At 53.1% G+C, this 56,783-nt stretch carries 56 protein-coding genes, 3 tRNA genes and 1 pseudogene (2 of these 60 running past the window's edge); 32 read left to right on the top strand and 28 right to left on the bottom strand.

Annotation, left to right across the window (positions count from 1 at the left end; all coding sequences use genetic code 11):
* Positions 1-292: the 5' portion of a CCA tRNA nucleotidyltransferase gene (locus HMPREF1631_RS05105; protein WP_052047142.1), read on the bottom strand. 1,205 nt of this gene lie to the left of the window's left edge; only the first 292 of its 1,497 coding nucleotides appear in the window; its start codon is at positions 290-292; its stop codon lies off the left edge, out of view.
* Positions 293-357: 65 nt separating this feature from the next.
* Between HMPREF1631_RS05105 and HMPREF1631_RS05110 the strand changes: the two genes are divergently transcribed.
* The 4 genes from HMPREF1631_RS05110 to trxB all read left to right on the top strand — a co-directional run bounded on the left by HMPREF1631_RS05110 (position 358) and on the right by trxB (position 5,981).
* The gene (locus HMPREF1631_RS05110; RefSeq protein ID WP_084707469.1) at positions 358-903 is read left to right on the top strand and encodes an NUDIX hydrolase; all 546 of its coding nucleotides are present in this window, start codon (positions 358-360) and stop codon (positions 901-903) included.
* A complete protein-coding gene (locus tag HMPREF1631_RS05115; protein WP_034233098.1) occupies positions 900-3,149 on the top strand; it encodes a DUF6049 family protein in 2,250 nt (749 codons plus the stop codon). The genes HMPREF1631_RS05110 and HMPREF1631_RS05115 overlap by 4 nt, the downstream gene beginning before the upstream one ends.
* A gap of 67 nt (positions 3,150-3,216) precedes the next feature.
* Positions 3,217-5,013 carry a hypothetical protein gene (locus tag HMPREF1631_RS05120; RefSeq protein ID WP_034233100.1) on the top strand — a complete coding sequence of 599 codons (1,797 nt, stop codon included), beginning with the start codon at positions 3,217-3,219 and terminating at the stop codon, positions 5,011-5,013.
* Positions 5,014-5,051: 38 nt separating this feature from the next.
* On the top strand, positions 5,052-5,981 hold the full coding sequence (gene trxB / locus HMPREF1631_RS05125) for a thioredoxin-disulfide reductase (protein ID WP_034233101.1): 930 nt from the start codon (positions 5,052-5,054) through the stop codon (positions 5,979-5,981).
* Positions 5,982-6,084: 103 nt separating this feature from the next.
* On the opposite strand, the gene HMPREF1631_RS05130 is transcribed toward trxB, so the two are convergent.
* The 8 genes from HMPREF1631_RS05130 to rpmH all read right to left on the bottom strand — a co-directional run bounded on the left by HMPREF1631_RS05130 (position 6,085) and on the right by rpmH (position 12,080).
* Positions 6,085-7,317: a ParB/RepB/Spo0J family partition protein gene (locus HMPREF1631_RS05130; protein WP_034233103.1), complete on the bottom strand. Its 1,233-nt coding sequence runs from the start codon at positions 7,315-7,317 to the stop codon at positions 6,085-6,087.
* Positions 7,318-7,470: 153 nt separating this feature from the next.
* A complete protein-coding gene (locus HMPREF1631_RS05135) occupies positions 7,471-8,403 on the bottom strand; it encodes a ParA family protein (protein WP_304412811.1) in 933 nt (310 codons plus the stop codon).
* A 66-nt stretch (positions 8,404-8,469) separates the two neighbouring features.
* Positions 8,470-9,102, bottom strand: a complete 633-nt coding sequence (rsmG, locus tag HMPREF1631_RS05140) for a 16S rRNA (guanine(527)-N(7))-methyltransferase RsmG (RefSeq protein WP_034233389.1) — start codon at positions 9,100-9,102, stop codon at positions 8,470-8,472.
* A gap of 189 nt (positions 9,103-9,291) precedes the next feature.
* The gene (locus HMPREF1631_RS05145; RefSeq protein ID WP_034233110.1) at positions 9,292-9,876 is read right to left on the bottom strand and encodes a R3H domain-containing nucleic acid-binding protein; all 585 of its coding nucleotides are present in this window, start codon (positions 9,874-9,876) and stop codon (positions 9,292-9,294) included.
* A 27-nt stretch (positions 9,877-9,903) separates the two neighbouring features.
* Positions 9,904-11,079: a membrane protein insertase YidC gene (yidC, locus tag HMPREF1631_RS05150; RefSeq protein ID WP_034233112.1), complete on the bottom strand. Its 1,176-nt coding sequence runs from the start codon at positions 11,077-11,079 to the stop codon at positions 9,904-9,906.
* An 18-nt stretch (positions 11,080-11,097) separates the two neighbouring features.
* A complete protein-coding gene (yidD, locus tag HMPREF1631_RS07000) occupies positions 11,098-11,475 on the bottom strand; it encodes a membrane protein insertion efficiency factor YidD (protein ID WP_084707471.1) in 378 nt (125 codons plus the stop codon).
* A gap of 3 nt (positions 11,476-11,478) precedes the next feature.
* The gene (gene rnpA / locus HMPREF1631_RS05155) at positions 11,479-11,931 is read right to left on the bottom strand and encodes a ribonuclease P protein component (RefSeq protein WP_084707473.1); all 453 of its coding nucleotides are present in this window, start codon (positions 11,929-11,931) and stop codon (positions 11,479-11,481) included.
* 8 nt (positions 11,932-11,939) lie between these two features.
* A complete protein-coding gene (rpmH, locus tag HMPREF1631_RS07005) occupies positions 11,940-12,080 on the bottom strand; it encodes a 50S ribosomal protein L34 (RefSeq protein ID WP_084707475.1) in 141 nt (46 codons plus the stop codon).
* A 380-nt stretch (positions 12,081-12,460) separates the two neighbouring features.
* Between rpmH and dnaA the strand changes: the two genes are divergently transcribed.
* The 14 genes from dnaA to HMPREF1631_RS05225 all read left to right on the top strand — a co-directional run bounded on the left by dnaA (position 12,461) and on the right by HMPREF1631_RS05225 (position 26,561).
* Positions 12,461-14,059, top strand: a complete 1,599-nt coding sequence (dnaA, locus tag HMPREF1631_RS05160; RefSeq protein WP_034233114.1) for a chromosomal replication initiator protein DnaA — start codon at positions 12,461-12,463, stop codon at positions 14,057-14,059.
* Positions 14,060-14,403: 344 nt separating this feature from the next.
* Positions 14,404-15,534, top strand: a complete 1,131-nt coding sequence (gene dnaN, locus HMPREF1631_RS05165; RefSeq protein WP_034233116.1) for a DNA polymerase III subunit beta — start codon at positions 14,404-14,406, stop codon at positions 15,532-15,534.
* A 20-nt stretch (positions 15,535-15,554) separates the two neighbouring features.
* On the top strand, positions 15,555-16,754 hold the full coding sequence (gene recF / locus HMPREF1631_RS05170) for a DNA replication/repair protein RecF (protein WP_034233118.1): 1,200 nt from the start codon (positions 15,555-15,557) through the stop codon (positions 16,752-16,754).
* Entirely contained in the window at positions 16,744-17,304 is a 561-nt protein-coding gene (locus HMPREF1631_RS05175) for a DUF721 domain-containing protein (protein WP_034233120.1), read from the top strand. The genes recF and HMPREF1631_RS05175 overlap by 11 nt, the downstream gene beginning before the upstream one ends.
* A 197-nt stretch (positions 17,305-17,501) precedes the next feature.
* Entirely contained in the window at positions 17,502-19,514 is a 2,013-nt protein-coding gene (gene gyrB / locus HMPREF1631_RS05180) for a DNA topoisomerase (ATP-hydrolyzing) subunit B (protein WP_034233121.1), read from the top strand.
* A gap of 9 nt (positions 19,515-19,523) precedes the next feature.
* Positions 19,524-22,073, top strand: coding sequence for a DNA gyrase subunit A (gyrA, locus tag HMPREF1631_RS05185; RefSeq protein WP_034233123.1), 2,550 nt, complete (start codon positions 19,524-19,526; stop codon positions 22,071-22,073).
* 160 nt (positions 22,074-22,233) lie between these two features.
* Positions 22,234-22,668 carry a DUF3566 domain-containing protein gene (locus HMPREF1631_RS05190; protein WP_084707477.1) on the top strand — a complete coding sequence of 145 codons (435 nt, stop codon included), beginning with the start codon at positions 22,234-22,236 and terminating at the stop codon, positions 22,666-22,668.
* Between the two features lie 96 nt (positions 22,669-22,764).
* Positions 22,765-22,838 (top strand) — tRNA-Ile (locus tag HMPREF1631_RS05195).
* Positions 22,839-22,992: 154 nt separating this feature from the next.
* Positions 22,993-23,067 (top strand) — tRNA-Ala (locus HMPREF1631_RS05200).
* A 74-nt stretch (positions 23,068-23,141) separates the two neighbouring features.
* Positions 23,142-23,366, top strand: a complete 225-nt coding sequence (locus tag HMPREF1631_RS05205) for a hypothetical protein (RefSeq protein WP_034233125.1) — start codon at positions 23,142-23,144, stop codon at positions 23,364-23,366.
* A gap of 153 nt (positions 23,367-23,519) precedes the next feature.
* Positions 23,520-23,714 carry a hypothetical protein gene (locus HMPREF1631_RS07110; protein ID WP_034233127.1) on the top strand — a complete coding sequence of 65 codons (195 nt, stop codon included), beginning with the start codon at positions 23,520-23,522 and terminating at the stop codon, positions 23,712-23,714.
* A gap of 785 nt (positions 23,715-24,499) precedes the next feature.
* Positions 24,500-25,228, top strand: coding sequence for an ABC transporter ATP-binding protein (locus HMPREF1631_RS05215; protein ID WP_034233129.1), 729 nt, complete (start codon positions 24,500-24,502; stop codon positions 25,226-25,228).
* Positions 25,225-25,998, top strand: a complete 774-nt coding sequence (locus HMPREF1631_RS05220; protein WP_052047143.1) for an ABC transporter permease — start codon at positions 25,225-25,227, stop codon at positions 25,996-25,998. Before HMPREF1631_RS05215 ends, HMPREF1631_RS05220 begins: the two co-directional genes overlap by 4 nt.
* Positions 25,995-26,561 (top strand): TetR/AcrR family transcriptional regulator, encoded by a 567-nt coding sequence (locus tag HMPREF1631_RS05225; RefSeq protein WP_034233131.1) that lies wholly within the window; start codon positions 25,995-25,997, stop codon positions 26,559-26,561. The genes HMPREF1631_RS05220 and HMPREF1631_RS05225 overlap by 4 nt, the downstream gene beginning before the upstream one ends.
* Before the next feature lie 144 nt (positions 26,562-26,705).
* Here the strand turns inward: HMPREF1631_RS05225 and HMPREF1631_RS05230 are convergent, their stop codons facing one another.
* From HMPREF1631_RS05230 to HMPREF1631_RS05260, 8 genes and pseudogenes are all read right to left on the bottom strand, one after another.
* Positions 26,706-28,262 (bottom strand): ATP-binding protein, encoded by a 1,557-nt coding sequence (locus tag HMPREF1631_RS05230; protein ID WP_034233133.1) that lies wholly within the window; start codon positions 28,260-28,262, stop codon positions 26,706-26,708.
* 43 nt (positions 28,263-28,305) lie between these two features.
* Positions 28,306-28,989, bottom strand: a complete 684-nt coding sequence (locus HMPREF1631_RS05235) for a winged helix-turn-helix domain-containing protein (protein ID WP_034233135.1) — start codon at positions 28,987-28,989, stop codon at positions 28,306-28,308.
* A gap of 28 nt (positions 28,990-29,017) precedes the next feature.
* Complete coding sequence (locus HMPREF1631_RS07245; RefSeq protein WP_232215438.1) at positions 29,018-29,176, bottom strand: PhoU domain-containing protein; 159 nt, start codon at positions 29,174-29,176, stop codon at positions 29,018-29,020.
* On the bottom strand, positions 29,166-29,591 hold the full coding sequence (locus HMPREF1631_RS07250) for a PhoU domain-containing protein (protein ID WP_232215439.1): 426 nt from the start codon (positions 29,589-29,591) through the stop codon (positions 29,166-29,168). The genes HMPREF1631_RS07245 and HMPREF1631_RS07250 overlap by 11 nt, the downstream gene beginning before the upstream one ends.
* Before the next feature lie 163 nt (positions 29,592-29,754).
* Entirely contained in the window at positions 29,755-30,513 is a 759-nt protein-coding gene (gene pstB, locus HMPREF1631_RS05245; RefSeq protein WP_034233403.1) for a phosphate ABC transporter ATP-binding protein PstB, read from the bottom strand.
* Positions 30,514-30,564: 51 nt separating this feature from the next.
* On the bottom strand, positions 30,565-31,635 hold the full coding sequence (pstA, locus tag HMPREF1631_RS05250) for a phosphate ABC transporter permease PstA (RefSeq protein WP_034233137.1): 1,071 nt from the start codon (positions 31,633-31,635) through the stop codon (positions 30,565-30,567).
* Positions 31,632-32,702: pseudogene (gene pstC / locus HMPREF1631_RS07305) on the bottom strand (phosphate ABC transporter permease subunit PstC). Before pstC ends, pstA begins: the two are co-directional and overlap by 4 nt.
* 20 nt (positions 32,703-32,722) lie before the next feature.
* The gene (locus HMPREF1631_RS05260; protein WP_034233138.1) at positions 32,723-33,631 is read right to left on the bottom strand and encodes a phosphate ABC transporter substrate-binding protein; all 909 of its coding nucleotides are present in this window, start codon (positions 33,629-33,631) and stop codon (positions 32,723-32,725) included.
* Positions 33,632-33,865: 234 nt separating this feature from the next.
* Between HMPREF1631_RS05260 and HMPREF1631_RS05265 the strand changes: the two genes are divergently transcribed.
* Positions 33,866-35,224: an Nramp family divalent metal transporter gene (locus tag HMPREF1631_RS05265; protein WP_232215440.1), complete on the top strand. Its 1,359-nt coding sequence runs from the start codon at positions 33,866-33,868 to the stop codon at positions 35,222-35,224.
* Positions 35,225-35,286: 62 nt separating this feature from the next.
* On the opposite strand, the gene HMPREF1631_RS07115 is transcribed toward HMPREF1631_RS05265, so the two are convergent.
* Entirely contained in the window at positions 35,287-35,430 is a 144-nt protein-coding gene (locus HMPREF1631_RS07115; RefSeq protein ID WP_198017378.1) for a hypothetical protein, read from the bottom strand.
* A gap of 182 nt (positions 35,431-35,612) precedes the next feature.
* Here HMPREF1631_RS07115 and HMPREF1631_RS05270 point away from each other — a divergent pair, with 182 nt between their 5' ends.
* Positions 35,613-36,359 carry a DUF5336 domain-containing protein gene (locus HMPREF1631_RS05270; RefSeq protein WP_034233140.1) on the top strand — a complete coding sequence of 249 codons (747 nt, stop codon included), beginning with the start codon at positions 35,613-35,615 and terminating at the stop codon, positions 36,357-36,359.
* Between the two features lie 100 nt (positions 36,360-36,459).
* Here HMPREF1631_RS05270 and HMPREF1631_RS05275 read toward each other — a convergent pair whose 3' ends face one another.
* Positions 36,460-36,735 (bottom strand): hypothetical protein, encoded by a 276-nt coding sequence (locus HMPREF1631_RS05275; RefSeq protein ID WP_034233142.1) that lies wholly within the window; start codon positions 36,733-36,735, stop codon positions 36,460-36,462.
* Positions 36,736-36,934: 199 nt separating this feature from the next.
* Between HMPREF1631_RS05275 and HMPREF1631_RS05280 the strand changes: the two genes are divergently transcribed.
* Positions 36,935-37,456, top strand: coding sequence for a peptidylprolyl isomerase (locus tag HMPREF1631_RS05280; protein ID WP_034233144.1), 522 nt, complete (start codon positions 36,935-36,937; stop codon positions 37,454-37,456).
* A gap of 2 nt (positions 37,457-37,458) precedes the next feature.
* Positions 37,459-38,061, top strand: a complete 603-nt coding sequence (locus HMPREF1631_RS05285) for a rhomboid family intramembrane serine protease (protein ID WP_052047144.1) — start codon at positions 37,459-37,461, stop codon at positions 38,059-38,061.
* Positions 38,062-38,201: 140 nt separating this feature from the next.
* Here the strand turns inward: HMPREF1631_RS05285 and HMPREF1631_RS05290 are convergent, their stop codons facing one another.
* Complete coding sequence (locus HMPREF1631_RS05290) at positions 38,202-38,477, bottom strand: cell division protein CrgA (RefSeq protein ID WP_034233146.1); 276 nt, start codon at positions 38,475-38,477, stop codon at positions 38,202-38,204.
* A 196-nt stretch (positions 38,478-38,673) separates the two neighbouring features.
* Here HMPREF1631_RS05290 and HMPREF1631_RS05295 point away from each other — a divergent pair, with 196 nt between their 5' ends.
* Positions 38,674-39,615: a class E sortase gene (locus tag HMPREF1631_RS05295; RefSeq protein WP_052047145.1), complete on the top strand. Its 942-nt coding sequence runs from the start codon at positions 38,674-38,676 to the stop codon at positions 39,613-39,615.
* 2 nt (positions 39,616-39,617) lie between these two features.
* Complete coding sequence (locus tag HMPREF1631_RS07175; RefSeq protein WP_034233148.1) at positions 39,618-39,773, top strand: hypothetical protein; 156 nt, start codon at positions 39,618-39,620, stop codon at positions 39,771-39,773.
* A 96-nt stretch (positions 39,774-39,869) separates the two neighbouring features.
* On the opposite strand, the gene pknB is transcribed toward HMPREF1631_RS07175, so the two are convergent.
* From pknB to HMPREF1631_RS05330, 6 genes are all read right to left on the bottom strand, one after another.
* Complete coding sequence (gene pknB / locus HMPREF1631_RS05305; protein WP_084707483.1) at positions 39,870-41,726, bottom strand: Stk1 family PASTA domain-containing Ser/Thr kinase; 1,857 nt, start codon at positions 41,724-41,726, stop codon at positions 39,870-39,872.
* Between the two features lie 106 nt (positions 41,727-41,832).
* A complete protein-coding gene (locus tag HMPREF1631_RS05310; RefSeq protein WP_034233150.1) occupies positions 41,833-43,269 on the bottom strand; it encodes a penicillin-binding protein 2 in 1,437 nt (478 codons plus the stop codon).
* Complete coding sequence (locus tag HMPREF1631_RS05315) at positions 43,266-44,744, bottom strand: FtsW/RodA/SpoVE family cell cycle protein (RefSeq protein WP_084707485.1); 1,479 nt, start codon at positions 44,742-44,744, stop codon at positions 43,266-43,268. Before HMPREF1631_RS05315 ends, HMPREF1631_RS05310 begins: the two co-directional genes overlap by 4 nt.
* Positions 44,741-46,054, bottom strand: a complete 1,314-nt coding sequence (locus HMPREF1631_RS05320; RefSeq protein ID WP_034233152.1) for a PP2C family serine/threonine-protein phosphatase — start codon at positions 46,052-46,054, stop codon at positions 44,741-44,743. The genes HMPREF1631_RS05315 and HMPREF1631_RS05320 overlap by 4 nt, the downstream gene beginning before the upstream one ends.
* Positions 46,051-46,509 (bottom strand): FHA domain-containing protein, encoded by a 459-nt coding sequence (locus tag HMPREF1631_RS05325; RefSeq protein WP_034233154.1) that lies wholly within the window; start codon positions 46,507-46,509, stop codon positions 46,051-46,053. The genes HMPREF1631_RS05320 and HMPREF1631_RS05325 overlap by 4 nt, the downstream gene beginning before the upstream one ends.
* Positions 46,506-47,222, bottom strand: a complete 717-nt coding sequence (locus HMPREF1631_RS05330) for a DUF3662 and FHA domain-containing protein (protein ID WP_232215441.1) — start codon at positions 47,220-47,222, stop codon at positions 46,506-46,508. Before HMPREF1631_RS05330 ends, HMPREF1631_RS05325 begins: the two co-directional genes overlap by 4 nt.
* A 177-nt stretch (positions 47,223-47,399) precedes the next feature.
* Here HMPREF1631_RS05330 and HMPREF1631_RS05335 point away from each other — a divergent pair.
* From HMPREF1631_RS05335 to nadE, 6 genes are all read left to right on the top strand, one after another.
* Positions 47,400-47,482 (top strand) — tRNA-Leu (locus HMPREF1631_RS05335).
* A gap of 186 nt (positions 47,483-47,668) precedes the next feature.
* A complete protein-coding gene (locus HMPREF1631_RS05340) occupies positions 47,669-49,309 on the top strand; it encodes an FAD-binding oxidoreductase (protein WP_232215442.1) in 1,641 nt (546 codons plus the stop codon).
* Positions 49,293-49,868, top strand: coding sequence for a TetR/AcrR family transcriptional regulator (locus HMPREF1631_RS05345; RefSeq protein WP_034233156.1), 576 nt, complete (start codon positions 49,293-49,295; stop codon positions 49,866-49,868). Before HMPREF1631_RS05340 ends, HMPREF1631_RS05345 begins: the two co-directional genes overlap by 17 nt.
* Positions 49,865-51,478 carry a glycerol-3-phosphate dehydrogenase/oxidase gene (locus tag HMPREF1631_RS05350; RefSeq protein WP_232215443.1) on the top strand — a complete coding sequence of 538 codons (1,614 nt, stop codon included), beginning with the start codon at positions 49,865-49,867 and terminating at the stop codon, positions 51,476-51,478. The genes HMPREF1631_RS05345 and HMPREF1631_RS05350 overlap by 4 nt, the downstream gene beginning before the upstream one ends.
* A 31-nt stretch (positions 51,479-51,509) precedes the next feature.
* On the top strand, positions 51,510-51,746 hold the full coding sequence (locus tag HMPREF1631_RS05355; RefSeq protein WP_034233158.1) for a hypothetical protein: 237 nt from the start codon (positions 51,510-51,512) through the stop codon (positions 51,744-51,746).
* A gap of 18 nt (positions 51,747-51,764) precedes the next feature.
* Positions 51,765-52,589, top strand: a complete 825-nt coding sequence (gene nadE, locus HMPREF1631_RS05360) for an ammonia-dependent NAD(+) synthetase (protein ID WP_034233160.1) — start codon at positions 51,765-51,767, stop codon at positions 52,587-52,589.
* Between the two features lie 9 nt (positions 52,590-52,598).
* On the opposite strand, the gene HMPREF1631_RS05365 is transcribed toward nadE, so the two are convergent.
* Entirely contained in the window at positions 52,599-53,357 is a 759-nt protein-coding gene (locus tag HMPREF1631_RS05365) for a trimeric intracellular cation channel family protein (protein WP_084707491.1), read from the bottom strand.
* Positions 53,358-53,396: 39 nt separating this feature from the next.
* On the bottom strand, positions 53,397-54,302 hold the full coding sequence (locus HMPREF1631_RS05370) for a macro domain-containing protein (RefSeq protein ID WP_034233162.1): 906 nt from the start codon (positions 54,300-54,302) through the stop codon (positions 53,397-53,399).
* Positions 54,303-54,389: 87 nt separating this feature from the next.
* On the opposite strand from HMPREF1631_RS05370, the gene HMPREF1631_RS05375 reads away from it, so the two are divergent.
* Both HMPREF1631_RS05375 and HMPREF1631_RS05380 read left to right on the top strand, forming a co-directional pair.
* Positions 54,390-54,959, top strand: coding sequence for a ribonuclease H (locus HMPREF1631_RS05375; RefSeq protein ID WP_232215444.1), 570 nt, complete (start codon positions 54,390-54,392; stop codon positions 54,957-54,959).
* A gap of 13 nt (positions 54,960-54,972) precedes the next feature.
* Positions 54,973-56,783 carry the 5' portion of a S9 family peptidase gene (locus HMPREF1631_RS05380; RefSeq protein ID WP_052047148.1) on the top strand. The gene runs 340 nt beyond the window's last position, so the window shows 1,811 of its 2,151 coding nt (coding positions 1-1,811); it begins with the start codon at positions 54,973-54,975; the stop codon falls past the right edge of the window.

Raw genomic sequence — 56,783 nt, forward strand, 5'->3', positions numbered from 1 at the left:
CCCAGGACGCATCACCCCACGCAGAAAGGAGTTCCGCCGTCTTATCCGGGCGGGCAGACGTAGTAAAATCGTAGTCATGTACCGCAAGCCCAAGGAACGCGTCGCGAACAGGCCCCCCGACCAATGCCAATTCTTCCCCGGAACGTGAGAAGATAGTTCCCAGTTCAAGAATTGCCGCAGGAAGCGAGCTGAGGGTTTGGTGCCCCGAAGCGAGCAGCCGGGCACGCTGATTGACATCAGCGATATCCGCCGCCTTTGCCGTAACTGAATCCTGATTATTTTTCGTCACCATATAAGGTTGCCACGAATAATCCGGAAATTCATATAACGCAGAGAAAAATCACTACAATTGAGAATATGTCGAAGAAGCCGAACGAATCGCGCAGATACGCAAAACGGACGTATTATCTGAAACGTACCGTCCGTGCCCGGTGCGCCCTAAACCGGACTCCGCTGCCAATAGTGAACGAAACATCTGCCGGCGGAGCCACAATAATGGTGAGGGACAAAGTGGCGTATGTGGCGGTTATTGCGCGGCGGAACCGGGGCGGACGCCTGGAATGGTGTCTTCCCAAAGGGCATCTGGAGGGAACGGAAACCGCCGAACAGGCCGCAGTGCGGGAAGTTGCCGAAGAAACGGGAATAAATTCGCGCGTGCTGAAGCATCTGGCATCCATTGATTACTGGTTCTCGGGCACCGACCGGCGCGTGCATAAAGTGGTACATCATTTTCTGCTGGAAGCGCTTTCGGGAACTTTGACGAATGAAAACGATCCCGACCACGAAGCCGAGGAAGTGGAATGGGTCCGGCTTGACGAGGTTGCCGCCCGGCTTGCCTATCCCAACGAGCGCAGAATTATTTCCACAGTCCGCGTTCTTTTGGAAAGTGATCCGAAATCGTGACGAAAGTCTTTTTTGTGCAGCATACCGGATTAAAAAACGGTTTCTTTCCGCACAGGGCGAAATATTGTCCGCGCCCGGCGCCGTTCCTGAGAATAATTGTTTTCTGCCTCTGTCTGCTCTGCGGATTTTCCGTCTTTGCCCCCGCGCCCGCACACGCCGGGAATTCCGCGCCGGAAACGGAAAAAGGCAAATCCCTTCCCTCTCTCCCGTTTTTGCGGATCAAAACGGTCCATACCCCGTTTGTTTCCCCGACGCAGGATGCCGGGATCACCGCCACGTTTGTGAACGGAGGGAAAACGGATCTGAAAATCATCTCCGCCGAGATAAGGGAATCAAAAAACACTCTCACAAACCACACGTTGCTTTACCGCTGGATGGAGGGATCCGCTGCGGGAAAACCGGTCCAAATGCGCGAACTTTCCCCGGCCCGCACGGTTTCCCCGGGCGAGGGGGAAGATATTGTCTTTACGCTCAGGCCGGAGGAACGAAAATGGCCCACGGGCGCGTTCACCTGGGGAGCCCAGGGGGTCGAACTGTGCGTATCGGCTTCCGCCCCCGATTCCGCTTCGCAGAGCGGATCTTTTCCGGGCAGCGCCGCAGCCGGCAAAAACGCAGACGGGCAGCGCTACTGTGCCCGCACGGCAGTGGTCGGCACATCCCATGCGCAGACCACAAAAACACCTGTCACCGCACTGGTTCCTCTTTCCCCGGGGAAAAACATGCCCCGCGCCGCACGCCCTTCCTTCAAAGACGAACTGTTTAACCGCCGGGAAAACGGCAATTCGCACAATGCGGACAAAAAACGTGTGCCCGGCGCATCAGCGCCGGAAAAAGCGCGGGAAAAACAGATTTCTGATTTTACTCCCCGCGACCGCCGCGGAATAACGTTTCTTCCCGAAGCGGGAGTTTATTCCGATCGGGAGACAAACACGGCTCTGCGTTCGCTTTCCGCCGCGCAAACCCTTCCTCTTCCTTTTGCCAATCCTGATTTCGCTGCTCTTGCGCATGGAAAAAAGGAGGAGACGGCTGCGCAGATTCTTCGTCTCTCGGAACAGATTTACGCTTCCGCACAGGGTTCGCAGCCTTCTTCCGGCGGCGCGGGCACGGCAGGGCAGCCGCCGCGGAATGTGTTTTCCGCGGCACGGATGAATAATCTCCCCGATCGGGAAACTTTCCGGCTGCTGCAAAATCTGGGAATAAAAGAACTCCTTGTTCCGCAGTCCGAATTTCTTTCCCGCAGACCGGCTTTCTACACCCCGGGAGCGGTAAAAGACATCCGCAGCGGGAAGGAAACCATGCGGGTCATCGGAATAAACACACCCGTTTCCATGTCTCTTGCCGGGTTTCTCCGGCTTGGCACGGAAGCGCCGATAAAACTGGATACACCCGGCTGTCTGCAAACCGCCGTTGCGCTGACCGCCATTCACCATACCCAGGCTCCAAATTTTCCCCGTCCCCTGGTAATTGACGCGGGCAGCGCATCTTCGGAAATTCTCAGCCGGCTCCTGGACTGCCCCTGGCTGGAAACATCGGATCTAAAGCAGATTTCACAATCCGCTGCGCCGCAAAACGACGCACTGCCGGTGCCCGAAGAAGATACCTCCCCGGGAGAAATTACCGCTTCGGAGATTAATTCCCTGTTCGGCTCGCAGATGAGTCTCCTGCCTCTTGTGCATACTTTTGCGGACGGCGCAAAATTGGAACAGCGCCTCAACTCGTCCGTATATTCCTTTTTCTCTCTGGATCTGCGTAAAAACCCCTCCCGGCGGAAGAAGCAGATTGCGGCTTTCGCGGCGGAAAACAGGCATCTGCCGTCTTTCTCCTTTGAACACACCTCTACGATTAATCTGATTTCGCAGCAGGCAAACATTCCGATTCGCGTGAAAAATCCTTATCCCTACCCGGCGCGCGTTACCGTGCGGGCATATGCCCCGGAAAAAAGAATTCTGAAAGTAAAACCGACTGCGGTAACGCTGAAAGCAGACGGGGTTACGAATGTTTATCTTCCCCTGACCGCCAGAGGATCGGGAAATACGGGGCTTCAGGTTGAGATTACCGATGCGCAGAATATACCCCTGGGGGAAAATCTGAAGGTATTTGTGCGGGTGCGGGCAAACTGGGAAAATATCGGTACTCTGATTCTTTCTCTGCTGTTTCTTGCCGTTCTGGTCTTTGGCACCGTGAAATCAATCCGCCGGGGCAGGCGTTCCCGGCCTCTTGGGAAGAATAATTTTCCGAAACCATAAGTTAGGGTAACTTATTTTTCCCCTTCCGGCGTAAAATTGAAGAAACATTTTAGTTTCAGGAGTTTTTGTGGGTAACAGCTACGCTAAAATCGGTCAGATTATTGACGGACGCTACGTATTGACCGTAAGGGCAATCCGTGATTTTTCGCCTGCGGGCACCTCCGTATGGCTTGCCACGGATACTTTTCTTTCCCTGCAGGTGCGCGTAATTGTCCTTGATCCCGCTCTTGCCCAAAAGAAGGCGGTATTGGACGCGGCACGAAAATCCGCTCTGGTAAAAGACCCGCGCACAGTGGCAATTATCCGGGTGATAGACAGCGAAGAAATATCGGCTGTGGTGACCGAGCTTCCTTTGGGCACGCCGCTTTCCGTATTTCTTGATTCCGCTCCCCTGACCGTGCCCGTTGCCCACGCCATCGTCGGTCAGGTTGCAAAAACGATAAGCGATTTCCGCCATTACGGAATTCCCTGCCTGCTTCTGGATCCGGGAAATATCTATATTACGGATTCCTATCGGGTGATCCTAGACGGAATCGGCATTTCCGCGGCTCTTTGCGAAACAGCGTCCCCCTGCGAACCGGGCGGCGGAGAAACGGGAGTGGAAACCGGGCAGGAAACCGGCAACGATTTGGATTTGCGCGAAGCACGGGTGCTTACCGATTTTCTCCGTTCCCTTCTTCCTCCGGGGGCAAAAAATCTGCCGCAGCAGATACTTGACGTAATAGACGCCGAAGATTCGCTGATCAAAATTTCTTCCGCGGGAGACGTTACCCGCACGCTGGTTCCGTGGGACAACTCGGCCCTGTCCTCTCTGCCGCAAAATCTTTTGACGCTGGGAAACGGTTACGGTTTTCCCGTTGTCCATCAGGAGGCTTTGGCAGAAAACAATTTCGAGGCAACCGGGGCGGCAAACGGCGCCGAAGCGGAGGGGCATCCGTTTTCTTCGTTTTTCGGCACCGAAGACGAAACGTTCCCGGACACATTTCCTTCTTCCAACGCGGATAAAAACTCCGTTCCGCCGGAAACCGATGCCGCATCCGGCTACGGTTCCGGCGTCCGGGAAAAACATCTTTGGGACTCCGTCTCTTTGGATAAAAATATGCCCGGACCGGGTATTTACGCTGCCGCAGACGGTCCCACCGGCGCCGAAAACGCGCCTGCCGGGGAGGAAATTGTGCAAAACACCGCGCGAAACCGCGATTTTGCAGACAGAAGCGTAAATACGTCTAAATTTGTGCTTGCCGGATTCGGAGTGCTTTTATGCATCGCTTTTCTCGGAGGAGTGCTGTCTTTGCTTAAACCGCTTGACCCCGTGTCTACGGTGACTCCGGCGCGGCACACGGCGGTAAAAACGGGGCATCCCAAAGCGGCGCGGCACCCGGCGGAACAGCCCAAGGCGCCCACTGTTTCCGTCCCTCCGGTGATTGCAAAAGCGGAGACGGTGGCACAGGACGGCAGTATTTTCACTTTCCGGGGAAATTCTTCCAAACGTCTGCGCGAGGATGCGGCAAAAGCGATTGACTCCAATCCGAACACTGCCTGGAAAAGCTGGTATTACAAAAGAAAAACCGTTTATGCGCGGAATAAAATCGGGCTGCGGATTGATCTGAAAGAGGAAGCGGACGTCAGTGAGATAAATATAGCCACACAGGCAGCCGGCGGCAGAGTGCAGATCAAAGAAACGGTTGCCTCCGGCGACCCGGGATCCGGAAAGACGCTGGGAGAGGCGCCTTTTGCGGAGAATGTGCATTTTACGCTGCCCAAGGGAACAAAACTTACTTCATTTACGGTATGGATTGACGATCTGCCGGTTAATGCCCGGAGAGAAAATTGTGCTGTTATTTCGGAAATAACTGTAAAATAAACACATTGGATTAATTGAGGCCGATCAGTGGGGGATTAATGTCTGAAATTTACAACGTTATAATTGTCGGCTCGGGTCCGGCCGGATGGACGGCGGCTGTTTACACGGCACGTGCAGGATTGCGTCCCCTGGTTCTGGCAGGAAGTCTGGAAGCGGGCGGAGCGTTGATGACGACCACCGAAGTGGAAAATTTTCCGGGGTGGCCGGAGGGAATTCTCGGCCCGGAACTGATGGAAAAAATGCAGGAACAGGCGGAAAAATTTGGTGCACGGACCGAATATGAAGACGCCGTGGAACTCTCTTTGACGGATCCCGTTAAAATCGTCAAAACGGCGGATAACGAATACCGTGCAAAAACCGTGATTCTGGCTCTCGGTTCCGCCTACCGCAAACTGAACGTGCCCGGAGAAACCGAACTTTCCGGAAAAGGTGTGTCGTACTGTGCAACCTGCGACGGTTTTTTCTTTAAAAACCGGGAAATAGGAATCGTCGGCGGCGGTGATTCGGCTGTGACCGAAGCTCTGTTCCTTGCCCGATTCGGAAAAACGGTACACGTAATTCACCGCCGCGATGCCCTGCGCGCCTCAAAAGTGCTTGCCGACAGGCTTTTGGGCACAAAAAATGTGGTTATGCACTGGAACAGCAAAGTTCAGAGCATCAACGGCACGGACGAACTCACCTCTGTTACGCTGGAAAACACGCTGACACAGGAACGAAGCGATCTCCCGTTGGACGGTCTTTTCATTGCCATCGGCCACTCTCCCCGTTCCGGGATAGTATCTTCCCAGGTGGAGACGGACGAAGCCGGGTACATTAAAACCGCCGCGCCAACTACGGCCACAAATCTTCCCGGAGTTTTTGCGTGCGGAGACGTAGTAGACCATAACTACAGACAGGCCGTTACCGCTGCCGGCGCAGGCTGCGCAGCCGCACTTGATGCCCAGGCATTTTTGGCGTCTCTGCCCTGACATCCAATCTCACTTTTGGCAGATATTCGGTTTGCCGCTCTTTACCGTTTTTGTACGGGCGCGGCTTTTATCCCCGAAGATCTATTCGGGCGAAATTTATAATTTACAGCTCCATCAGGTCCATAATTCGTTTCAGATCCGACGGGGAAGCAAATTCGATCGTTATTTTTCCTTTTTTTACACCCATGGAAATTTTAACTTTGGTATCAAAACGGTCACCGATCTGCTGTGCCAAAATTTCCATCTCCGGATCCGCTGTTTTCATGCGTGGTTTAACGGACTTTTTACGGGATTCGTCCCCAAGGGCAACGAGTTCTTCCGTAGCACGGACAGACAGTGTCTCTGCCACTATCCGCTGTGCGATTTTTTCCATTTCCGCAGGATCACTCAAACCAAGCAGTGCCCGCGCGTGTCCGGCGCTGAGCACACCGGCAGCCACGCGCCGCTGCACCAAAGGCGGAAGTTTCAAAAGACGCAGCATATTGGAAATCTGGGGCCGGGAGCGGGCAATCCGTTTGGAAAGTTCTTCCTGGGTGCACTGAAAATCATCCAAAAGCTGCCTGTATGCCGCTGCTTCTTCCAGGGCGTTCAACTGTGCGCGATGTAAATTTTCCAGCAGGGCATCGCGCAGTAAATCTTCGTCTTCCGTTCTCCGCACAATCGCAGGAACGGTTTTCCTGCCTGCCAATTTGGACGCCCGCCAACGCCGTTCTCCCATAATCAATTCATAACGTGCGGTTTTCTGTTCCGGCAGCGGAGCCGACAGCGGGCGGACAACAACCGGCTGCAACACTCCCACTTCCCGAATGGAGTCGGCAAGTTCTTCAAGGTCCTGTTCATCAAAAATCTGCCGTGGCTGCTTTGTATTTGGCACAATTTCATCGAGCGGAATATTTCCAAAAGTCGCACCGGGAACGGGGACCAGCTCCGTTTCACTGTCTTTTCTTTTTGTTTCACGTGAAACATTTGCCGCAGAGTGTGCGGAATATGAATCTTTGCCGGATCTTTCTGCATCGGATTCTTTTTTCTTTCTTCCGTGCACGTTTTCCGCTCCGGACTTTTCTTTTGCTGTGCGTTTGTCGGACTTGCCCACGTGCGCGGCGGAACTGTCCGCTCCCGTGGACTCTTCCTTTACAGATACGGAAGCCTTCGCGAAACCTGCTTCTTTCGCCGAACCTTCCCCGACCGTTATGTTTTCCGCTGCCCGGGAAGATTTGTTCAAACGCGCAGTGTCTTTGGAGAAAAACACGTCGATCGGACTGTTTCGGTTTTCACTCTGATTTTCGGGAATCAAAGCACCTATTCCCCTGCCCAATGCTCTTCTTTTTTCCGCCATCTGGCTACCTCTTCCGCCTGCTCTGTTTATTATTAAATTATCTTACCGTTGCGTGCCGAACTGAATTTTATTTTACAGATAAAATATCTGTCACTTTTAAAACCGGCATTAAATGTGGATTTTTCACGTATCGTTTATTCATTTCATCATTATTCATTTTGCCCGTTCCGCAATTTCTTTTGCCGCAGCCAAATAGGCAATCGCGCCGGTCGAGCGCGGGTCATAAGTAATAACAGTTTGCCGAAAACTCGGCGCTTCCGAAATTTTTACGTTCCGCGGAATTTCCACAGTAACCGTTTCCTTGGGGAAATAGGAACGCACTTCCGCCGCCACATCCTGTGAAAGATTTGTTCGCCTGTCAAACATAGTTAAAAGAATTGTGGAAATTTCGAGGTCTTCGTTTAATCCTGTTTTTACCGACTGAATCGTCTTCATCAGCTGCGTTAATCCCTCCAAAGCATAATACTCGGTTTGGATCGGGATCATTATTTCTTTTGCCGCAACCAAAGAATTCAGCGTCAGCATTCCCAGTGAAGGCGGGCAGTCAATGATAATATAATCAAATTTTTTATCCGTTTCACGTGAAACATCCAAAATTGACTTAACCGTGTTTTTTAATTTGTATTCTCTGTTGTCGCTGGTTACCAGCTCAACCTCCGCGCCCGACAAATCAATGGTTGAAGGCAGCACGTACAGGTTGTCCAAATCCGGACACTTTTGAATAGCTTCGGCGGCAGATATCGTTTCGTTCATTACTTCATACAAAGACGGAGTGCCGCCTGTGTGTTCGGCTCCGAGGGCCGTTGATGCGTTCCCCTGGGGATCGGCGTCGATCACCAGCACACTTAACCCACCTTTTGCCAAAGCGGCAGCAATGTTAACCGCAGAAGTAGTTTTTCCCACTCCGCCTTTTTGGTTGGCAACTGTTATTATCCGAGGTTCGGAAGGAACTTTAAACGGAGTTTTCATTACTTCTTTGAGCCGCTCTTTGTCCCGCATCAATTCAGCGGCTAAAGGCGAATCGGAAAACAGCTTTTCCGAATCGGAAAGAATATCTTTTTCTTCTCTGTTTTTTTCTGCCGTCACCGTCGCTCCTTCTTCTTTATCAGAATACCGCCAAACACAAAACAATATAATGTTTCACGTGAAACATTATATTTTTACCCGAAGAACCCTTGTTCCTTCCGCAGCACCCCAAACAGGCACATCATAAACATCCACCCATTTTGCCCGAAATTTTTGTAAAAGCGCGGAGGCTTCCTTTACTTCCTCTTCGGCACGGGCTCCTTTAATCGCCAGCAAAGAACCTTCTTCCTTTAAAAGGGGAATGGTCAGAGGAATGAGTTTCTTCAATGAAGCGACAGCCCTGGCAGTCACAAAATCTACGCGGACTTTCTTTTTTAACTCTTCGGCACGCGCATTAAGCACACGCACATTGTCCAATTTCAGCCTGTCTTTAACAAGATTAAGCCACTCGCACCGTCGTTCCATTGTCTCAATCAGCGACACTTCCGTATCGGGTCGGACAATTGCGATCACCAGTCCGGGAAATCCCGCTCCCGCACCGACATCGGCGAGTGTGCATCCTCCGAAGAGGAAACCATCAATAGCAAGAGAGTTTAAAAGATGACGGTCCCACAGCTTTCCCATCTCCCGCGGGCCGAGAAGGCCCCTGCGTTCTCCTTCTTCCGCAAGTAAATCCGCAAACAGCAATAATTTTTCCCATTTTTCCGCGCCGAAATGTTTTTCTCCGTCTGCGGGCGGAAGCTGCGGCCGCACTGCCATTTTCACCCCGTTCTTTTCCGGCTTTATCCTATTCGTCCAAAGAGATTCGGATATGTTTTCCCTTCGGAATATTCAAAATAAAATTTTTCTCGGAATATTCGAAATAAACCTGCCAAAAACACAGTAAATTAACCGCCTAAACACAGCCGGTGGCGGTTCTTTAAAAACCGCCACCGAAAACAAACACGATTATTCCTGCGCCTCGGTATCGTTTTCGTCCGACTGTGAAATTTCTTCCGCGTCTTCATACTCGTATTCGTCTTCATCGTCTTCCGGCGCATGAAAACTAATCACCACGTGGCGTCCTGCTCCCACGCCGGAGGAGTCGGAATACAGCCCCGCTTCCGCCACAACGTCGTGCACAACTTTGCGTTCGAAAGGATTCATCGGACGCAGAGAAACGCTTTCCTCCGTCTCCAAAACATCCTGCACCGCAGCACGGGCGATATTCTGAATTTTTTCCCGCTGACCGTCTCTGTATCCAAGTAAATCAAGCATTAACCGCGACCGCTCCCCGGTAGCCGTCTGCACCGACAGGCGGGTCAGCTCCTGAAGAGCATCTAAGGTGTCGCCATGTTTTCCGATAAGTCTCTTCAGTCTGCGGTCCGTGTTTTCTTCGGAAACGATTGCCACATTTGCCCGGTCGGCTTTCACCGAAATTTCAATATCGCCGTCCAAATCGGCAATATCAAGCAGTTCCTCCAGGTAATCTGCAGCCAGGTCGCCTTCTTCTTCGAGCAGACTCTGCAAATCCCGTACTTCTTCTTCGTCCATGTTATTCCTATCTCCGGCGGTACTTTGTTAAAAATTGCGTTCTTTTTTGTTTTCCTGCTGCCGCTTTTTACGCGCTTTAACTTTCGACTGACTGCGCTTGCGCTGCGCAAGACGCCGTTCGTATCTCTTCTGTGCGCGTTCGGCATCGGTCAGTCCGTCTTTTCCGCGAACCTCCTGTGCCTCTTCTTCCGCTCCGGTTTCTTCTGCCGGGCTCTCTTCGGGCAATCCTGCGCCCGTCTTCGCGGCTTTCTTTGAACGCGCCTTTCCCAGAGGCTGCCTACGCTGACCGCCCTGCACCTCATCGCTTTCCCCGGAATTTTCCTCCGGTGAAAGTCCTTTGGCAATCCGCTTCCGGCGAATCTTTTCCTGCCTTAACTTATAGGCTGCGGATCCCGGCATGGGGTTGTTGTTTATCATCCAGGTCTGCTGTCCGATATTCCAGATATTGGAAGTCAGCCAATAAATGAGTACGCCGATCTGGAAAGTCGTGCCGGTAAAGATATACATCAAAGGCATCAGATAAAGCATGTACTTTTGCGTTTTGTACATCGGATTGCTTGGATCGAGTGCGCTTTCCGGCATATTCTTTGTCATAATCTGCTTCTGCGTGAAAAACAGCGTTGCAATCATCAGCACAATCAAAATTACGGCGATCGTGATAATCGTCGTCTTTGCCCCGCCAAACTGCCCGGAGGTACCGATGGAACTCGAAAGCGGCGCCCCAAACAGCGTGGAATCGCCGATCTGCTTTGCAATCTCTTTGTCGATCGGCCCGATGGACATTCTCTGATATTCGCCTTTTGACAGAGGAAGTACCGCATACAGCAGACGGAACAGGGCAAAGAAAATCGGAATCTGCACCAGTGCCGGCAGGCAGGAGGCAAACGGAGACGTGCCGTGTTCGCGGTACAGCGCCATCATTTCTTCCTGCTGACGCTGCTGGGAAATACGGTCCCTGCGTCCTTTATATTTTTTCTGAATCTTCTTTATTTCCGGATTAAGCTGCTGCCCCATGCGGGAGGCTTTCATCTGTTTGTTAAAAATCGGAATCATCAGGCTTCGCACGATAAGCGTAAGGCCCATAATGGAAAGGACCCAGGCGGCACCCGCACCCGAGGACATTCCGAAAAAAGTAAGGAGTTTGTGCACTCCGTTCATAATCCAACCGATAACCCACATGATTGGGAAGAGGATAGTATCCACAGCACTTCTTTCGTTCGTTTATTTCCGTTTTTCCGGAGTTTCCGCCGCGCCGCTTTTGACGTCGCCATCCTTTTTTGTTGACGCCATACCCGTCTGTTTTTCCCCGGCTTCCCGGTAAGCCATAAGTTCCGTATAGGAAAGTGGCTTTCGGGGCCATTTTCCTCTTTCGGGAACCCAGTCTACACCGCCTCTGCTCCAGGGATTACACCGCAGAAGTCTCCAACCGGTTAATATTGTACCCTTGATTGCCCCGTGGACTTTAATCGCGTCCGCGGCATATTGGGAACAGGTAGGCTGATATTTACAGCGGCGCGGAAGACTTGGGGAAATATACTTCCGGTAAAAAACAATGGCCTTAATTAAGATACAGCCCGGGAACGTGTTTTGGCGCCGCATTCCTTACTCCGGTTTCGTTTCAAAGGCCGACGGCGCGGCGGAAAGTTTATTTTGCCGCCGGGGCTGCGCGGCGGGGAGATGGGATTTTTTACCTGCCGTTTCGTTTTCGGGCAGATTCAATCCGGGCAGATTCAGTCTGCCCAGCGCATGAAACAAAGCCGCCTCGATTTCCCGGCTGTTTTTGTTTTTTATTGCGGGCAGTGCCCGAATTACGAGACGTGCGGAGATTTCGGGCAGCAGCGGGCGCACCAAATGTCTCAGCCGGCGCGTGACCCGGTGGCGGATCACGGAATTTCCCACCTTTTTGCCGACAACAAAGCCGACCTTGGAAAGGTCGGCATTTGTTGCAGTCGCTACTGCGTGAACCACGAGAAGACGATTCCCGCTTCGGCGTCCTTCACGGAAAATCTCTGAAAATTCCCCGGATTTTCGCACTCTGTTCTGTGCAGGAAGCATTGTTTCCCTTATGCGGAAAGCTTTGCCCGACCCTTACGGCGGCGGGCTGCCAGAACCGCACGGCCTGCACGAGTGCTCATGCGCTTGCGAAAACCGTGAACCTTGGCCCGTCGGCGATTGTTCGGTTGGAACGTACGCTTTGTAGACATGGGTTTCTCCCATAAATTAGTTTCTTAACACAATATAAATATATTGTGGTGTGAGTTCTTTACACACTAGACCTAAGAACTTTACTTCATTTTTCTTTCTTTGGTCAATTGGATAAAAAGCGTTCGTGACTGAACTCTCAGTCAATAAAACACCCGGCAAAATTGAGTTCTTCCAATATATATTTCTCTCCACAATTGGGGATAATTTGTGTTTTTTCGTTTTTACCCGAAATACAAAGAAATGTAAATTAAATTACATCTTTGTAATATCCACATATGTGTAAAACCCTGTGGAAAACAGATGTGCATTTCCACAGTCTGTGTTTTAATATCGTATTCAGACTGATTTTTTACCCCCGCATGGTCTGTAAGGAGTCCTGATGACGGAAAATTTTGCTGCCCGCGACGCATGGCTTGCGGCAACCGAACTCCTGCGGGCCGAAGGAAAACTCTCCGACTCACAGCTCGCCTTTATGCGTCTGGCAAAACCCCTGGCAACCGTGGATGAAGTATTTATGCTGGGTGTCGGTTCCGATTTTGTAAAAGACTGGATCAACGAACATATCAATCCGATTATGACCGCACAGCTGAGCGCAATTCTCGGCAGACAGATAAAACTGATGATTTCCGTGGATCCCGCCCTCAGCGAACAGGCGGTACAGTCTCCGCAGACTTCCCTTCCCCCGGCTTTTCCCGCCGCCGCACCTTCCCCCCTGCCCCCTACCGCAAACGAATTCGGAATCGAATCCGCTCTTGCGGAACGTTCCTTTCCCAATTTTTCCAATCCTCCCGCACCGGCTTCGGCGCCGCAGCCTTTTCGGCAGGATGAAGAAGATGAACCGGAATTCTTTTTCACTTCCGCCGAAGAGCGTCTCCCCGACAGGGAAAGCGCTCCGCATCCTTCCGATATCTCCGCCCTTCAGGCACAGGCACACCTAAACCCGCGCTATACTTTCGACACTTTCGTTATCGGGGAATCCAACCGTTTTGCCCACGCCACGGCATTTGCCGTATCCGAGGCACCCGGTTCAAGCTACAACCCCCTTTTCTTCTATTCCGAACCGGGAATGGGAAAAACACATCTTCTGCACGCCATCGGAAATTACACGCTGGGCCTTTATCCAAAGATGAAAGTTCTCTATATTTCCGCCGAAGAATTTGCCAACATCTTTATTAACGCCGTGATGTCCAAAGACATGCGCCCGTTCAAGGAAAAATTCAGAAACGTGGATGTGCTGCTGATCGACGATATTCAGTTTATTTCGAAAAAGGAAAAATCCAGCGAAGAATTTTTCCACACATTCAATGCCCTTTCCAGCGCAAACAAGCAGATAGTCGTAACTTCGGACGTGCCGCCGAAACATCTAAACGGTTTCGACGAACGCATGATTTCCCGTTTTGCCTCGGGGATTACCGCCAGCATTGATTTACCCAATTTTGAAACCAGAATCGCAATCCTGGAGCGCAAAGCAATCACGGAACATCTGCAGATTCCCCGGCCTGTCCTTGAATTTATTGCCTCAAAGATGACCACAAACGTACGCGAAATGGAAGGCTGCCTGCGCAGGATTGCCGCATATGCCGATCTTTCCCAGAAAGAGCTGACTTTGGATATGGCGGAGCTGGTGCTGAAAGATATTCTTTCCGATCCGAATTCAATCAAAATTACGGCGGGAATTATTATTGCCCAGACGGCGTCGTATTTTGATATTTCCGTCGAAGAACTGAAATCTCCCGCGCGAACCAGAAACCTGACCGTTCCCCGGCATATTTCAATGTATCTGTGCCGTGAAATGACCGATTATTCCCTGCCGAAAATCGCCGAACTGTTTAACCGCCGCGACCACACTACCGTAATCAATGCGCTGCGGAAAGTGGAAAAACAGATGGCCGAAAAACAGAGTCTCTTTAATCAGGTATCGGAGCTGACCGGCAGAATCCGGCAGGCGGCAAAAGAAGCAAACAATCTTTCCGCATAGAATACACCGAAACAGACGTCCGCACGGCAATATCTTCCCTGCTGTGCAAAAAACGTCTTTAATCTGTGTACAACACGGATTTTCCTGTTTTAAAAACAAAAACAAAATGGTTCAGGGAGAAAAATCTTATTTTTATAAACAGAAAAAACACAGGAACAGCGATCGGAAAAATTTGTTATAAAGCCAAAAAATCCGTTTTCCACAGTTTCCACAGCCCCTACAAAAAATAATAAATTAACTAAAGAAAGAAAAAAGATATCCACCGACTGCGGGAAAACCGGCAAAAGGGTGCTTTACAAAAAGAAATTGCGTAAAATCTAATTCAGTGAAGAAATGAGGATACCGTGAAATTTGAAGTTGAACGTGAAGTATTTGCAGAGGCCGTGACGTGGGTTGCCCGCACAATCCCAAACCGTCCGGCAATCCCTGCGCTTGCGGGATTGAAAATTACCGCCGGTGAAGACGGACAGGTAACCCTGGCTTCCAGAGATTCTGATATTACCTCGCATTTGGTGATGGACGCGGCGGTTGTTGAAAGCGGAGAGATTCTCGTAAACGGGAAACTGCTCGCGGAAATTTCCCGGTCCCTGCCAAATAAGAAAATTCTTTTTTCGGTAAATGAAAAAAAGGTGGAAATAGAATGCGGATCCGCCCACTTTTCCCTGAAAACAATGCCTTTGGATGAATATTCCGAAACACATGAAATGCCGGCCGCGGCCGGCACAGTGGACGGAAGTGTATGGCAGGAAGCGGTTTCGCAGGTTACCGTGGCAGCTTCAAATGACGACACACTGCCCATGCTCGTTTCGGTATGTATTGAAATTGAGGGCAAAAACATTGCTTTGATGGCAACCGACAGATACCGTCTTGCCGTACGCGAAATTGAATGGAACCCGGTTGGACAGAACACAAAAAAGAGGATTCTTGTTCGCGCATCCCGGCTGTTGGATCTGGCAAAATCACTGGGTACAACGGGTGAAGTGGAAATTCATCTCGATGCGGAAAATCCGACGCTGATCGGTTTTGCAGCCGGCGGCAAAACCAGCATCATTCAGCTGACGGACGGAGAATATCCGCAGGTACGCACGCTGTTTCCCGCAGAAGTAAAGGGATATGCCACGATTGAGCGCACTCCGCTGCTGGAAGCAATTAAACGTTCCCGGCTGGTAGTGGAAAAAAATACTTCCGTAATGCTGTCTTTGGAAGAAGAGCGGATTACAATCGAAGCGGGTCACGGAGACAGGGCGCAGGCTTCGGAGGCAATTCCCGCCACACTGAACGGAGAGGGAATTTCTCTGGCATTTAATCCCACCTTTTTGCAGGAAGGGATAAATTCCATTAATTCCCGCTATGTGCGTCTTTCCTATACGACGGCAAACAAACCCGCAGTGCTCATGCCGGAAGGGGAAAACGGAGAAACCGACGAAACGTTTAAAATTCTGCTGATGCCGATTCGTCTCGGCACCGTAAACTAAGCGGGTGCGTTCGCACGTATATTTCAGATTTTTCGCTTCATGACTTTCGTTCATACGAAAATGCGGTTGTGAAATTGGATCCCGGAATCAGCGTTTTTGTGGGAGAAAACGGGCAGGGGAAAACAAATCTGCTGGAAGCGGTGGGATATCTTTCCACATTTTCCTCCCACCGCGTCGGAAACGACGGCGCACTCATCAGGCAGGGAAAAAGTGCGGGTGTGATTCGCGCAAAAACCGTATCGGGGCAGACGCAGAAAATCATTGAATTGGAAATAGTTGCGGGAAAAGCCAACAGGGCACGGATAAATCGCGGAAACGTGAATGTGGGAAGCCTGCGGGGAATAATAAAAACCGTTTTGTTTGCCCCGGAGGATTTATCCCTGGTAAAAGGAGATCCCAAAGAACGCAGAAAATTCCTGGATCTGCTGATAATTCAGCTGAAACCGGGATATGCGGCGGTCTGCGGCGAATATGAAAAAGTTTTGCGCCAGCGCGCTGCTCTGCTGAAAAACGCGGGGAAAATGCGGCGCAGAGGTTTGTCTTTCGACGAAAAAACCCTGGACGTCTGGGATCTGCAGCTTGCCCGTCTCGGGGCGCGGATGATTTTTGCCCGGGCGGAAGCCACTGCGGCCCTGCGGCGGTATATACAGACGTTTTACCGCGAACTTTCCGGGACGGAGCAGGACGTGCGCATTACTTACGAAGCCAGTCTTTACAGGCAGCGCGGCGGCGATTCTGCGGGAGAGGAAACACTGCCGGGCAGCCCGGAGGAAGAAAACGGATTACCCGACACAGCCCGCACGGAGCGGGAAATGCTCGAAACGCTGCGCCTTTTTCATGAACGGGAGATTTTGCGCGGAGTCAATCTGGTTGGTCCGCACCGCGACGATCTCTGTCTTTTTTTGGGAACGCTGCCGGTTAAGGGCTATGCCTCGCACGGTGAATCATGGTCTTATGCCCTTGCCCTGAAGCTTGCCTCATGGAAAGTGCTGCAGGAAAACGAAGATAATATCTGGGATGAGAATACGCAGCCGATTTTGCTTTTGGACGACGTCTTTGCCGAGCTGGACGCGGGCAGGCGCATACGTCTGGCCGAAATTGTTTCCGGGGCGCAGCAGGTACTGATCACGGCGGCGGTGGGTGACGATCTGCCTGCGTCACTGGAGGGAAACAGATTTTTTGTGACAAAGGGAGCCGTGGAAAAAATCGATGTCGGATAAAAAAGACACTTACGTGCTGCCGCTGCTTGCCCTGGAAAGAATGCGGCAGATGGCACGCAGCCACGGCTGGGTGAAAAAATATAATCCCCTAAATCTGACGAAAACGGAAAAAACGGAGCTTCCCCCGATCGGAGACGAAGTGTATGTGCCTTCCCCCGGGCAGGAGGTTGGTTCAGGAGCGCGTCCTTCCCGGCGGGATCCGAAACTGTTTGCCGTATTAATGCACAGGGTAATGCAGGATTTTCGGCTTGACGGGCGAATGTCGGTGGCAGATCTTCATAACCGCTGGGAAAAAATTGTCGGTTCCCGTGTTGCCGCAAACTGCACAATTGAAAAATTTGACGAAAAAGGCGTGCTTACGGTGGCGGCGCAGTCCTCGTCATGGGCGGCGCAGCTGCAGATGCTCAGCGGCGAACTGGAAAAGAGAATTGCGCAGGAAATCGGGGAGGGAACGGTGAAGGAAATCAGAATAGTCGGGCCGTCTTCCGCAAAGCGCAGATACGGCAGATATGTTGCCGGAAGAAAAGGATTTCGCAGCCCGGGTAAATAGCGCGGAAAATCGAAAATCTGTTAATTTCGGGTTATAATGGGCTTTGGAGCCGTTCTTGTAGGTGCCTACGTAAACAGAGGTAAAAACAGGCTGAGGCGCCGTATTTTCAGTGTGAGATAAACAACACGTGCTGTGCGGAGGGTTTTGCGTCCCAAACAGTACGTTTCCACAGAGAAGGAAGCAGGAGATTTCTTAGCGTGGCTAACGAAAAAAATAATTACGAAGCGTCCGACATTACCGTTCTGGAAGGATTGGAAGCGGTTCGTAAGCGTCCGGGAATGTATATCGGTTCAACAGGGGAGCGCGGACTTCATCATCTTGTGTACGAAGTTGTGGATAACTCGGTGGACGAGGCTCTGGCCGGATACTGCACACATATTGAGGTTACGCTGCTGGAAGACGGGGGAGTAAGAGTCAGTGACGACGGCCGCGGAATTCCCGTGGACATTCACCCCACCGAAGGTGTTTCCGCGGTGCAGGTGGTAATGACGGTTTTGCACGCGGGCGGAAAATTCGGAAACGGGTCGTACGCGGTTTCCGGTGGTCTGCACGGCGTGGGAATTTCCGTGGTAAACGCACTTTCCACAAGAATGGAAACCGAAGTCTGCCGGGACGGGTATGTTTGGAGAATCGCATACGAAAACGGTGTTCCCCTTGCTCCGCTGAAAAAATGCGAGGCGACGGAGAAAACGGGAACAACGCAGACTTTCTGGGCAAATCCGAAAATTTTCGAAACCACCGAATATGATTTTGAAACGCTGCGCAAGCGTTTCCATCAGATGACGTTCCTCAACAAGGGCCTGCGTATCACTTTGATTGACGAGCGGGCAAAGGCCACGGCGGAAGGTGAGGAAGTCACAGGCGAAGGAAACGCGGAAGAAAACGAAAAAGAAACCCGGCGGGCAAAAGTGTCTTACCGTTATGACGGCGGTCTGCACGACTACGTTTCCTATCTGGTAAAAACGAAGAAAGCGGAGCGGATTCACCCGGAACCGATTTATTTTGAGGCCGAAGATCCGGAAAAGAAAATATCCGTGGAGATCGCAATGCAGTGGACGGATGCATACAGCGAATCCATGCACACGTTTGCAAATACGATCAACACCACCGAGGGCGGTACGCACGAAGAGGGCTTCCGCACCGCACTGACCTCGGTTATCAATAAATATGCCCGGGATAAAAATCTGCTGAAGGAAAAAGATCCGAATCTTTCCGGAGACGATATCCGCGAAGGACTGACATCCGTAATCTCGGTGAAAATCGGTGAGCCGCAGTTTGAGGGGCAGACGAAAACAAAGCTCGGCAACACGGAAGTCCGTACCTTTGTGCAGCAGCAGACCTATGCCCACCTTACGGACTGGCTGGATATGCACCCCAACGAGGGCCGGGAAATTATCCGCAAAGCATCCCAGGCATATACCGCGAGAATGGCGGCAAGAAAAGCACGGGAGGCAACACGGAGAAAATCCGTGCTGGAATCGGCGGCAATGCCCGGAAAACTGAAAGACTGTACTTCGCGCAAACCGGAAGAATGCGAAATTTTCATTGTGGAGGGTGATTCCGCAGGGGGTTCGGCGGTGAACGGACGCGATCCGAAACACCAGGCGATTATGCCGATCCGCGGAAAGATTCTGAATGTGGAAAAGGCACGTCTGGACCGGGCGCTGTCTTCGGACACCATTCAGGGGCTGATCACGGCTTTCGGTACCGGCGTAGGCGAAGAATTTGATCTTGCAAAGCTGCGTTATCACAAGATTGTGTTTATGGCGGATGCCGATGTGGACGGTGCACATATTTCCACACTTCTTTTAACGCTTATTTACCGGTATATGCGTCCTCTGATCGAAGGCGGGCATATCTATCTGGCGATGCCCCCGCTTTACAGGATTAAGTGGACGAATTCCGTGCACGAATACGTATTTTCCGACAAAGAACGCGACGAAGTGCTGGAAGCGGGATTGGCGGCAGGCAAAAAACTGCCGAAAGCCGAAGGGCAGGGAATCCAGCGGTACAAGGGTTTGGGCGAAATGAACGACTCGGAACTCTGGGAAACCACAATGGACCCCAAGACCCGCACGCTAAAACAGGTATCAATCGGAGAAGCCGCGGCAACGGATGAAACATTTTCGATTCTGATGGGTGAAGATGTTGTTTCCCGGCGCAGTTTTATCCAGCGTAACGCACACGACGTCCGCTTCCTCGACATCTAAGGAAAACCAGTGAGCAAAGAAAACGAAAACAGCGAAGAGACCTACATTCACGGCGCCGTCAAAGAAGTTGATCTGCAGCGTGAAATGGAGTCGTCGTATCTTGACTATGCGATGTCGGTTATTGTCGGGCGCGCTCTGCCCGATGTGCGCGACGGAATGAAACCGGTGCACAGGCGCGTTATTTATGCGATGTGGAATGGCGGATTCCGCCCCGATTCCTCTTTCTCAAAGTCGGTAAAAATCGTGGGCGAAGTGATGGCGCATTATCATCCCCACGGAGACGCCGCGATTTACGACACCATGGTACGTCTGGTCCAGCCCTGGTCGATGCGCTATCCGCTCGTTTCCGGACAGGGAAATTTCGGTACGGCAGGTGATCTGGGCGCGGCCGCGCCCAGATATACGGAGGCCAGGATGGCGCCTCTTGCCGTGGAAATGGTCCGCGACATCAACGAGGACACCGTTGATTTTGAGCCTAATTTTGACGGTTCGGTGCAGGAACCGACCGTGCTTACTTCCCGTATCCCCAATCTTTTGATCAACGGTTCGGAAGGAATCGCCGTCGGAATGGCAACGCGTATTCCCCCGCATAATCTGCGTGAAGTTTCCGCCGGTGTGCGCTGGTATCTGGAGCATCCCGATGCCTCCCGCGACGAACTGCTGGCTCAGCTGATGCTGCGGATCAAGGGGCCGGATTTTCCCACGGGCGCACGGATTTTGGGCACCAAAGGGATTGAGGATATGTACCGCACCGGTCACGGCTCAATTACCCAGCGCGCAATCGTGGAAGTGGACGAAATCAACGGCAGACAGTGCCTGGTGGTTACCGAGCTGCCGTATCAGGTGAATCCGGACCGTCTGCTGGACAAGATGGTAGAGGGAATCAAAGACGGAAGACTTCCCGGAATTGCCGATATCCGCGACGAGTCGTCGGGACGCGCGGGGCAGCGGATTGTGATTGTGCTGAAACGCGACGCGGTGGCAAAAGTTGTGCTGAACAATCTGTATAAGCACACACAGCTGCAAAACAATTTCCCGGCGAATATGCTTGCGTTGGTGGACGGGGTGCCGCGCACGCTTTCTCTGGACGGGTTTGTTTATCACTGGGTGCAGCACCAGATTGAGGTTATCCGGCGGCGGACCGCATACCGGCTGCGGAAAACCGAAGAACGGCTGATGATTTTGGCCGGTTTGGCAAAGGCCCTTGACCGTCTGGATGCGGTGATTGCCTTAATCCGCGCTTCGCAGACGCCCGAGGACGCCCGCGCGGGACTGATGGATCTGCTCGGGATCAACGAGGTGCAGGCAGACCACATTTTGGCGATGCAGCTGCGCCGGCTGGCAGCTTTGGAACGGCAGAAGATTCTGCGCGAAAAAGAGGAAAAGGAAGCCCTTTGCCTGGAATACCGCGATATTTTGGCCAAGCCCGGCCGGCAGCGGGAAATTATTTCCGCCGAACTGGAGGAAATTACGGAAAAGTACGGCGACGAACGCCGCACAGAAATTCTTCCCTTTGACGGGGAAATGACCGTCGAAGATCTGATTCCGCAGGAAGACGTAGTTGTTACGATTACCCGCTCCGGATTTATCAAGCGCACAAAAGTAAGCGAATACCGTGCGCAGCACCGCGGAGGAAAAGGAATCAAAGGAGCCACGCTGCGCGGAGATGACATTGTGGAACATTTCGCAATTGCCTCCACACACGACTGGCATCTGTTCTTTACCAACCAGGGGCGCGTGTACCGGATTAAAGGATACGAACTGCCCGAAGGCTCGCGTGACGCGAAAGGCCAGCATATTGCGAATCTGCTGGCATTCCAGCCGGGAGAAAAAATTGCGTCTGTGATGTCGGTCAGGAATTACGGGCAGGCCCGGTTCCTGGTTCTTGCCACCGAAGACGGAATGGTGAAGAAGACGGAGCTTGCCGCCTACGATTCTCCGCGTGCCGGCGGTCTGCTGGCGATTAAACTGCGTGAACGCGCAGACGGCACAACCGATCAGGTTGTTTCCGCCCGGCTCGTAAACGAAACGGATGATGTGCTTCTTGTTTCGCGCAAAGGCCAGTCTCTGCGGTTTAATGCCAACAATGACGCTCTCCGCCCGATGGGCAGGGTTACTTCCGGCGTCACCGGCATGAAATTCCGTCCCGGAGACTCGCTGCTCACAATGGATGTCCTGCGGGAAAATGCGGAGGTATTCGTAGTTACCGAAGGCGGATTCGCAAAACGGACGAGTACGGATCAGTATCGGGTTCAGGGACGCGCCGGCCTGGGGATAAAGGTTGCGAATCTGACCGAAGAGCGCGGAGACCTTGTGGGCGCGCTTATTACCCAGCCCGGAGATGAAGTAATGGTGATTATGGAATCGGGGAAGGTTGTGCGTTCCTCCGTCGATGAGGTAAGTCTGACGGGACGCAACACCCAGGGCGTAACGTTTGTCCGCCCGGATGCGGCAGACCGCGTGCTTGCCGTTGCCCTGAACCTGGAAAAAGAGGAAGAAGAGGAAGAAGACGCGCCGGAGGCGCAGGAGGCCGAAACAGAGGAAAACGGCGAAAAATAATGCCGTATTTTTATCCGGTAAAAGCTGCCGGCAGGGCAGTGAGGCGGCCGAAGCGAAAATACGGACCGGAAAGTATTTCGAATACGGATTACCTATCGGGGCAAACCGGGATACTATTCAAATAGCAGGCCATCTTTCAACGACGATAACGGAGATACGAATGTCATCTGCAGAGCAGGCAAACCGCGCAAACAGAGCGGAAGAAAACACAAAAGCGATTCACCGCCGTGTTGTGGGAATCCGCAGCGTACATATGACGGTTTCGCGGATTGATCCGTGGTCGGCGCTGAAACTTTCCTTTTTGATCTCGGTTGCAATCGGGATCATGATGGTGATCGCCGCGATCGTGCTGTGGCTTCTTTTGGACGGAATGCATGTGTGGTCGAATATTGACGGGCTGCTGAAAACGCTGAATTCCGAGGAGCTGCTGAAGTTGGGGCAGTTTTTGGAATTTGGCAGGATGATTCCCTTTGCGGTTGTGGCCGCCGTGCTGGAAGTGGTGTTAATGACGCTTTTCGGCGGGGTCTTTGCACTGGTGTTTAATCTGGTGGCTCTGCTGGTGGGCGGCTTTAAAATTACAGTCACGGATGAATGAGTGTGACTTTCGTATCTTACTATGTAATACAGTTTGAAGTCCTGCCCGATTATGGGTTAACCTGATCTGGCACCGATGGAAAAGGTGAAAGGTTTTGGGCCTATAGCTCAGTTGGTTAGAGCGCCACACTGATAATGTGGAGGTCGATGGTTCGAGTCCATCTAGGCCCACGCAGAATCTTTTAGGAGATAATATGACGAAGCTGATCGCTTCAATTATGGGAATTTTTCTCGGATATGTTATATTTCTAAAGGTCTCCGAAATCGCACAGAGCTGCGGAACGTGGCATGAAGTGGGTTCGGAACTCTAGGTTTTGCAATTCCCGGGGGTATGGCGCAGTGGTAGCGCATCTGCTTTGCAAGCAGAGGGTCAGGGGTTCGAATCCCCTTACCTCCACCAACTGCCTGCCGGTGTTGATACAATTTCGCGCCAGCAGGTTTTGGTTTGCCCGGTTTTTAGGGGATAATGGGTTTATGGCGAAGAAGAACAACGATCCCATTGGTATGGCGCTGGTTTGGCTGGGTATTGCTCTTGTTGTGATGGCAGCCGGTGTTGATCTTGTTGCTTTTATCGTCAGCAATAATTACTGGAAGCTCGTAGGGCTGACGGCTCCGATTTGGGCGATGGGTATTTTGTGTTTCGTTGTGCTGAGTAAGCTAAGCGAGAACGAGAAGAAACGGAAAGATGGTAGCAAGTAGCGCTAATGCGCGGGGATTGTGGTGCCGTCTTTAAATATGACGATTACTTCGCCGGTTGGCGTTATTTTGATCGTTCGCACAGGGCGTGGAAGGTAGCGGGGTTAAAGTCGCCTACACTGCCTAGTATGGTGAGGGTGCGCCGGTAGTGGCTGAGTGGGCTTTGATGCCTGTGCGCCTCTCAATCTCCGCCGTGGTTGCTTCGTAGGCGGCGATGGCTTCGCGCTGGCGAACTTCGAGCTGGTTGAAGCGTTGGTGGTAGTCGTCTTGGTTTTGGGAGTGATGAGCGTTACGGGTGATGGCTTGGTTGATGAGTTTGGTGGTTATCTCGATTTCGCTTGCTTGCTGTAAGGCTTGTTCTTTTAAATCGGTGGTGTCTCAACTTGCGCGGATTGACGCTGCTGATTCAAAAGTTTAAGAAGCGCTCGACCAACTGAACCTCTTGAAAGAGCAGCTCGTGTCCGCCGCACTCGCAGGACGCTTTTCCAATGCGAAATAGCAGCTCAAACCAACTATTTCGCAAAAGTCTAACCTTTGCGCAAAACTAGGGTTTGAGCGCATCAATGCGCGCAAGGTTTTCAGCTTTCTGAGCTAACTGTCTCCAGGGGCTCAATTTGACGCTAGCGAGAGGCGTAGTCTACCAAACCATGAATCCCTACTTTGGCTTGATAACAAGGGAAAACAGGCATACTTGCTCACTCTCCACAGCCCTCACCTTTGTATTAATACCAGCAATCCCGTAACCGCTTGGACGCTCACTTTTATACAAAGTGAGCGTCTATTTTTTACACCGTAAAACGTGATGTTTTGCCTCAGTAGGGCGGTTTTGTTTATATAAGTGGCCTTTATTGGTTCACTTTTGAGGAGTCGTTGGCGTGGCTTAGTTCGCCAGATTTAAAGCATTTCGTAGCACTTCAGGGGATAGGCGTTAAAAGGTGTGGCTTCTGCTAAAAGTGTGGGAGTTACTAAAAGTAGTGTTTACCGAATATCTGTAACTAATTAGGTTTAATCCTTGGAGGATTTGTAGAAAGAACAGCACAGAGTATAAGAGTAGAAGCCATCGCAGATATTATCGCGATGACTAATAATTCTCCGAACCGTTGCTTTTCCTATTTTGTAGGGGTAGCATTTCGTATATGGAAAATTCAACAGGTGTTGAATCCGTGCTGAGGGTACGGAACTTATATGTTCGTCGTGGTAAAACTTCAGTTTTATGCGGCCTGAATTTTGACTTGTCTAGAGGATCTATCACTGGCCTTTTAGGCCCCTCCGGGTGCGGGAAAACCACACTAATGCGCTCAATCTTAGGCGTGCAGCGAATCACCAGCGGCTCGATAGATATTCTTGGATTCCCTGCAGGAGCAAAGCCTCTGCGGCACAAAATGGCATACACTAGTCAATCACTTTCGATATATCCAGATATCAGTGTTCACGATAATGTCGCCTACTTCGGCCGTTTGGTTGGAGCCAGCCGTGCTGATGTTGAGCAGGCCATCAGCCGTGTGCAGTTGAACGAATATGCGTCACGGCCAATTACAAAGTTGTCTGGAGGTCAGGCAAACCGTGCTTCGTTAGCCTGCGCCCTGGTCGGCCACCCGGAGATATTGGTGCTCGACGAACCCACCGTCGGCCTTGATCCGATTACCCGCCAGGAATTGTGGCAAGTATTCCGAGGTTTTGCTGCTGAAGGAGTTACCTTGCTTATATCCAGTCATGTCATGGATGAAGCCTCACATTGTGATGAAGTGCTGTTCATGCGAGAAGGCAAGTTCTTGGCACAAGAATCTATCGAGTCAGTTCAAGCTCGCACCAGCACCGACAATCCGGAGAAAGCTTTTCTCGCGCTCATTAAGGAGTCCGAATGAGTACCGCCCGAACCATCCGTCGACCTTCGCCGTTCGCAACCGTAATCCGTATCGTTTGCCAGTTGAAAGCTGATTCTCGTACCGTCGGCCTGATCTTGGTGGTGCCTGCTCTGCTGCTGACACTGCTCTATTTCGTATTTATCGATGTACCCGTTACTCCCGGTCAAACGCCTCTGTTCAACACCATTGGTCCCATAATGCTCGCGGTGTTGCCGATGCTGATGATGTTTATCGTCACCTCAGTGGTAATGTTGCGTGAGCGAACATCTGGCACACTGGAACGCGTCCTCACCACCCCGTTAAGCCGATGGAATCTGATTGCTTCGTATGGGGCTGTTTTTGGATTCTTATCCGTTGCACAGTCGTTAATCCTCGCAGTTCTTATTCTAGGGCCTATGGGCGTGGAACTTTCGGGACCGTGGTGGGGACTCATAATAGTGTCGCTACTTGATGGTTTGTTCGGTGTCGCCTCTGGCTTGTTGGCAAGCGCCTTTGCGCGCACAGAGTTTCAAGCCGTGCAGTTCATGCCGGTGTTCATCGCTCCTCAAATTTTTCTTTGTGGTCTACTCGTACCCAACGAACACATGCCTGCTCTACTAGCTAAAGTCGCAGATATTCTCCCGATGACGTGGGCTGTCGATGTAGTCCGGCAGACTCTGGAAACCAGCTCGCTATCTTCAGATTCGCGGCTTCGTATCGGATTTTTAGCCGGAGTTATCCTCCTTGTTTTATTGCTCGCCTCAGCAACCATGAGAAGAAGTACGAAATGACTGAAACTTCTAAGAGTGCCCAAACACGCGAACGCCTACTGGATGTAGCAGAGGAGCTTTTCTCGCACTTTTCATTCGATTCTGTTTCTGTACGGAAAATAGCTGGCAAAGCTGGCGTAGATGCATCGTTGATTAATCACTACTTTGGTTCTAAGGAAGGACTTTTCAACAAGGTTCTGGATCGTATCGTCCAGCCACAAGAAGTCATAACGAATATCAGCACTCTGCCTAAGGAACAATGGGGGTACGAAATCGTGCGTTACGCAGACACGATGTGGTGCTCTTCATCAGGGAAAGCCCTTCTTGCATTGTTTCGACGGGCAATGGCAAGTAGCCCAAACGTGCTGAATAAGGCGACAGAGACGTTATTAATAGAGCGCATTCTCAAGCATCTTGATAGCCCCGATCGAGAACTACGCATCTCGCTGGCGCTCAGTCAGATGGTGGGAATCATAGTTGCGCGGTACGTAGTCAAGATTGAACCCCTTGCCAGTTTAACTACCGATGAACTCACATCTTTCGTCGGCCCTACTATTCAGCGCTATCTCACTGGTGAACTGTAGCCTGAATCGGGTGGGGTTTTCCTACCTGTTTTGAAAGGATTAAGAACATTTTAGGGGCATTCAACAGATTTCAAGCAGTATGTATAAACCAGGTTGGAGAGCCAAATTCGGGTGTATTGTTTTTACCGCTAACCTGAGCCTGATTTAGTCTGTTTCGGGGAAGGTGACTTCGATGCGCGTGCCTTTGCCCGGGGTCGAGTTAACCGCGATTTCCGCCGCATGCAGGATAGCGGCGTGCTTGACGATAGACAGCCCCAAACCCGTACCTCCGGTCTGGTGTGAATGCGACTTATCAACCCGATAAAAGCGTTCAAATACGCGCTCCTGATCCTCGTAAGGGATCCCGATGCCTGTGTCGGTCACAATCAGCTGAGGTCTGCCTAGATGCGTCCCCGCCCAAACACTCACCTCGCCGCCCTCGTGATTGTACTTAATCGCGTTGTCTATCAGGTTGTACACCATCTCACTCAGGAGTGTTTCCACCCCGGTGAGCGTCGTATGCGAGCCGGATAGCGTCATCTTTACTTCGAAAGCCGCGGCGCGGGGTTGCAACCGCTCCACCGCCGTGCGGCACAAATCGAACAAATCTACCTCTCCGGCTTCTGAAAGCAGACCACCCTCGTCCAGTCGAGACAGCTCCATGATGTCGCCAATCAGGTCCAGCAACCGGGAGGATTCCCGGTGAATGCGCTCGGCAAAGCCCGGAATGTCATCGTTTTTCACCAAACCGTTGCGAATAATTTCGGCATATCCGGAGATGGAGGTCAGCGGGGTTTTCAACTCGTGAGATACGTTAGCGGAAAACTCGCGGCGGGAGCGTGCGGCCGCTTCTTTGTCCCGATTCTGATGCTCCAGACGTTGCAGCAGTGGTAAGAACTCGGGGTAAATCGGAATTCTTTCGTGGTTCTTGCCGTAGGCTTTGAGCATATCGTGGGAAAGGGGAGGCTCCGCAGGTTCAGGCCGGCCCGTCTCTTCGTCCGCCGGCGTGTCGGTGTAGGCTCCCGAATTGAAGACTTCTCTGCCGCCGAAGACGCCGGAGTTTTTGAAAATCTCGGTGTGCCGCTCAGTCTCGGGCAATCGGTCGCGGTCATAAGGGGTGCCGGAGAGCGGGTGATCAAGGTCGATTTGTTCCAGTGGCGCGACAATAAGGCGGGCCTGACGCCGAGCAATCAGGAAAGACAGCCCGAACACACCCAGGGCGATGACGCCCAAAATCGGCAGTCCGGACAGAGCCGTGGCATAAAACGTGCGGACGGGACGCGCTACGCGGATGGTTTTGCCTGATGGGATAGCTCGCGCGTAATAGCACATATCCTCACCGAGAGTCTCAGAATCACGCACCTCGATATCGGAGCCCAACCCGGAAGTCCGGCGTTTCCGGGCCGAGATGATCTCGGGCCGGTTCGCGTGGTTGGACATTCGCGCGGGAGCAACTTCGGAATCATAGAGAACCTCACCGTCACCGGCTACCAACGTCAGACGGACATCCGGTGTCTGCTGATGGAAGTTGTCAAGCATCTGAGCCTGCATATCGTCGGTATAGTGTTCCAGGCTCAGTGCCAATAAGTTGCCCTTCTCGGTCAGGGCGTTCAAAATGTTGGCGCGGTTTGTCTCGTAAAAGAACAGCATGGAACCGACATAAGCAAGAATCAAAGCTATGGCAGAAATACCTGAGATAGCACCCAGAATCTTGCGCCGCATGTTATCTCCCTTGATTTGATGGTGATTTACGCTAATAGCTCCCTCATTCGGAAATCTTGTAGCCGACGCCGCGCACGGTTTCAATGTGTTTCGCGGCCGGACCGAGCTTCTTGCGCAGCGTGCGAATATGCACATCGACCGTGCGCGTCTCGCCGTGGAAACTGTATCCCCAGATGGAATCCAGCAGCTTGTCGCGGGAGAATAAAATCCCCGGCTGACTCATGAGTTCCTCTAGCAATTCGTATTCCTTTAGGGTTAGTTGCACTTTTTTACCTGCCACAGTGAGACTGTGGCGGGGAAGGTTCAGTTTAATAGTGCCGACGGTGAGGATTTCTTCGTCTCTATCAATGAGGTCGGTCGGGCGAGCCACGCGGCGCAGCACCGCCCGTACACGCGACACCAGCTCCATCATGCCAAACGGTTTGGTGATGTAGTCATCCGCACCCAAGTCCAAGGACTTGACCTTGTCGAACTCGGTGCCTTTGGCGGTAACCATAATGACCGGAATGCTCTCAGTTGCAGGATTATCTCGAATTCGGCGCAAAATCCGGATACCGTCAACGCCGGGTAGCATAATATCCAGCAGAATCAACTCCGGGAGCAGCTCCGCCATCGCTTCGCGAAATTCCCGGTAATTAGCGAAACCCCGAGCAGTAAAACCGGTGGAATTGAGGGTGTAAACAACTAAATCTCTAATGTTTAGGTCATCCTCGACAAGATAAATCATGCTTCCATTATTCCGGGCAGCGCCGGATTCAGGTGGATTTTGTGTCAAAGATGGCATCATGCACCCCCGTGATTGCGAAATCTACCCATTCGGTGATGTTCGTGGCGTGATCTCCAATGCGTTCCAGATATTTGGCAATCATGATGACGTCGATAGCCTTTTGTGCATCCGCGGCATCAGCATGCACAATAAAAAATCATCTCGGCGGTAACCTCATCAAACATGTTATCCACCGCGTCGTCTGCCGCCTGCGTGACGGTAGCCAAAGCCAAATTGCGGTCGACGAAAGATTTCACCGCGTCATGAACCATTTCGGCAGTTTTCGCTGCCATCTGAGGAATCTTGGGAAATTCCCGCACTAGGGACATATCCGTAGATTTCACGATTTCCGCAATATCCGCTGCTTGGTCTCCGATACGTTCCATGTCGGTAATCATTTTGAGAGCGGCGGAAACCTGGCGTAAATCTCCGGCTACGGGCTGCTGCTGCAACAGCAATTTCAGACACAGGTGCTCAATGTCTCGCTCCATCCGGTCGATATGGGCATCTGCCCGGATGACTTTACGGGCGATTTCATCGCTGCAACCGGACAGCGCCACCATGGTCTGACTGATGCCCGTTCACAGAGCTCTCCGGTCTGAACCAGCATTTCGTTGAGCTGCATGAGTTGTTGATCGAATCGGGATCGCATTACTTATCTGCTTTCTTTTCGTAACTCAGAACTGACTTTGTCTTGTGAGGGAATGAGGGTTGCTCCTGACGGTGTTAGCTGAACCTACCGGTGATGTAGTCCTCGGTGCGTTGGTCTGAAGGTACGCTGAACAGGGTTTCCGTGTCGTTGTACTCCACCAGTTCGCCCAGTAGGAAGAATGCCGTGTTGTCGGCGATGCGCGAAGCCTGCTGCATATTGTGGGTCACAATCACGATGGTGTACTCCTGAGCCAGGTCTGCAACCAGTTCCTCTATTTTGGAGGTAGAGATGGGGTCGAGGGCGGAGGTCGGTTCGTCCATCAATATGACGTCCGGTTCGGTAGCCAAAGCGCGGGCGATACACAGGCGTTGCTGCTGACCCCCGGAAAGCCCCACGGCGGACTTGTTTAAACGATCCTTTAACTCGTCCCAAATCGCGGCCTGACGCAGGGAACGCTCCACGATGTCGCTCAGTTCCCGGTGATTGCGAATCCCGTTGATGCGCGGCCCATAGGCAATATTGTCAAAGACCGATTTGGGGAACGGGTTGGGCTGCTGGAACACCATGCCCACCCGTTTACGCAGGGCGATAGCATCCATATCTTTGAAAATATCCGCGCCGTCGAGCAGTACCCGGCCGGTGATGCTGACGCCTTTGGCCAGGTCATTCATTCGGTTTAAGGTTTTCAGGAAAGTCGATTTGCCGCAGCCGGAAGGTCCAATCAAAGCCGTAATTTTGCGGGGCTGAATGTCGATGTCTACTCCCTTGAGAGCCTCAAAGTTGCCGTAATGCAGGTGCAGGCCACGCGCGGAAAATTTGGCGGTGGTGGAAATTTTGGGTGCCGTGGGAGATTCCGGGATGTTGGTTTGCGCAGTCACGAGTGGTTATTCCTTTTCTTTATCAGTGTGAAAACGGTCGGTGAAGTTTGAAGCGTCAATAGTCGGTTCGGGGTGGTTCACCGTGTCGGCAGTGGGGGCGGGAATATCGGAGTTGGCCTTACTCCACTTGCCTTTGCCGCCTTTGGGAGTCCGGTTAGACAGGCCCGTCAGGCCGGCATGAATCCGTTTGGTAATGGTGCGAGCCAAAAGCGAGAACAGGAGGGCAATCAGCACCAGTACCGCGGCAGAGAAGTTAGCAATGTCCACCGCGTTTGGTTCTACCGCCTCGGTGCGCATCGCCCATAGGTGCAGCGAAAGGGTTTCGCCGGGACGCATGGGGTTGAACGCGTTGGTGGGGGAAGTGATGTCTGTGGAGGACCAGTTGATGTTGGTGGACATACCGGCCGTGTAGAGCAGGGCGGCAGCTTCCCCGAAACCACGCTCTGCTGCCAGCACCACCCCTGTCATCAGGTGGGGGAGGGCTGCCGGGAGCTGTACCCGCACGATGGTGGTCCAGTGGGTGGCGCCCAAGGCCGCCGAACCGTATTTCAGGTCTTGTGGCAGTTCCCGGATGGCCGACTCGGTGGACGTGGTGACCAGGGGCAGATTCAGAATCGAAACCGCTAAAGCGCCGGCCAGTAAGTTCCACTGTTCCCCTATCATCAGGATAAAGACTAAGTAACCGAACAGGCCGACCATGATGGAGGGCAGAGAGGACAGCGACTCGACAGAGATGCGGATGAAGCCGGTCCGGCGATTTTCGGGAGCATATTCAGCCATGTAGATTCCGGCGGGAACACCGAGCGCGACGGACACAATCATGGACAAAAACACCAGGTAAACGGTGTTGAACACCTGGTTCATGATGCCGTCACGGCTAAAACTGAGGAACACGGGGTCAAAACTCAGCAGGCCACGTACCACGATGTAGGCCGCCAACGCCACAATCAACATCAGGAAGAAACCCCCGATAATGCCGAAGACTCCGGTCATTAAGTTGTTGACGCTCTTGGCACGGTGAATGCGGTGTTCCATCCGGGTGGAAAGACCCGAAGCGGTACTCGTAGCGGTGCTCATTGATTCTGCTTCCTTTCTGCGCCGATGACGTGGATTACAAAGATAAAGAACATCGAGATGAGGAATAGCAGCAAAGCCATGGTCCACAGCGCCGAGTTATGTTCGCCGCCGTTGGTAGTGTTGCCCATGTCGGCGGTAATAGCAGTGGTCAGTGAACTGGTTGGAGAGAGAATATCGGCCGGTAGGGCGCGAGTTTTGCCGATGACCATTGCCACCGCCAGAGCTTCGCCAAAGGCACGAGCCAGACCCAGGATAATGCCGGTCAAAATGCCCTTCTTAGCCGCGGGCAGGATAATGTGGTAAATCGACTGCTAGCGAGTGGAACCCAAGCCGTAGGCCGCCTCCCGATAATCGTAAGGAACCGCGGTAATAGCGTCGGCGGAAACGGTGGTGATGGTCGGGAAGATCATGACCGCCAGGACGATACCCGCCGCCAGAACCGAATAACCACCCAAGGGTGCGTGGAAACAGTCACGAATAAAAGGCACCAGGACGGTCAGGCCTACCCAGCCGTAAACCACGGAAGGGATGCCGAGGAACAGTTCCACCGCGGGGCGGAATAGGCGCTCACCCGCGCGCGGGGCGATTTCCGTGATGAAAACGGCAGCACCTACCGCGAAAGGCATAGCGATTGTCAGGCCCAGGAAGCAGGTCATTAGTGAGCCCAGAATAAAAATGAGGGCGCCGACGCTGCCGCGCAGAGTCAGATCCGGGCTGTCCTGCGGTTCCCAGTCTGGGGAAAACAGGAATTCCCCGACGGAATGTTGGAACGCGGTGAAGGTGAAAGAACCTTTGTATAGCAGGAACAGGCCAATAGTGACCGTGAGCACGATGAGAAAAATGCCTGCAATCGTCACGACGCTGCCACCGATTTTGTTTATCAAACGGAAACGTTTGTCCGCTCCGCCCGAGTCGAACTGCGGCCGAGCAGGAGATGAATCCGCCACGGAATTGCGTGCCTGCGGGAGCACTGAATCTGTGGATTCAAGACGAGTGGACACCTCCGGTTCAGTCATCTCAATTTCCGTCGGTCCGGGCTCTCGCACCGAAGAAGCCGTGCCAGCCATTAGTTCGGTTTGCCTTATCTTTAGGCCGCGGGGTCAGGGTGAGTATCGGTGGCTTCCTTGGACATCTTGGATGACACACCGTAGCCCATCTTTTCCAGGTCGCCGGCGAACTTGTCGCCCATCATGTAGTCGAGGAATGTTTTGGTTACTTTGTCGGGCTCACCCTTGGTGTACATGTGCTCATAGCCCCATACCCTGTATTTGCCGTTATAGGTATTTTCCAAGGTCGGTTCCACCCCGTTGATAGCGACGGGCTGAACTTTGTCCTTGCCAATCAAGTAGGACAGCGCCACGTAGCCGATAGCGCCTTTGTTCCGGGACACGGTCTGTAACAGAGTGCCGGAGTCGTCAGTTTCGAGGGACCGGTTGGAGGCTTCCTCGGCACCGCCCAAAGCCCAGGTCTTAAACAGTGCGCGGGTACCGGAGGAGGACGGACGGGTGACCAACACAATCTTTTCGTCCGGGCCGCCAACTTCCTTCCAGTTAGTGGTCTTGCCGGTAAAGATGTCGGTCAACTGGGCGGTGGTGAGGTCTTTTACACCTAAATCTTTGTTGACCACCGGGGCCATCGTGACGGTACAAACTTTGTGGTCGACCAAGCCTGCAGCCTGGGTCGCATCGAGCTTCTCAGAAGCGAAAACGTCCGAGTTACCAATGTTTACGGAACCGGCAGCAACCTGCTTGAGGCCTTCACCGGAGCCGCCGCCGTTCATCGTCACGGTCACATTAGGGTTTTTCTGCATGAAAGCATCGGCACCGGCTTTTGCCAGGGGCAGTAGCGCGGAAGATCCGGAACCGGTGACGGTACCGCTCAGGGTCGAGGTTTGTTCACCGGAGGTGGCCTTATCGCTACCGCCCGCGCAGCCGGTCAATATAGATACAGAGAGTAAACCAACGCCAAAAACCGCGCCAACACGAGAGAACTTCATGGTGTTCCTTTCTTGTTATCAAACTTTTACTTCCGAGTCCGATAGTAAGAAAGGAACGTTAAGACTAAGAGCAGGAAATTGTTAAATTTTTGTAAAACAAATTGTGTTTGACAGTCAGACGGCTTTATTTCCGGGACCTGCTCAAAATTGGAGTATTTTACCTTGCAGGTTTACAGGCCGATTAGTTTCCATATTCTTCAAAACCGGAGTAAGATTTCGGCTATCCGAAACTTTTTGGAAGGTGACCGAATTTTAGGAAATAGGAGAAGTACTAAGCCGTATTGGATGAAGCTCTTTCCCGTAATCCGGAAAGATGAAGCCGGACGGACGGATAAGAAAGAAACCGGAGATTTTCAGCCTGTTCCCGATGCTAAGACGGCGGCTGCGAAAGGGTTGCTGCCGCTGCTGGGGCCGGCATTCGTGGCAGCAGTTGCCTATGTTGATCCGGGAAATGTAGCGGCCAATATCACGGCGGGGGCCCGTTACGGATACCTATTAGTATGGGTGTTGGTGCTGGCTAACCTGATGGCAGTAGTTATTCAATATCAAAGCGCTAAATTAGGTTTAGTTACGGGGAAATCCCTGCCGGAAATTTTGGGGGACAGGCTCCCTAAAGCAAAGAGAATTGCCTTTTGGCTGCAAGCCGAAATAATTGCGGCGGCCACCGACCTGGCGGAAATTGTCGGGGGTGCGATTGCTTTGCAGCTTCTCTTTGGTTTACCGCTTTTGGCGGGTGGAAGCATCGTCGGCTGTGTTTCTTTAGTGTTGTTGGTCTTCCAGAATGAACGCCGGCAAAAACAGTTTGAAAGCATAGTGATTGCTCTGCTGGCGATAATAACTGTGGGTTTCCTTTCCGGGTTGGTAATAAGTCCGCCTGACCCGGTGGGTGTGCTGGGAGGATTAATTCCGCGATTTGCCGGCACCGATACGGTGCTGATTGCTGCTTCTATGCTGGGTGCCACCGTTATGCCGCACGCAATTTATTTACATTCTTCTCTGGTAAATCACCGTTTTCCTCAGCGCAAACCCGGTGATCTTCCAAATCTTTTACGGGCTTCAAAACACGATGTGGCATATGCGCTAATAGTGGCGGGGGCTGTCAATATCGCTTTGTTGTTGCTGGCAGCTTCGACATTAGCCGGAATAGACGGCACAGACACCATTAAGGGAGCCCACGCCGCCATTGAAAGTGCCCTTGGAAACGGAATAGGGGTAATCTTTGCTATCGGTCTATTGGCTTCCGGTTTAGCTTCTACATCGGTCGGAGCGTACGCAGGATCAGAAATCATGGCCGGTCTGCTCCGTATTCGGGTTCCGCTATTTCTCCGCCGGCTGGTGACTCTAATTCCGGCTCTGCTTATTCTTTGGCTCTATCCCAACCCCACCTGGGCCTTGGTTATTTCTCAGGTCTCTCTTTCTTTCGGTATTCCACTGGCGGTAATACCGCTCGCCGTTTACACCCGAAAATCAGAATTGATGGGGAAGTTTAGCGATACTCGGGCCATGAGTTGGGTAATGGGTATGATTTCGCTTTTGATAATTGCACTCAATTTATTGCTGGCAGTACTTACTTTTAGCGGGGTAGACGTATAACCTAACGCCTTTTAATGACGTATAGCCGAACGTTTTCTTAAATTATCGGCATACAGGTTAGATTAAGTCTCCTCCCCCGGAAGATAACCTTCGCTATCAACATCAATCGTCACTTGTGTTTGCCCGTTTGGAATTTCTATGAGAGAAACCTGTTGAGCTGATTCTTTTGGTTCAATGCCGTTACCAAAGGTAATGTACGCAGTCATCGGCTTCTCTGTCATAAGTCATCTTCATGAGGCTACCCTTTCGTGACTGTAATGATGTTTCCGGCTGGGCCGGCTGCCGGGTTTGTTGCTATTTTACGGAAAAATGTATGGAAAAAACGGTCGGGTGGCTGTAGCATGGAAGGTAAGCACTCACTTATTTTTTATTTATCCGGTAGGTAGATATGAATTTTAATCCACAGGAAATTACGGCCCGGGATTTGGAAAATCCGCATTTTACGGCACAGGATCTGCAGAGCATTGCCTCTGTCCGTCCCGATTTGTACGATTCGGTTCTAAGGCACCCAAACTGTTATCCGGAACTTGCTTCCTGGATCAATGCCCGCCGTTCGGCGTGCGAGGCGCCTGCGCCGCAGGAAACCCCCGCAGCCGCCGGTTCGCAGTGCTGTGCGGCAGGAGGCGAGAGCAGCACGGAAAAGGCAAAAGGGATCGCAAACGATTTTAAGAACGAGTTTACGGCGTCCATGAAAGAAAAAGCCCCGGTGGCGCAGAAAATAAAAAATCCCGTAATTTTAACGGGAGGACTGATACTCAGCTGCGTCCTTTCTTTCATCGGAATGTTTTTCCCGATTTTAAAGGTGGAAATCTTCGGTATGCAAAAGAGCTTCGGTTTCTTCAGTAACGGAATCGGCTCAGACGGAATATTTGTTCTGATTTTCCTTGTAGCGTCCGTTGTGTTGGCGGTGATAAATTTTGTGAAGCGGGGAGCACGGCAGTTTGTTATCGGTGCCGGCGTGACGGGAATCATAGGCGGACTTATCGTTATTTACGATATCTTCAATATCGGTTCCCACGTTGGGATGGTCGGAGTTTCCCTCTCCTTCGGAGCTTATATTCTGGCTGTTTTCGCACTTTGCACGCTTGTTTTCTCCGTGCTTTTCCTTCTGACGCTCAGGAACGGAAAAGCCTGAGAGGCTGCACATCTGCGTATTGAAAGATATTGTCCGGAATAAAATTTTCCCCGGTTTGTGCCGGGGAAAATTTTTGTTTGTCTGACTTGCGGGCCTGTGTTTATTTTTCCTGTTCTTCCTCGTCGGAATCACATTCACAGGCACATCCGCAGCTTTCTTCCTCTGCTTCTTTATCTGCGCCCGGTTCGACGTCATCTGTGCAGCACTGCTTTTCTCCGCAGCAGCCCTCGCCGTCTTCTTTCCAGTAATCTTCCGCCCACGGATCTTCTTTGGGCTCACTGCGTTTCCAGGCCGAGACGGCGGCGGCTACGGCAGCGGCGGCAACACCGAACAAAAACAGACCTTTGTGCCCTTTTTTCTTACCTTGGCAGCTCATTTATATCTTCTTTCTTTTTTCCAAATGACCGTAGGCAGAGAAACGCATATCTGCTGCGTGAAAACTGCATACAGTCACCGGTGTTTGGTTTTAATTCATTTTACCAAAATTATCCGTTAAATTACGCACAAAGCCCCAAATGGGAGAAAACACGGAACAAAATCCCAAACAGATCAGGTAAATATGCGACACTGAGAACATGAAAGCATTAATAAAAACAAATTTCGGAAATATCGAAGTCGAACTTTACCCGCAGTATGCTCCGCAGACTGTGGAAAACTTTACCAAACTTGCCACCGGTGAGAAAGAGTGGACAAACCCGCGCACCGGGGAAAAAACCACCGCTCCTTTATACGACGGAGTTGTTTTTCACCGCGTAATCGACGGCTTTATGATTCAGGGCGGTGATCCGCTGGGTACGGGTACGGGCGGACCCGGATATACTTTTGACGACGAGATTTCGCAGGATGTGAATTTCGACGAACCCTATATTCTGGCAATGGCGAACGCCGGCACCAGAATGGGCAGAGGCACGAACGGATCCCAGTTCTTTATCACGGTTGCCCCCACACCGTGGCTGCACGGAAAACATACCGTTTTCGGCAGAGTAAACGACCCCGCTTCCCGTGAAGTGGTAGATAAAATTGCGGCGACTCCGACCGGTTTTCAGGATCGGCCCGTGCAGGACGTCGTAATTGAAACCATTGAAATTACGGAGTGAACTTGACCGGCAGATTTTTGCCCGCCGACGGAAGAGGTTTTCACGGAAACGGAAACATCCCGGGAACAAAATTTCTGTGCCTGGTTTGCACGGGGATGTATCTGATTTCGTGTTTCGTTCCGGAAGCGGAGACAAAATTTCTTTTTTACGTTCCTTTCACCTTTACCGAGCCTTACCGCCTGCTCACGGCAGCATTTTTACACGCAGGTATCTATCACTTTCTGTTTAATATGCTGTCTTTGCTGGCTTTGGGCCGGGATTTGGAACCCGTGCTGCGCACCCGGCGGTTTCTCACCGTTTATCTGCTCAGTGCGGTGGGAGGAAATTTATTCGTATTTCTTCTGGCGGGAATTACGACGCCGGAAAATACGGCTGTGGTGGGGGCTTCGGGAGCAATTTTCGGTCTTTTCGGAGCGCTGCTGGCAATGCACAAAAGCGTGGGAAATCCCACCTCCGGGCTGCTGGCTCTGCTGGTGATCAATGTTGCGCTGGCGTTTCTTTCCCCCGGTATCTCATGGGAAGCGCATTTGGGCGGATTTCTCACCGGTTATTTCCTGCTCCTGCTGTGGCTTCCTCTGATTAAAAGAAGAATGAGGCGCAGATAATAATTACGCCGATGTAATTATCCACAGAGTTATACACGGAAGTGGATAATTACATCGGTGTAATTTTGAAAAAGGAAAGAGCAGACACACCACACAGCCAAAGCCGTCGATACAGGCAAATTAACTGCGCGGCAAAATAATTATTTCCATCCCATTGTCATTAGGAAACCGATCAGCATCAGACCGATTCCGATGAACAGGTTGATATTTCCGTTTGGCAGACCGGGGATGGGGAATGCGCCGTTGGTGACGTAGGCCGTAACCACAACAATCAGACCGACGATTGCCAAGCCAACCATTAAAGGAGCCCACCAGGAAGGAGACTGTTTTTTCAGATCCTCTTCCGGATTCTGTGCGCGCTTGGCGTATTCGCGTTCTTTGTCGGCAACTTTCCTGCGTTTTTTCGATTCGGGCATGATTTTCCTTCGTCCTGCGAAATATCTTCAGTCACTAGCCTAGCGAGTCTTTACGATTTCACAAAACATAAATAAACGTTGTCGGAATTTTGCCCGCGGCGAAGAAATTTCGGCGGGAGCGGAGAAGACAATATGCGCCGTGTAAAGAGATAAGCTAGAATATGACCACATAGCGCAGTGATTCGAGAGGTGTATTGTGCCTGAACATTTTTCCGGCGGCAGTTTTGATTCCGGGAAGCCGGAGCGTACGGAGATTCTTCCCGCGCGGCATATGCAGATGGGAAGCGAGAGGAAAAGGAAAACACGAAGATTTTGGTTTTTCTGGGCCGTTGTCGGTTTTATCGGAGATCTTCTCATTACGCTCGGAGTGCTTATCGGACTGTTTCTTGTGTGGGAACTGTGGTGGACCAATTTTGAAAATTCCGCATCTATAAAAAACGAAGTATCGCAGATCCAAAAAGACTTCGGAAAAGTACAGTATAAGATAGGCGCACCGCGGACGGACGCCCCGCCGGTTCCGAAAAGAGTGGGCGAAGGGCGGGAATTCGGCGTAATTCACATTCCTGCCCTCGGTTACGACCACTCCACGCCGATAAAGGAAGGAACCACGAAACGCGTGCTCGACAGCGGCGCTTTCGGTCACTACACCGACACGGCACTGCCCGGGGAAATGGGAAATTTTGCCATGGCCGTACACCGCGAAGTCTACGGCGCCAGAATGTATCATGTGGATCAGCTGGAAGTCGGCACGCCGATCGTGATCGAAACCAAAGACGCATGGCTTGTATACAAAATGATCGGCCATGAGATAGTAAAACCGACGGAAATCTACGTGATTCAGCCGGATCCGTTCCTCGCCAAAAAAGCATATCTGGCGGGAAAGCAGCCTCCCCGCGTTGTGCCGACAAGAAGGCTGCTGACGGTCACAACCTGCCACCCGCTGTATATTTCCAGTCACCGCTGGGCCCTGCAGGCGGAATTCAGCCATTGGGTGAAGCGTTCCGACGGAATGCCGATAGAAATGATTAATCCGGACAAACTGGCAAACGGATATTCAAATGTGGGCCGTCTGCCCTTTGGGACGGAAAATCACCTGTCTGCCTTATCGGCACCGGCTGCGGCAAAAGAGGAGAAATAACAATGTATGGATTTATCTGGCGAAAACTTCCCGGCCCCAAATGGCTGAAAGCGATCGAGGCATTAATTCTGTTTTTTCTCGTGGTCGCATTTCTGTTTAAAATCGGTTTTCCCTGGCTTGACGAAAATACGGGGATTAACGATATAACCATCGAATAAGCCTGCGGCCCGGAGTTTAGTTCCTCCGCCGCGAATGCAAAAGCGTCCGCCTTTCGTATATTTCGTGCGAAAGGCGGATGCTTTTGCAGTATTGCGTCAGTTTGTATTCGGTTTTCTGTTCGGATCGCCGCTGCCGTTATCCGCCGGAGAGTTGGTCTGCTGATCCGGCTTGTTCTGCTGCGGCGGCACGGGTTTGGGCGCCGGTCCGGAAGAGACAACCAGTTCTATGCGCTGATCGGATCTCACCTTTCCCGCCAGCGGGTTCTGGCTGATAACGGTCCCCTTCGCTGCATCGTTTTCCACAGTTTTCATGTTGAAAACAAGCTTTCTTGCGTTCAGTTCGTTTTGCGCGCTTTCCAAAGAGCCGTTTACCAGGTTCGGCAAATCCACCTGCCCTGTGGAGACATACAGAGTAACCGAACTGCCTTTTGCCACCGGCGATCCTGCGGCAGGCTCCGTTTCAAATACGATATTTTTGCCGAGTCCGGGTTTGTCTTCCTGCTCGATATTGCCTACTGTCAGCCCCGCTTCTTTCAGTTCCCGTTTCGCTTCCTCAAGCGTTTTGTTTCCCGAAACAAGATCCGGCATATTTACGTTTTTTGCGCCCGAGGAAAAATGAACCGTAACTTCGCTTCCGGGTTTAACTTCGGCGCCGACTTTGGGATCGGAAGAAACAAAACTTCCTGCGGGAACGGAGTCGTCTTCCACGCTTTCACCCAGTCTGAATTTAAGTTTTGCTTTTTCCAAAGCCTGCCGTGCCTGCACCTGGTTCATTCCTTTCAGGTCGGGCACTTTCACAAGCGTGACGGCAGGCGCATCCTGCGTGTCCGTCATCGCGCTGTGGATGGCAAATCCTATTCCGGCCACGGCAAGTACGGCAAGAACGGCCACAAGCCAGATCAGCGCTTTCTTTTTCCGTCCGGGCGGAGTTACCGGGGTGAAGCCGGTATCCGTACCGTTGGTTGGATTGGGTTCGCTCATCGGCGAATATATTTCCGTAGGCACGGTCGGCGTTATCTGTGTTGCCTCCGCAGGCCGGGGAGGAGTCGGCAGCACGGAAGTCTGCCACATTTTGATCTGCGGAGCGTCCACTTCCCCTCCGCGGGATGCGGCCAGCAGGTCCGCGCGCATTTCGGCCGCGCTCTGATAGCGGTCTTCGCGCCTTTTGGCCAGCGACTTCATTACAATCCGGTCAATCGTGTTCGGAATGTCTTTCGCGATGGACGAGGCGGGTTTCGGCGTCTCGGACACATGCTGATATGCCACGGCAACGGCAGAATCTCCCTGAAACGGGGGTCTGCCGGTAAGCAGTTCGTAAAGCAGACAGCCGGTTGAATAAAGATCGGAGCGCGCATCCACCACTTCTCCGCGCGCCTGCTCCGGCGAGAGATACTGCGCCGTTCCGACAACGGAATTCGTGGAGGTCATCGTGGCGGCAGAGTCGGCAACCGCACGGGCAATCCCGAAATCCATCACCTTTACTTTTCCGTCCTGGCTGAGCATAATATTGCCGGGTTTGATGTCGCGGTGAATAATTCCTTCCCGATGGGAGTATTCCAACGCGGAAAGCACACCTACAATAATCTGAACCGCTTCGTTGATCGGAAGGGCGTTACCTCCCGAGAGGAGCTTTGCGACGGTTCTTCCGCGCACATATTCCATCACGATATAGGGAAGGGAAACAGTGCGCCCGGCGGATGTCTTTATTTTTTCCTCACCCGTGTCGTAGACGGCAACAATTGCCGGGTGGTTCAGTGCGGCCGCCGACTGTGCCTCGCGCCGGAAACGGGCAAGAAATGTGGGATCCGCAGCAAGATCGGAACGCAGTATTTTAACCGCAACCGTGCGTGAAAGGCGTGTGTCGTAACCGAGATGAACCTGCGCCATTCCGCCGCGCCCGATCAAATCTCCGATTTCGTAACGGTCGCCTAGCATTCTTGGTATTTCCGTCATCGTTTAACTCCTTGGGTTACAGCCGCTGCCATATATAATACTGCCAAACATAACCAAAAAACTGTGAAAACAAAAGGTTGCGATTGGATTACAAATTTTTCCCCGCTCATTTTTCCGTCACCGCCCTAATGACTTTTTGGGCAATGGGAGCAGCCTTTTCCCCGCCGTAGCCGCTGTTTTCCACCAGTACGGCAACCGCGACACGCGAATTTTCCCCCGCTTCAAAACCGATAAACCATGCGTGCGGAAGTCTGTTTTTCCCCGTTTCCGCCGTGCCCGTTTTCCCCGCAACATTTATTCCCGGCACGCGGGCCGCTTTTCCGCCGCCTTTGTTTACCACATCCTGCATCATTGAGCTTAAAGCGTCTGCGGTTGAGGGGGAAACGGGAGTGGAAAACGTCTTCGGTTCCGTTTCGTCCAGCACTTCCAGATCAGAAGAAAGCACCTTGTCCACAAGATAGGGTTTCATCACTTTTCCGTGATTGGCCACTCCCGCGGCAACCATTGCCATCTGAATCGGACTTACCTGAATATCGCGCTGCCCGAAGGAATCCATGGCCAGTGCGATATCGTCGGCCGGTTTGGGGAACCGCGAAGGACGCACCGGCAAAGGAACCGCGAGCTTCTTTCGGAAACCGAATTTTTCCGCCCGGCTTATCATTTTTTCCGCGCCCAGGGCTTTCCCCGCCAGTGCAAAAGTAGTATTGCACGATTGTACAAATGCGGTGCGCAGAGAGGTTTTTCCCGACCCGTTCCCGCAGATCCCCCCGTCGTTTTTAACGGAGATGTTCGTTCCCGGCGGCGTCCATACGGTAGGGGAATCCACCTGCGAATCCGGGCTCAGACCCGATTCGAGCATTGCCGCTGCGGTGATTACCTTAAACACGGAGCCCGGAGGATAAAGATTACCGCCCAGAGCTCTGTTTAGCAGTGGTTTTGCGGGATCTGCGGAAAGGTTTTTCCATGAATCCACGGCGTTTTTTATTTCATGCGCGGCAACGGCATTCGGATCAAAACCGGGTGTGGAAACAAGGGCAAGAATTTTTCCCGTGCCCGGTTCCAGCGCCACGACGGCCCCTTTCCGGTTTCCCAGCGCCGAAACGGCTGCCGCCTGTGCTTTTGGATTGACCGTAAGGGATACCGCTGCGCCTTTTTCGTCTTCACCGGTTAGAATATCCTGTATTTTCTGCCGCGCAAGACGGGGATCCGAACCCCCGAGAACGGAATTTTCCGTACGTTCCAGGCCCGTCATTGAATTATGCGCCACGGAAAAGTATCCCGTTATCGCACAATACGCCGGACCTTCCAGGTAGAGACGCCGGTAGCGGTAGGCGTCGTTTGCCGGCCGGGATTTAACGATTTCTTTTCCCGCCACGATAATCGGTCCGCGGTTTACCCCATATTCCCTGTATAAGGTACGCGCATTTCGCGGATCGGCGTTAAGGGAAGGCGCGGCAAAAAACTGAATATAGGTTGCCGCAGCCATCAGCGTCAAAAACATAATCAGAATAACGATACTCAGTCTGCGCAGCGGACGGTTCATAATTTCACCGCCTCCGTGGGGTATGAATCGGGCCTAATCTGTGTTTCGCGTTCCGTGCCGTTTATATCCGTTTCATCGCCGGTGTTTATATCCATGTTTTTTGCGATGTGTTCCAAATCGGCCGGGGTCAGGCTTTGCAAAGAAGCGTTCCCCGCCGTCTGCGGACGTCTTGCATCGTTTGACATACGCAGCAGAATACCGACGATGATCCAGTTCGCCAGCAGGGAGGATCCCCCGAGCGCAAGGAACGGCAGGGCCAGTCCCGAAAGCGGAATCACGCGCGTTACCCCGCCGACCACCACAAAACACTGCAGTGCGGTGACGACGCCGAAGCCCGTGGCAAGGAGTTTTCCGAACCCGTCACGCAGCAGTATTCCGATCCTGAATGCTCTGAAAATAAGCAGCAGATAAAGGCAGAGGATTGCCGTAAATCCAAAGAGTCCTATTTCTTCCCCGAAAGAGGCGATAATGAAATCCGAATTGGCGGCGAAAGAATTGGTTGGGTGTCCCTGTCCGAAACCGGTTCCGAACAGTCCTCCGCCGGCCATCCCAAACCAGCCCTGAACAAGCTGATACGAGCCGTGGGGCGCGTTGTATACGGCAGGATCCAGAGCGTGAAGCCACACCGTAAACCGCGCCTGAATGTGCGGCATTGCCCGCACAATTGCGTAACCGCCGAAGACGGAGAGAATTCCGCCGATCACCAGCCAGGAAACGCGTTCCGTGGAAACGTAGAGCATGGCCACAAACAGTCCGAAAAACAGCAGCGCGGTTCCGAAATCGCGTTCCATCGCCAGAATTCCCAGGCAGATTGCCCATGCCACCAAAATCGGGGCCAGATAGCGCAGCTGAGGCAGCTGCAGACCGCATACTTTTTTCCCCGCGAGGGAAAGATTGTCGCGCTGGACAACCAAATATCCGGCAAAAAACACAACAAGGCAGATTTTTCCCAATTCCGCGGGCTGATAGGAAAAGCCGAAAATTCTGATCCACAGCCGTGCGCCGTAAATTTCTTTTCCTATTCCCGGAAGCATTGGCGAGAGAAGCAGCAAAATCCCCGCGATCAGAAACAAATATGTGAAACGGCGCAGGGTGCGGTGGTCCCTGAGAACGGCCAAAGCCGCAATCATCAGCACGATTCCCACAAACGACAGCACGAACTGACCCGTGAACTGCGTCGCCTGGCCTTTTTGCCGGAGTGCGAAATCAATCCGGTAGATCATCAGCAGACCCATTCCGTTTAAGGCGACGGCGGTGGGAAAAAGAACGGGATCTGCCCGGGGGGCAAATTTTCTGATCAGCAGATGGGCAGCAAACAGACAGATAAGCACGGCGGCACATACCGGGACGAAGTTATCCGGCATGATAGTGCTTTTATGCTCGGTCTGCCAAAGGGAGAACCATCCCTGAAAACAGAGCAGGACGGCTGTAAGCATCAAACCCAGTTCGGCAAAACGCCCTGTTTTGACTCTCATTTCCCTGTCTCCGAAGGTGTCTCTGCCTTCTGTTTATCCGTGCCGGACAGCGCCCCGGATTTGTTTTTGCCGTAGGAAAGAATGTTGCGCAGTGCCTCTTTCGCTTCTTTTTCCGAGGATTTGCTGATTCCGCTTTTCAGCCGGTGCTGCACAAAAACAGGCAGATCGGCGACTTTTACCGATGTTACTTTTACGCACCTGTGCAGACGCAGCGGCCCGATGTTCTGCGAAACGCCCTGATAAAGGGCAACTTTTCCCCTGTAGGGAGCCACAAAGTACTGCCGCTGCGACCATGCGTATCCGCCCTCCAGGCAGGCACAGAGCACTGCGGCTGCCACAAGCGTGAAAAGCGCCTGTAGGCCTCTCTTCTTTCTTTTTTTCCGCGCGCTTTCTTTTTCCTCTTTTCCCCCATTCTCCGGCTGCCGTCCGGCCGGAGCGGATGGCGGAAGATGTTCTGCCGGGGCATTCCGCCCGCCGGGTGAAGTCTGTGTTAAATCGAAACGGTAATCTGCCGCGGCCCCCACAATAACGGGCTGTTCGTATTTTCCGCGGGCCGCGTCTTTGCCGTTTTCGGCGGGAGCATCGCTTTCGTCAACCACATCGGCAAGAATAACGGTGACGTTGTCCGGCGCACCTGCGGCGAGGGCAAGTTCGATTAACCGTTCCGCGCAGGCGTCCAAATCCGGCACGGAAACGAGCACATTTGCCAGGGTTTCGTCGCTGACCACGCCAAACAGTCCGTCCGAACAGAGCAGCCAGCGGTCTGCGGGCAGAGCTTCACGCATTGATTCGTCAAATTCCACGTCCATCGGGTTGGCGTCCAGAGCGTAAAGGATTTTGTTTCGTTCCGGATGCGTGCGTGCCTCTTCGGGCGTGATCTGCCCCCGGTCCACCAGGTACTGCACGTAGGTGTGGTCGCGCGTGATCTGCATGAGCCGGTTGTTTCTCAGCAGATATGCGCGTGAATCCCCGATGTGTACCATGCCCAGTCTGTCTCCCGCGCGCAGCAGGGCGATACACGTTGTGCCCATTCCGCGAAGTTTCGGATTTTCTTCCACGCGGCGCACCAGATCCCAATGGGCCTCCCGAATGGTCCGGCGCAGTTTCGGCAGCAGTTCTTCCGCGGGATATACGCCGTCGGTCTGCCGCAGATGGGCAATTGCAACGGCCGAGGCGACGTCTCCGGCTGCCGCTCCGCCCATTCCGTCGGCAACCGCAATCAGATTGGGTGAGGCGTAGCCCGAATCTTCGTTGTTTTTGCGCACCAAACCGATATTGGTGCGTGCGGCATAGTGTAACCGAAGAGTCATTGTGCCAACTCCAATACCGTTTTCCCGATTGTAACCCTCATCCCCGGTTTAAGGGGGACGGGGTGGTGAATCTTTTGCGAATTGATCCAGGTTCCGTTGGTTGAATCCAGGTCTTCAACGTAAACCTGTCCCCTGTAATTATAAAACTGTGCGTGGCGCGCGGAAGCATAACTGTCGTTCAGCACGAGCGAGGAATCCGGAGACCTTCCGACAAGTACCGTGTTTGCCCCGATGTCCAAAGTTGTTCCCGCCAGGGGGCCGGCGGTTACCAGCAGTCTTGATGTGCGGCGGAGACTGTCGGCGCTGCGCGGGGGTTTTTCGCTCTTCCGTTCGGGGGCGGGTCCGGCCGGATTCGGTGTGACGTCACGGATGACGGTCCGAACCAAAAGCAGAATCAGCGCCCACAGGAGAACGAGAAAGCCGTAGCGCAGCAGTGTGATCAGTAATGCGCTCATGAGGTCTCCGGTGCGGTCCAAAACATGATCTGCGTTTTTCCGATCGTGACGGTGTTGCCGTCCACCAGGGTAGCCTTATTTATCCGGTGCCCTTCCACATAGGTGCCGTTTGTGGAATTCAGGTCGGAAGCTATTACGCCGTGGGGGGTAATTTTCAGTTCCAGGTGCCGGCGCGACACGCCGGCGTCGTCTACGGGGATGTCGCAGTTTGATCCTCTGCCGATGACGGTTACCGCGCCGGTGAGAACATACCTGTTGGCGCCGATTTCAAGAATCGGATTTTCGCAGGAGGCGGAGTTGCCGGTGGCAGGTGCCACCGCTCCTTTTTTGGATGTGCCGCGCACTACGATTTTTCCGTGCGGCAGCTCCCTGTTTTCCTTAAACGAAATGCGGATCGGGCCGAGAAAAATATAACGCTGCTCGCGCGCGTAGTTTTTCGCAACCGAAGACAGTTCTTGCTGCAGAGCAAGTTCTCCCCACTGTGAAATTTTTTCAAAGTCGTGGGATGAGAGACTGATCAGGAAATCATTGGGCACTATCGTGCGGTCGCGGCTGATGGCCGCACTGCGTTCGTCCATGGATTTCTTGATTCCCGTGGCCAGTTCCACAGGCTTCAGATTTGCCCGAAAAGCGCGGGAGAATGCGTTGTCTACGGCATTTTCCACGCCGCGCTCTATCCGATCGAAAATTCCCACGGCCACTCCTTCGTCCATCGGCGTAAATCATTGTTTCTGCGGTTTTAACGATACTTTAGTTTACAGCGGAAACGGTGCGGATGCGTATGCGGATTACGTACTGCCCGCCGGGAATGTAGCGTTAAACACTGTATTGCGGTTTGAATCGGCTTCGGTTGTGCGTGTATGCTTAATTCCAGATTCTTTTTGGATCATGCTCAAGTGGCGGAATGGCAGACGCGCACGGTTCAGGTCCGTGTGCCCGCAAGGGCGTGAGGGTTCAACTCCCTCCTTGAGCACTTTATTTCTTCCGCAGATGTTTTCTCTGCGGATTTTTTATTCCCTTTTTCTTTCTTTGTTTTCGGGATTTTCCTATTTGGGGCTTTGGGATAACCGCCTTTGTTTTCGCCGGTTTTGCGCCCGGTGCGGCGCGTCCGTTTCAAAATACACTTTTACAACTTACGTAAATGTGTAATCATAGAATTATGAGTGATATCACCTTACCGCCGATGGAATATAACCTCTGGGGAACGCCCGAGGAAAGCAAACCTCTCCCCGCGGCCGTAAAAAAGATAACGAAGTCTTTGTTTGGGGCAAAGGGGAACGGCGGAGCGTCTCTGCCGGCGGAAAAAATCAGGCTCCCGCAATCAGGGATAACACCTGTCCAACTGCGGGAATTGGGTAAAATTGTGGGCGATAACTACGTTTCGCAGGAGCACGAACAGCGTTTGCGCAGGTCGCGCGGGAAGTCGTATCCGGATTTGCTTAAGTGGCGCACCGGCGAAACGCTGAGCGCGCCGGACGCCGTTATTGCGCCGAAAACGGAAGCGGAAGTTCTGCGGATTCTTAAGTACTGTTCCGAAGAAAAAATAGCCGTCGTTACTTTCGGCGGGGGAACTTCCGTGACCGGCGGAATCTCGCCGCTTGCCGGCGGAATGAAATCCGTGCTCAGTCTTGATGTGAACCGTTTTTGCGCAGTCGAAGACGTAGACAGGCAATCAATGCTTGCCACTCTCGGCGCCGGGCTGACCGGGCCGCATGCCGAACTGCTTCTTGCCCAATACGGTCTGCAGCTCGGGCATTTCCCCCAGTCTTTTCCCTATGCCACAATCGGCGGATATGCGGTCACCCGTTCTTCCGGGCAAAGCTCCGCCGGCTACGGCAGATTCAGTGAAATGGTCCGTTCGCTGACTGTCGTAACGCCGCAGGGAATAATGGAAGTGGGACGGCAGGCGCCTTCATCTGCCGCGGGACCCGATCTGCGGGAACTGATTATGGGCTCGGAAGGCATATTCGGGGTAGTCACCCGCGTACGCGTGCGCGTCCACCCGATTCCGCAGACAAAGCGTTACGAGGCGTTTTCGTTCCCGGATTTCAAAACCGGATGCCGCGCCCTGCGTGCGGTTGAGCAGGAAAAAACAGGTCCGACGGTGATTAGGCTCTCCGATGAGATAGAGTCGGCGGTAAATCTCGCCTCAACCGACAGTATCGGAGAAACGGATGCAAAAGAATCCGGATGTGTATGCATCACCATGTACGAGGGCTCTGCGCCGCACACCGCCTCCCGGCACCTGGAAACGCGGAATCTGCTGCTGAAAATGGGTGCCGTCAGTCTCGGGGAAGGACCTGCCAGACAGTGGGAAAAGGGAAGATTCAAAGCCCCCGTGCTGCGCGACGCGCTGTTGGACGGAGCAATGATCTGCGAAACACTGGAAACGGCCACAGATTGGGAAAATATTGTGCATCTGCGCGCGGCGGCGGCAGAAGCTCTGGGTACGCATCTGCCTACCACCCCGGCTCTTATTATGTGCCATGTGTCGCACGTGTATCCGGAGGGCGCTTCCCTTTATTTCACCGTTATTGCCGGGCAGAGCAAAGATCCCGTCGGCCAGTGGGAGAAAGCCAAAGCCGCGGTCTGCCGGGCCATTGAGGCCAACGGGGGAACTGTCAGCCATCATCACGGAGTGGGAACGGACCACCTTCCCTATATGGAAGAAGAGATCGGTCCGCTGGGTATAAAAATACTTCGTGCGGTAAAGGACGCTTTGGACCCGGTGGGAATCATGAATCCGGGAAAACTTATCCCAACAGAAGAAAAGGAAAAACACGATGAGGCCGGCGGCTGAATTTTTCAATATCGATCCCGATCCGCTGCGGGAAAAAATAGTGGCGGCGGCCAGATCCTGCATTGTGCACGACGGCGTTCGCGTGACCATTTCGGATGTGGCCAGGAAAGCCGCAGTGAGCCGGCCGACCATTTACCGCAAATATGCCAACGCGCGGGAGATGACGGCCGATGTGCTGACACAGGAAATGTTTACTCTGCTGGATATTAGCGCAATCCCCGAAAATTGCCGGGAATTTGTTGACTATATTGTGCGGACCACGGAGAAAGTGCGCAGAAACGAGGTGCTGCGCACGATCATCAAAAACGAGCCCGAACTGCTGCTGACGTACCAGTTTGAACGCCTGGGCCGCAGCCAGCTGGCAATCATCGACGTGCTGGCGTTCATGCTCGAAAAAATTCCCGACGTGCGCAAAGGCAACCTGCGCCATCAGGCGGTATTTGTGCTGATGCTTGTGCAGTCGGCGGCTTTCACCGCCAATGCGGTGGAGGGCTTTATCGACGCTCAGGCACTGAATCGGGAACTGACACAGATGCTGGAAGGATATTTGCTGCGTTGAACGGATTTGATACGGCACTGAATGCTGCCCGGCGGGCAAAAGAATGGAGAGAACTGAAAGCTGATCCCCGCGTTGACCTGCTTGTGATCGGAGCGGGAATCACGGGAGCGGGGATTGCGCTTGATGCGGCTTCCCGCGGACTGAAAGTAGTTTTGGCAGAAAAACACGATCTGGCTTTCGGCACTTCCCGGTGGTCGTCGAAACTTGCGCACGGCGGTCTGCGCTACCTGAGCAAAATGCGGGTGAAAATCGCGTATAACTCTGCGCGTGAACGGAAAATCATTATGGAACGCACGGCCCCGCATCTGACGCGGGCGCTGGCACAGGTTACCCCGATCAACAGTTATCTTTCCCCACTGCAGACAGTGGCGGTGAGATGCGGATATCTGGCGGGGGACATCCTGGCTCTGGCTGCGGGAACGAAACGTTCCACACTTCCGCGTTCCCGGTTTGCGGGCAGGAAAGAAGCGGAAAAACTTCTCCCCCGGGTTCTGAAAAAAGGATTAAAGGGCGCATGGGTGAATTACGACGGGCAGATGATCGACGATGCGCGCTTTGTTGTTGCCGTGGCCCGCACGGCGGCAGGCGAGGGCGCGAAAATACTCACTTACTGCCCGGTATCCGAAGCGTGCGGGAGCGGCGCGCTGCTGACCGATAAATTCACCGGGGAATCTTTTTATCTGCACGCCAAAGCGGTAATCGGCGCGGCAGGCGTGTGGGCGGGAGAATTGGATCCGCGGATTAAAATCCGTCCTTCGCGCGGGACGCATTTGGTGTTCGATTCGCGTACTTTCGGCAATCCGGCCGGCGCCCTGACGATTCCGCTGAAAGGATCGGTTTCGCGCTATCTGTTTATTCTTCCTGCCGACAAAAACCGGTGCTATCTCGGACTGACGGACGAAGATCAGCCGGGAGAAATCCCGGATGTTCCCCCCACGCCCGAAGAAGACATCGGGTTTTTGCTGGAGGGTATCAATCCCGCACTTGAACGTGCGGTCGGCAGAGCGGATATCCGCGGAATGTTTACCGGTCTGCGTCCGCTGCTCACAGACGGAAGCGGATCATCCACGGCGGATCTTTCCCGGCGTCACGCAATCGTGAAAAGCGGCAGTGGGATGATATCCGTGGTTGGGGGAAAATTCACCGAATATCGTCTTATGGCGCAGGAAGCGCTGGACACAGCCGTTAAATCAGCTAATCTGCGCGCGGGAAAATGCAGAACGCGTAATTTTCCGCTTGTGGGAGCCCCCGGGCATAAGGAAAACACACCGGATGATCCGAAGGACGTTTGCAAATTTCCGAAATTTCTCCTGCGGCGTTTCGGACTGGAAACAAAACGCATGGCAGACGCGGCAGTTTTGCCGAATCCGCTGCGCAGAATCGCGGGGCTCGATTTGGTCCGTGCCGAAATCGAATATGCGCTCACGCATGAGGGCGCAATGTGTGTGGAAGACATTCTTGAGCGCCGGACACGGCTGTCGCTTGTGCCCGGGCAGGCCCGCGCGGCCCGTAAAGAAATAACGGAGATTTTTAACGCTCTGTTTCCTTTCCCGGGTGCGCCTTCCGCCTTCCCCTCCGGGAGGAATGGGAAACGTGAGGAACGGGAATAAAAGAAACACGGTTAAGCGAAGGAGGAAAGAAATGATATTTTACACACTGTTCGCCGTCGCTCAGGCGCGCCACCCAAAAGCGGTCGGAAAGATAATGCGAAAACTTACGTCGGCCGCGCCCGGGAGCGCGAAAAAGAAAAAACGGGATTCTTCCCCTGCCGGAGGGGACAACGGGAAAGCGCGCCTGCCGGTGCATGAAGTCGGCGACCGTCCGCGTACCGACGGCATACAGGCCGCAAACAGGGCTGCCGGGGTACCGGAAGACTAAAACGTGTAGACTGGTTTCATGCGCACACTTCAGAAACAGATCATCGCCGAATTGGGTGTAAAACCGAAGATTGACCCCGCGGCGGAAGTCGCTTCCCGTACCGCTTTTCTTGCCGAATATCTCCTCGCCACACATACGAAGGGTTTCGTGCTCGGCATTTCGGGCGGAGTGGACTCCTCTCTGGGCGGCAGACTCTGTGAAATTGCGGCCCGGCAGCTGCGCGCGGCGGGGCATGCGGCGGAATTTGTTGCCGTTCGGCTTCCCTACCGCGTCCAGCGGGACGAGGACGATGCGCAGAGAGCACTTGAGTTTATCCGTCCCGACCGCATGGTTACTTTCAACATTGGCCCGGCCGCGGATGCCTTCCGGGAACAGTATCTGAGCGCCGCGGAAAAGGAGATGTCGGATTTCACAGCGGGAAACACGAAGGCCAGGCTGCGCATGTGCGCCCAGTACGCGCTCGCCGCAGATGAAAATATGCTGGTCGTGGGGACGGACCACGCCGCCGAGGCGATCAGCGGATTCTATACCAAGTTTGGGGACGGCGGAGCGGATATTACTCCCCTTTCCGGGCTGAACAAGCGTCAGGTGCGTGAGCTGACCGCGTATCTGGGAGGAAGTCCGCAGATAGTCGGAAAAGTGCCGACAGCGGATCTGCTGGACGGAAATCCGGGGCGTGCGGATGAGGACGAACTCGGACTGCGTTACGAAGATATTGACGACTATCTGGAGGGGAAAGAAATCTGCGAATCCGCGGCAGAAAAGCTGGAGAAGTATTTTCTGCGCTCGCGCCATAAGCGCACGGTTCCGGTTACCCCGAAAGATACCTGGTGGCGGAACTGATCTGCCGCGTCAGTTCGCGGTGTCCTGATTTTTTGAGGGGATGACCGCCCGGGATCTGTTTCTTCCGCCGCCGGCGCGGAATTTTCCGAATGTTCTTCTTCTCTTCATCCGGTTTGCCTTGCGCTGCCGCAGACGGAAAGCATATTCCGTCAGATCGTATGGCTTGGGCAGAACCCAGCCGTATTTGCGGGCCAGAACTATCAGTATGCAGCAGCTGATGATAGAGCTGCCCATGCCCATTTCGTATTTCCCGTAGCTTTGGAATACCACCATCTGTGCCGCGGAAAACACGCTGAATGTTGCGTAGAGAGGTCCTCCGCCAAAAATTTTGGGAATTTCGTTGACCATTACGTCTCTCACCATGCCGCCGCAGACGGCGGTTACGGCTCCGAGAAAAATGGCGGGCACAACTCCCAGCCCCGCACTCAGTCCCTTTGACGCGCCGGTTGCGGACCAGCAGCCGATGGCCAGAATGTCACCGAATATCATTGCCCGGTGTGTCCATTTGTTTCGGTCAAGGGGAACAAAATACGAAAAGGCTGCGGCGGCAAACGCCCCTCCGAGATACCAGGGATCGGTGAGCGCCACGGGAAAACCTATTCCGAGCATCATGTCGCGCAAAAGACCTCCGCCCAAAGCCGAAGCCGCGCCCAGAACAAGGAATCCGATCAGATCGAAACCCCGGCTGCGCGCCAGAGTCCCGCCGATTAAACCGTTACAGATAACGCCGGTAACGTCTACGATTCGGAATAAAGTTTCTGGATCCACTGTACCTGCCTGTAAAACGCGGGAGTGAGGGGGTGCCGTTTAGTCCGAAATCCAGTGGTTCAGCGCGTTCAGATAAACCACCGCATCGGCATCGGAATGTACGGAGAAGACAACAAGCTCAATCGGATCCGGATGGTTTCTCAGCCAGTCCTCCACGGTCTTCAAAGCGATGTGGGCGGCCTCCTCTTTCGGAAAACCGTTCATGCCGGTGGCGATTGCGGGGAATGCGAGAGACTTTATCCCGCCTTTTTCCACAGCCAGGGAAAGTGCGCCCCGGTAGCACAGGGCAAGCTGTGTGCGCAGCTCGTCGGTGATGTGCGCATCTTTGATCCGCGGCATATGGGTGTGAATAATATATTTGGCCGGCATTCGGTATCCGCGTGTGATTTTCACACCTGCGGGAGGCTCGTTTTCTCCCTGCATTTCGATTATTTTTGCACAGTCGTTGCGCAGCCACGGCCCGGCCTGCGAATGAATTTCGGAATCGAGGCACCCGTGCAGCGGGATCGGGCAGCCCGTGAGTTCCGGCAGGGCGGTATTTACCACCGCATCCACCACAAGCTGCGTCATGTCTCCGCGGTAAAGCACTATTTTGTTGCTGTTGATGAAGTCGCAGTCCGGAATCTGGTCGCTTACGCGGCGCAGATTATTCGCCTCCACACGGCCGCGCCGCCCCAGCTGGCGATACAGCAGAGCGTTTATCGCCCGGGAAGTGATCGGGTCGATCGGCCCCGGTTCGCGGACCGACAGTTCTGCCCGCAGCCAGTTCATCAGACCTTCGTCGGTAGACAGATAGGCCGCAGACGAACTGCCGTTGTAATGTTTGTCGTGCAGGCCGCTGAGCGCGGTCATCAGCAGGTTGTAGTCCGAACGTTTATCCGATTTGGGGGCAGGGAAGTCTTCATCCAAATGAATCGCGTCACGATAGTCTGCCAGTTTCAGCATGATTTCCCCTTCGTTTTTCCATCTGCTTCTAGCCTACCGCGAAATATCTCCGGAGCGAATACTGTATTCACAATTTGCGCGCTAAACTTGGAGAAGTTCACACGCCGGTCTTTGGAAAGGACGATTATGGAAGATTCGGGAATGATCGGGAGGATCCGCCCGGGCTTTGATTTTATTGTGGCCACCGACGGCGCCTGCTCCGGTAATCCCGGTCCCGGCGGCTGGGCGTGGGTGGAGCAGATCAGCGGCCGGCGGAACAGCGGCGGCGCGGCCCATACCACAAACAATATTATGGAGCTGACGGCACTCGTTTCCGCACTGGAAACAGTCGGCCCGGAAGGAAGTCTGCTGATTCGCGCCGATTCTTCGTACGTGATCAACGCGATGACGAAATGGGCTCCCGGCTGGCGGAGAAAAGGGTGGCGCAAATCGGACGGAAAACCTGTGCTGAATCGGGATTTAATAGAACATCTGCTCGGCCTGTATGAAAACCGCAGGGGAAAAACCGAGGTGGAATGGGTAAAAGGGCATAACGGCGATGTGGCAAACGAGCTTGTGGATTCGCTGGCCGTGAAACAGAGCCGGCTTTATGCGCTCGATGCCTCCCGTCCGCCCACGTACGTTCTGCCGGCGGCCGGAGAGAAAACCCTGTTTTAAACATAAATTCAACATGGACGGAAATGATATGTGCCTGCCCTGCTTGAAAAAACGCCCGCTCCGGCGTGAATTTCACGGCGATGTTTTCACAGACGAATACGAATGGATCAGAAACGACGAAGAGGCCATGCTCAGGCAGCTGCGGGAGGAAAATAAACTGTATGACAGGGAAACGGAATCCCTGGCTCCGCTGCGTGCCCGGCTGACTGCGGAAATTGCTTCCCACGTGAAGACCGACGATGTTTCGGTGCCGGTGCGACACGGCAGTTTTTGGTATTGGTCGCGCACGTGGGAAGAAAAAAATTATCCTGCCGTTTACCGCTGTGCCGCGCAGCCGGCCGGGCACGGCGGTATTTCGCCCGTCCGCCCGGATCCGCATACGGCGCAAAACGCGGCGGTGGTTTACGACGGAAATCTTCTTGCCGAAGATTCGGATTTTTTCGGTGTGGGGGACGTTGCGTATTCCCCGGACGGCAGGCTTTGCGCTCTGGAAACGGATAGCGCGGGAAACGAAACCTTTCGGATTAGGATTCACGAAATAGATTCGGGGCTGATTGTAGACGACAGCGTCCGCGAAGCCGGATACGGGGTTGTCTTTGGCGGGGGCACGCATATTTTCTATACCCGCTGCGACGCCGCATGGCGCCAGTATCAGGTGTGGGTACACCGTATCGGCGCAAACCCGGGCGAAGATACGCTGCTGTATGAGGAAAAGGATGAAAAATTTTCGGTCGAAATAAGTGCTTCCAAAGATCGGCGCCGGCTTGTGGTGGGACTGTTTTCCGTCACTTCCTCCCAGTGTATTCTTTTTGATCTGTACGACCCGTGGCAGGGGAGCAGAATCGTTTTCGAACGCCGTGCGGGTGTGGAATATACCGTGGAACCCTGCGGGGATTCGGCGCTGATTGTGCATAATCTGCACCGCCCGGATTTTTCGCTGTCCCAGACACGTTTGGATGACGTGCGGATGGAGGCATGGGAGTCTGTATATGTGCCCGAAGACGGCGAACAGGTCGGCGCGGTGTATGCATTTTCGGATTTTGCGGTATGCGAGATGAGGGCGGAGGGAGAAACGCAGCTGCGCGTGCTGCGCAAAAATACGGATGTGCCGCCCGAAGACGGTTCCAAAGGTCTTCCCCGCTGGTCCGCGCCGCAGAAGGTGACTGCGCCCCGGGCGGCCACGGTTGGGTATCTGCCTGCGGGAGAGTGGGAAGACGGCGAATTTCTCTGCACGCTGGAATCGATTCTTATTCCTCCGACGGTGCTGTGCGTGAAAGTGGCGGGGGAAAATTCCGCTTTGGTCTGCGAAACGCTGAAGACCGTCTCCGTTCCCCTGTATTCCCCGGAGAATTATACGGAATACCGTGTTTGGGCGCGGGCAGATGACGGAACGAAAATTCCCCTTACGGTTGCGCACCGCAAAGACGTAACTCCCAACGGTGCAAACGCGGGTATTCTGTACGGATACGGTTCCTACGGAATTTCTTCCGATCCGTGGTTTTCCCCTGCCCTTCTGCCTGTTTTGGACAGGGGTGCCGTGTATGCGGCGGCCCATGTGCGCGGCGGCGGGGAATTGGGCAGACACTGGTATGAACAGGGAAAACTGCTGCAAAAACGAAATACTTTTACGGATTTTATCGCCGCGGCAAAATATCTTGTGCAAAGCGGGCTGGTTGATCCGAAGCGCCTTGCTGCCGAAGGGCGCAGTGCCGGCGGACTGCTGATGGGAGCCGTGGCAAATATGGCCCCGGAAATGTTTCGGGTGATTCACGCGGGAGTCCCGTTTGTGGATGCGTTAAATACGATTTTGCGCCCCGATCTGCC

Origin of the sequence: Arcanobacterium sp. S3PF19, assembly GCF_000758825.1 — a bacterium.
Taxonomy (GTDB): domain Bacteria; phylum Actinomycetota; class Actinomycetes; order Actinomycetales; family Actinomycetaceae; genus Arcanobacterium_A.

Coding starts and splice junctions, on each gene's coding strand:
- rpmH (WP_084707475.1), bottom strand. CDS start 12,080: ATGTCTACAAAGCGTACGTTCCAACCGAACAATCGCCGACGGGCCAAG.
- HMPREF1631_RS05260 (WP_034233138.1), bottom strand. CDS start 33,631: ATGAAGTTCTCTCGTGTTGGCGCGGTTTTTGGCGTTGGTTTACTCTCT.
- dnaA (WP_034233114.1), top strand. CDS start 12,461: ATGACGGAAAATTTTGCTGCCCGCGACGCATGGCTTGCGGCAACCGAA.
- HMPREF1631_RS05310 (WP_034233150.1), bottom strand. CDS start 43,269: ATGAACCGTCCGCTGCGCAGACTGAGTATCGTTATTCTGATTATGTTT.
- HMPREF1631_RS05225 (WP_034233131.1), top strand. CDS start 25,995: ATGACTGAAACTTCTAAGAGTGCCCAAACACGCGAACGCCTACTGGAT.
- HMPREF1631_RS05230 (WP_034233133.1), bottom strand. CDS start 28,262: ATGCGGCGCAAGATTCTGGGTGCTATCTCAGGTATTTCTGCCATAGCT.
- pstA (WP_034233137.1), bottom strand. CDS start 31,635: ATGAGCACCGCTACGAGTACCGCTTCGGGTCTTTCCACCCGGATGGAA.
- HMPREF1631_RS05190 (WP_084707477.1), top strand. CDS start 22,234: ATGTCATCTGCAGAGCAGGCAAACCGCGCAAACAGAGCGGAAGAAAAC.
- HMPREF1631_RS05280 (WP_034233144.1), top strand. CDS start 36,935: ATGAAAGCATTAATAAAAACAAATTTCGGAAATATCGAAGTCGAACTT.
- HMPREF1631_RS05370 (WP_034233162.1), bottom strand. CDS start 54,302: ATGCTGAAACTGGCAGACTATCGTGACGCGATTCATTTGGATGAAGAC.
- HMPREF1631_RS05275 (WP_034233142.1), bottom strand. CDS start 36,735: ATGAGCTGCCAAGGTAAGAAAAAAGGGCACAAAGGTCTGTTTTTGTTC.
- nadE (WP_034233160.1), top strand. CDS start 51,765: ATGCGCACACTTCAGAAACAGATCATCGCCGAATTGGGTGTAAAACCG.
- HMPREF1631_RS05355 (WP_034233158.1), top strand. CDS start 51,510: ATGATATTTTACACACTGTTCGCCGTCGCTCAGGCGCGCCACCCAAAA.
- HMPREF1631_RS05270 (WP_034233140.1), top strand. CDS start 35,613: ATGAATTTTAATCCACAGGAAATTACGGCCCGGGATTTGGAAAATCCG.
- HMPREF1631_RS05315 (WP_084707485.1), bottom strand. CDS start 44,744: ATGAGAGTCAAAACAGGGCGTTTTGCCGAACTGGGTTTGATGCTTACA.
- HMPREF1631_RS05340 (WP_232215442.1), top strand. CDS start 47,669: ATGAGTGATATCACCTTACCGCCGATGGAATATAACCTCTGGGGAACG.
- rnpA (WP_084707473.1), bottom strand. CDS start 11,931: ATGCTTCCTGCACAGAACAGAGTGCGAAAATCCGGGGAATTTTCAGAG.
- HMPREF1631_RS05215 (WP_034233129.1), top strand. CDS start 24,500: ATGGAAAATTCAACAGGTGTTGAATCCGTGCTGAGGGTACGGAACTTA.
- trxB (WP_034233101.1), top strand. CDS start 5,052: ATGTCTGAAATTTACAACGTTATAATTGTCGGCTCGGGTCCGGCCGGA.
- HMPREF1631_RS05330 (WP_232215441.1), bottom strand. CDS start 47,222: ATGGACGAAGGAGTGGCCGTGGGAATTTTCGATCGGATAGAGCGCGGC.
- HMPREF1631_RS05175 (WP_034233120.1), top strand. CDS start 16,744: ATGTCGGATAAAAAAGACACTTACGTGCTGCCGCTGCTTGCCCTGGAA.
- HMPREF1631_RS07175 (WP_034233148.1), top strand. CDS start 39,618: ATGTATGGATTTATCTGGCGAAAACTTCCCGGCCCCAAATGGCTGAAA.
- HMPREF1631_RS05130 (WP_034233103.1), bottom strand. CDS start 7,317: ATGGCGGAAAAAAGAAGAGCATTGGGCAGGGGAATAGGTGCTTTGATT.
- pknB (WP_084707483.1), bottom strand. CDS start 41,726: ATGACGGAAATACCAAGAATGCTAGGCGACCGTTACGAAATCGGAGAT.
- HMPREF1631_RS05145 (WP_034233110.1), bottom strand. CDS start 9,876: ATGGACGAAGAAGAAGTACGGGATTTGCAGAGTCTGCTCGAAGAAGAA.
- HMPREF1631_RS05290 (WP_034233146.1), bottom strand. CDS start 38,477: ATGCCCGAATCGAAAAAACGCAGGAAAGTTGCCGACAAAGAACGCGAA.
- HMPREF1631_RS05235 (WP_034233135.1), bottom strand. CDS start 28,989: ATGATTTATCTTGTCGAGGATGACCTAAACATTAGAGATTTAGTTGTT.
- HMPREF1631_RS05220 (WP_052047143.1), top strand. CDS start 25,225: ATGAGTACCGCCCGAACCATCCGTCGACCTTCGCCGTTCGCAACCGTA.
- HMPREF1631_RS07115 (WP_198017378.1), bottom strand. CDS start 35,430: ATGACTGCGTACATTACCTTTGGTAACGGCATTGAACCAAAAGAATCA.
- HMPREF1631_RS05320 (WP_034233152.1), bottom strand. CDS start 46,054: ATGACTCTTCGGTTACACTATGCCGCACGCACCAATATCGGTTTGGTG.
- HMPREF1631_RS07250 (WP_232215439.1), bottom strand. CDS start 29,591: ATGGTGGCGCTGTCCGGTTGCAGCGATGAAATCGCCCGTAAAGTCATC.
- HMPREF1631_RS05345 (WP_034233156.1), top strand. CDS start 49,293: ATGAGGCCGGCGGCTGAATTTTTCAATATCGATCCCGATCCGCTGCGG.
- rsmG (WP_034233389.1), bottom strand. CDS start 9,102: ATGGCAGTGCGGCCGCAGCTTCCGCCCGCAGACGGAGAAAAACATTTC.
- HMPREF1631_RS05325 (WP_034233154.1), bottom strand. CDS start 46,509: ATGAGCGCATTACTGATCACACTGCTGCGCTACGGCTTTCTCGTTCTC.
- HMPREF1631_RS05110 (WP_084707469.1), top strand. CDS start 358: ATGTCGAAGAAGCCGAACGAATCGCGCAGATACGCAAAACGGACGTAT.
- yidD (WP_084707471.1), bottom strand. CDS start 11,475: ATGCGGCGCCAAAACACGTTCCCGGGCTGTATCTTAATTAAGGCCATT.
- HMPREF1631_RS05205 (WP_034233125.1), top strand. CDS start 23,142: ATGGCGAAGAAGAACAACGATCCCATTGGTATGGCGCTGGTTTGGCTG.